This window comes from Shinella sp. WSC3-e (assembly GCF_945994535.1).
Lineage (GTDB): Bacteria > Pseudomonadota > Alphaproteobacteria > Rhizobiales > Rhizobiaceae > Shinella > Shinella yambaruensis.
The window spans coordinates 2185220-2242890 of sequence record NZ_OZ000530.1 but is presented as its reverse complement, the minus strand read 5'-3'; the positions used below and the strand labels follow the sequence as shown (position 1 = coordinate 2242890).

The 57671-nt window shown below is 67.7% G+C and carries 48 protein-coding genes and 1 pseudogene (2 of these 49 running past the window's edge); 34 read left to right on the top strand and 15 right to left on the bottom strand.

Annotation, left to right across the window (positions count from 1 at the left end; all coding sequences use genetic code 11):
* Both AABF56_RS11060 and AABF56_RS11055 read left to right on the top strand, forming a co-directional pair.
* On the top strand, positions 1–691 hold the 3' portion of the coding sequence (locus AABF56_RS11060) for an extracellular solute-binding protein (protein WP_272805953.1). Its footprint begins 455 nt before the window's first position; only the last 691 of its 1146 coding nucleotides appear in the window; its start codon lies beyond the left edge, outside the window; the stop codon is at positions 689–691.
* 4 nt (positions 692–695) lie between these two features.
* Positions 696–1925 (top strand): CaiB/BaiF CoA transferase family protein, encoded by a 1230-nt coding sequence (locus AABF56_RS11055; protein ID WP_272805952.1) that lies wholly within the window; start codon positions 696–698, stop codon positions 1923–1925.
* A gap of 104 nt (positions 1926–2029) precedes the next feature.
* On the opposite strand, the gene AABF56_RS11050 is transcribed toward AABF56_RS11055, so the two are convergent.
* The 7 genes from AABF56_RS11050 to AABF56_RS11020 form a co-directional block, all read right to left on the bottom strand.
* The gene (locus AABF56_RS11050) at positions 2030–2998 is read right to left on the bottom strand and encodes an ABC transporter ATP-binding protein (protein ID WP_272805951.1); all 969 of its coding nucleotides are present in this window, start codon (positions 2996–2998) and stop codon (positions 2030–2032) included.
* Entirely contained in the window at positions 2995–4011 is a 1017-nt protein-coding gene (locus AABF56_RS11045; RefSeq protein ID WP_272805950.1) for an ABC transporter ATP-binding protein, read from the bottom strand. The genes AABF56_RS11050 and AABF56_RS11045 overlap by 4 nt, the downstream gene beginning before the upstream one ends.
* 8 nt (positions 4012–4019) lie before the next feature.
* Positions 4020–4937: a dihydrodipicolinate synthase family protein gene (locus tag AABF56_RS11040; RefSeq protein WP_272805949.1), complete on the bottom strand. Its 918-nt coding sequence runs from the start codon at positions 4935–4937 to the stop codon at positions 4020–4022.
* Positions 4938–4957: 20 nt separating this feature from the next.
* A complete protein-coding gene (locus AABF56_RS11035; protein ID WP_272807492.1) occupies positions 4958–5827 on the bottom strand; it encodes an ABC transporter permease in 870 nt (289 codons plus the stop codon).
* A 7-nt stretch (positions 5828–5834) separates the two neighbouring features.
* The gene (locus tag AABF56_RS11030) at positions 5835–6794 is read right to left on the bottom strand and encodes an ABC transporter permease (protein ID WP_272805948.1); all 960 of its coding nucleotides are present in this window, start codon (positions 6792–6794) and stop codon (positions 5835–5837) included.
* 247 nt (positions 6795–7041) lie between these two features.
* Entirely contained in the window at positions 7042–8628 is a 1587-nt protein-coding gene (locus tag AABF56_RS11025) for an ABC transporter substrate-binding protein (RefSeq protein WP_272805947.1), read from the bottom strand.
* Entirely contained in the window at positions 8625–9356 is a 732-nt protein-coding gene (locus AABF56_RS11020; protein ID WP_244766902.1) for a FadR/GntR family transcriptional regulator, read from the bottom strand. Before AABF56_RS11020 ends, AABF56_RS11025 begins: the two co-directional genes overlap by 4 nt.
* A 233-nt stretch (positions 9357–9589) precedes the next feature.
* Here AABF56_RS11020 and AABF56_RS11015 point away from each other — a divergent pair, with 233 nt between their 5' ends.
* The 6 genes from AABF56_RS11015 (at position 9590) to AABF56_RS10990 (ending at position 16232) form a co-directional block, all read left to right on the top strand.
* A complete protein-coding gene (locus tag AABF56_RS11015) occupies positions 9590–11131 on the top strand; it encodes a putative N-acetylmannosamine-6-phosphate 2-epimerase (protein ID WP_272805946.1) in 1542 nt (513 codons plus the stop codon).
* A 33-nt stretch (positions 11132–11164) separates the two neighbouring features.
* Positions 11165–12331 (top strand): N-acetylneuraminate epimerase, encoded by a 1167-nt coding sequence (locus tag AABF56_RS11010; protein ID WP_272805945.1) that lies wholly within the window; start codon positions 11165–11167, stop codon positions 12329–12331.
* 168 nt (positions 12332–12499) lie between these two features.
* On the top strand, positions 12500–14053 hold the full coding sequence (locus AABF56_RS11005) for an alpha/beta fold hydrolase (protein WP_272807491.1): 1554 nt from the start codon (positions 12500–12502) through the stop codon (positions 14051–14053).
* Between the two features lie 133 nt (positions 14054–14186).
* Positions 14187–14666: a carboxymuconolactone decarboxylase family protein gene (locus tag AABF56_RS11000; RefSeq protein ID WP_272805944.1), complete on the top strand. Its 480-nt coding sequence runs from the start codon at positions 14187–14189 to the stop codon at positions 14664–14666.
* 49 nt (positions 14667–14715) lie between these two features.
* Positions 14716–15075 (top strand): nuclear transport factor 2 family protein, encoded by a 360-nt coding sequence (locus AABF56_RS10995; RefSeq protein WP_272805943.1) that lies wholly within the window; start codon positions 14716–14718, stop codon positions 15073–15075.
* Between the two features lie 296 nt (positions 15076–15371).
* Complete coding sequence (locus AABF56_RS10990; RefSeq protein ID WP_244766897.1) at positions 15372–16232, top strand: urea carboxylase-associated family protein; 861 nt, start codon at positions 15372–15374, stop codon at positions 16230–16232.
* A gap of 49 nt (positions 16233–16281) precedes the next feature.
* Here the strand turns inward: AABF56_RS10990 and AABF56_RS10985 are convergent, their stop codons facing one another.
* Positions 16282–16914 (bottom strand): Vgb family protein, encoded by a 633-nt coding sequence (locus AABF56_RS10985; RefSeq protein WP_272805942.1) that lies wholly within the window; start codon positions 16912–16914, stop codon positions 16282–16284.
* Between the two features lie 33 nt (positions 16915–16947).
* On the bottom strand, positions 16948–18168 hold the full coding sequence (locus AABF56_RS10980) for a helix-turn-helix domain-containing protein (RefSeq protein WP_272805941.1): 1221 nt from the start codon (positions 18166–18168) through the stop codon (positions 16948–16950).
* An 86-nt stretch (positions 18169–18254) separates the two neighbouring features.
* On the opposite strand from AABF56_RS10980, the gene AABF56_RS10975 reads away from it, so the two are divergent.
* Together AABF56_RS10975 and AABF56_RS10970 are read left to right on the top strand one after the other, a co-directional pair.
* Positions 18255–18953: a DUF899 domain-containing protein gene (locus tag AABF56_RS10975; protein ID WP_272805940.1), complete on the top strand. Its 699-nt coding sequence runs from the start codon at positions 18255–18257 to the stop codon at positions 18951–18953.
* A 45-nt stretch (positions 18954–18998) separates the two neighbouring features.
* Positions 18999–20213: an MFS transporter gene (locus AABF56_RS10970; RefSeq protein WP_272805939.1), complete on the top strand. Its 1215-nt coding sequence runs from the start codon at positions 18999–19001 to the stop codon at positions 20211–20213.
* A gap of 242 nt (positions 20214–20455) precedes the next feature.
* Here the strand turns inward: AABF56_RS10970 and AABF56_RS10965 are convergent.
* Together AABF56_RS10965 and AABF56_RS10960 are read right to left on the bottom strand one after the other, a co-directional pair.
* Positions 20456–20647 (bottom strand): annotated as a pseudogene (locus tag AABF56_RS10965) (hypothetical protein); the annotation flags it as partial.
* A 42-nt stretch (positions 20648–20689) separates the two neighbouring features.
* On the bottom strand, positions 20690–20887 hold the full coding sequence (locus AABF56_RS10960; protein WP_244766892.1) for a hypothetical protein: 198 nt from the start codon (positions 20885–20887) through the stop codon (positions 20690–20692).
* Positions 20888–21465: 578 nt separating this feature from the next.
* Between AABF56_RS10960 and AABF56_RS10955 the strand changes: the two genes are divergently transcribed.
* The 12 genes from AABF56_RS10955 (at position 21466) to AABF56_RS10900 (ending at position 37687) form a co-directional block, all read left to right on the top strand.
* Positions 21466–22485 carry an amino acid ABC transporter substrate-binding protein gene (locus tag AABF56_RS10955; RefSeq protein ID WP_272805938.1) on the top strand — a complete coding sequence of 340 codons (1020 nt, stop codon included), beginning with the start codon at positions 21466–21468 and terminating at the stop codon, positions 22483–22485.
* Between the two features lie 79 nt (positions 22486–22564).
* Positions 22565–23713 carry an amino acid ABC transporter permease gene (locus AABF56_RS10950; RefSeq protein ID WP_272805937.1) on the top strand — a complete coding sequence of 383 codons (1149 nt, stop codon included), beginning with the start codon at positions 22565–22567 and terminating at the stop codon, positions 23711–23713.
* Position 23714: 1 nt separating this feature from the next.
* On the top strand, positions 23715–24809 hold the full coding sequence (locus AABF56_RS10945) for an amino acid ABC transporter permease (protein WP_272805936.1): 1095 nt from the start codon (positions 23715–23717) through the stop codon (positions 24807–24809).
* Entirely contained in the window at positions 24802–26244 is a 1443-nt protein-coding gene (locus AABF56_RS10940; RefSeq protein WP_272805935.1) for an amidohydrolase family protein, read from the top strand. Before AABF56_RS10945 ends, AABF56_RS10940 begins: the two co-directional genes overlap by 8 nt.
* A 130-nt stretch (positions 26245–26374) precedes the next feature.
* Positions 26375–27964: a sensor histidine kinase gene (locus AABF56_RS10935; protein ID WP_272805934.1), complete on the top strand. Its 1590-nt coding sequence runs from the start codon at positions 26375–26377 to the stop codon at positions 27962–27964.
* Positions 27961–28557 carry a response regulator transcription factor gene (locus AABF56_RS10930; RefSeq protein WP_244766886.1) on the top strand — a complete coding sequence of 199 codons (597 nt, stop codon included), beginning with the start codon at positions 27961–27963 and terminating at the stop codon, positions 28555–28557. The genes AABF56_RS10935 and AABF56_RS10930 overlap by 4 nt, the downstream gene beginning before the upstream one ends.
* 107 nt (positions 28558–28664) lie before the next feature.
* Positions 28665–29150: a GlcG/HbpS family heme-binding protein gene (locus AABF56_RS10925; protein ID WP_272805933.1), complete on the top strand. Its 486-nt coding sequence runs from the start codon at positions 28665–28667 to the stop codon at positions 29148–29150.
* Positions 29151–29311: 161 nt separating this feature from the next.
* Entirely contained in the window at positions 29312–30280 is a 969-nt protein-coding gene (gene bcsN, locus AABF56_RS10920; protein ID WP_272805932.1) for a cellulose biosynthesis protein BcsN, read from the top strand.
* A gap of 81 nt (positions 30281–30361) precedes the next feature.
* Positions 30362–32533 (top strand): UDP-forming cellulose synthase catalytic subunit, encoded by a 2172-nt coding sequence (bcsA, locus tag AABF56_RS10915; RefSeq protein ID WP_272805931.1) that lies wholly within the window; start codon positions 30362–30364, stop codon positions 32531–32533.
* Positions 32533–34881, top strand: coding sequence for a cellulose biosynthesis cyclic di-GMP-binding regulatory protein BcsB (locus AABF56_RS10910; protein ID WP_272807490.1), 2349 nt, complete (start codon positions 32533–32535; stop codon positions 34879–34881). The genes bcsA and AABF56_RS10910 overlap by 1 nt, the downstream gene beginning before the upstream one ends.
* Positions 34882–35096: 215 nt before the next feature.
* Positions 35097–37271, top strand: a complete 2175-nt coding sequence (locus AABF56_RS10905; RefSeq protein ID WP_272805930.1) for a cellulose synthase — start codon at positions 35097–35099, stop codon at positions 37269–37271.
* A gap of 35 nt (positions 37272–37306) precedes the next feature.
* The gene (locus AABF56_RS10900) at positions 37307–37687 is read left to right on the top strand and encodes a hypothetical protein (protein WP_272805929.1); all 381 of its coding nucleotides are present in this window, start codon (positions 37307–37309) and stop codon (positions 37685–37687) included.
* A gap of 11 nt (positions 37688–37698) precedes the next feature.
* Here the strand turns inward: AABF56_RS10900 and AABF56_RS10895 are convergent, their stop codons facing one another.
* Both AABF56_RS10895 and AABF56_RS10890 read right to left on the bottom strand, forming a co-directional pair.
* Positions 37699–38358: a glutathione S-transferase family protein gene (locus AABF56_RS10895; RefSeq protein ID WP_272805928.1), complete on the bottom strand. Its 660-nt coding sequence runs from the start codon at positions 38356–38358 to the stop codon at positions 37699–37701.
* Between the two features lie 60 nt (positions 38359–38418).
* Entirely contained in the window at positions 38419–38562 is a 144-nt protein-coding gene (locus AABF56_RS10890) for a hypothetical protein (RefSeq protein ID WP_272805927.1), read from the bottom strand.
* Positions 38563–38722: 160 nt separating this feature from the next.
* On the opposite strand from AABF56_RS10890, the gene AABF56_RS10885 reads away from it, so the two are divergent.
* The 8 genes from AABF56_RS10885 (at position 38723) to AABF56_RS10850 (ending at position 49344) form a co-directional block, all read left to right on the top strand.
* Positions 38723–40369: a phosphoethanolamine transferase gene (locus AABF56_RS10885; protein WP_272805926.1), complete on the top strand. Its 1647-nt coding sequence runs from the start codon at positions 38723–38725 to the stop codon at positions 40367–40369.
* Positions 40370–40476: 107 nt separating this feature from the next.
* Entirely contained in the window at positions 40477–41133 is a 657-nt protein-coding gene (locus AABF56_RS10880; RefSeq protein ID WP_244766877.1) for a response regulator transcription factor, read from the top strand.
* Positions 41130–42515 carry a sensor histidine kinase gene (locus AABF56_RS10875; RefSeq protein ID WP_272805925.1) on the top strand — a complete coding sequence of 462 codons (1386 nt, stop codon included), beginning with the start codon at positions 41130–41132 and terminating at the stop codon, positions 42513–42515. Before AABF56_RS10880 ends, AABF56_RS10875 begins: the two co-directional genes overlap by 4 nt.
* Before the next feature lie 171 nt (positions 42516–42686).
* Positions 42687–42908, top strand: coding sequence for a hypothetical protein (locus AABF56_RS10870; protein ID WP_244766875.1), 222 nt, complete (start codon positions 42687–42689; stop codon positions 42906–42908).
* Between the two features lie 170 nt (positions 42909–43078).
* The gene (locus tag AABF56_RS10865; RefSeq protein ID WP_272807489.1) at positions 43079–44443 is read left to right on the top strand and encodes a sigma-54-dependent transcriptional regulator; all 1365 of its coding nucleotides are present in this window, start codon (positions 43079–43081) and stop codon (positions 44441–44443) included.
* Positions 44436–46448, top strand: coding sequence for a sensor histidine kinase (locus AABF56_RS10860; RefSeq protein WP_272805924.1), 2013 nt, complete (start codon positions 44436–44438; stop codon positions 46446–46448). Before AABF56_RS10865 ends, AABF56_RS10860 begins: the two co-directional genes overlap by 8 nt.
* A 237-nt stretch (positions 46449–46685) precedes the next feature.
* Positions 46686–48338: an OFA family MFS transporter gene (locus AABF56_RS10855; RefSeq protein WP_272805923.1), complete on the top strand. Its 1653-nt coding sequence runs from the start codon at positions 46686–46688 to the stop codon at positions 48336–48338.
* Between the two features lie 229 nt (positions 48339–48567).
* Positions 48568–49344, top strand: coding sequence for an SDR family oxidoreductase (locus AABF56_RS10850; RefSeq protein WP_272805922.1), 777 nt, complete (start codon positions 48568–48570; stop codon positions 49342–49344).
* Between the two features lie 326 nt (positions 49345–49670).
* Here the strand turns inward: AABF56_RS10850 and AABF56_RS10845 are convergent, their stop codons facing one another.
* Both AABF56_RS10845 and AABF56_RS10840 read right to left on the bottom strand, forming a co-directional pair.
* Positions 49671–49925, bottom strand: coding sequence for a hypothetical protein (locus tag AABF56_RS10845; RefSeq protein WP_064330653.1), 255 nt, complete (start codon positions 49923–49925; stop codon positions 49671–49673).
* Positions 49926–49995: 70 nt separating this feature from the next.
* Complete coding sequence (locus AABF56_RS10840) at positions 49996–50844, bottom strand: LysR family transcriptional regulator (RefSeq protein WP_272805921.1); 849 nt, start codon at positions 50842–50844, stop codon at positions 49996–49998.
* A 128-nt stretch (positions 50845–50972) separates the two neighbouring features.
* Here AABF56_RS10840 and AABF56_RS10835 point away from each other — a divergent pair, with 128 nt between their 5' ends.
* The 4 genes in view from AABF56_RS10835 to AABF56_RS10820 are tightly spaced (each overlapping or abutting the next) and all read left to right on the top strand, a layout consistent with a single transcriptional unit that may run on beyond the window.
* Positions 50973–53423: a GcvT family protein gene (locus AABF56_RS10835; protein ID WP_272805920.1), complete on the top strand. Its 2451-nt coding sequence runs from the start codon at positions 50973–50975 to the stop codon at positions 53421–53423.
* Entirely contained in the window at positions 53420–55867 is a 2448-nt protein-coding gene (locus AABF56_RS10830; RefSeq protein WP_272805919.1) for a GcvT family protein, read from the top strand. The genes AABF56_RS10835 and AABF56_RS10830 overlap by 4 nt, the downstream gene beginning before the upstream one ends.
* Positions 55864–56709, top strand: coding sequence for an isocitrate lyase/PEP mutase family protein (locus tag AABF56_RS10825; protein ID WP_272805918.1), 846 nt, complete (start codon positions 55864–55866; stop codon positions 56707–56709). The genes AABF56_RS10830 and AABF56_RS10825 overlap by 4 nt, the downstream gene beginning before the upstream one ends.
* Positions 56702–57671, top strand: partial view of a trimethylamine methyltransferase family protein gene (locus AABF56_RS10820; RefSeq protein WP_272805917.1) — the 5' portion only. 569 nt of this gene lie beyond the right edge of the window; the window shows 970 of its 1539 coding nt (coding positions 1–970); it begins with the start codon at positions 56702–56704; the stop codon falls past the right edge of the window. Before AABF56_RS10825 ends, AABF56_RS10820 begins: the two co-directional genes overlap by 8 nt.

The following is a 57671-nucleotide window of genomic DNA, read 5'->3' as shown; positions in this document are numbered from 1 at the left end:
CCATGCGGTGCTGACCCTGATGTCGATGGTGGCGGGCGCGGGCGGGCGCGTGGGGGGCGGGGACTTCCTGCCCGATGCGGAAGGCGCGGCCGCGCTGGAGGTCATGCACCGCCTCTATGCCCGCCGGCCCCCGGCAAGCGAAAGGCTCAATCCGATCGGCCTTCTGGAAGCCATGGCGCGCGGCCGGGACATCGCGCTCGTGCCGCTGGTCTTCGGCTACGTCACCTATGCCGCGCCGGGCCATGCGCCCAACGTGATCCGTTTTTCCGACACGCTGCGCCGGGCGGGCGGTGCGGGCGGCGTCATCGGCGGCACGGGCATCGCGTTTTCCCGCCGCTGCAAGCCGACGCCGGCGCTGCTGGCGCATATCGCCTCGCTGCTTGCCGCGCCGACGCAGGTCGAGGTCTTTCCTGCCTTCGGCGGCCAGCCCTCGGCGCGGGCCGCCTGGCAGGATGCGGGGACGAACGGCGCCTGGGGCGATTTCTATCGCAACACGCTCGCAACAGCGGAAAGGGCACTGCTGCGCCCCCGCTTCGACGGATACATCGCCTTCCAGACGGCCGCGGCGGAACGCATTCGCCTGGCGCTGGAGCGGCGGGAGGAACCGGAAACCACCCTTGCCGTCCTGCGCACCCTTTGGCTCCGCGCGCGCCATGGTGCGAGGGGCCATCTCGACGACCGAAAAGGCTGACATCATGACCGAGACCCAGACGTCCACCCCCGCCGCCCTAGCAGGCATCCGCATCCTCGATTTCTCGCACCTCCTGCAAGGCCCCTTCGCCACGCAGCTTCTGGCCGACATGGGGGCGGACGTCATCAAGGTCGAGCGTCCCGGCAAGGGCGATCTCTTCCGCTCGCTGACCTTCCGCAACAAATGGGTGGGCGGCAGCGAGAGCCCGAACTTTCTTGCCTGGAACCGCAACAAGCGTTCGATCGCCCTGAACCTCAAATCCCCGGACGTGCACGGGGTCCTCATGGAGATGGCGAAGAGCGCCGACATCGTGGTCCAGAACTTCCGACCGGGCGTCATGAAGGCGATGGGCTACGGATACGAGGACTTCCGGGCGGTCAATCCGCGGATCATCTATTGCTCCGGTTCCGGTTACGGCGAGGAAGGCCCCTATGTCGACCGGCCGGGCCAGGACATGCTCGTGCAGGGGCTGACCGGCATCATGGCGGCGACCGGGCAGGCCGACGCGCCGCCGACGCCCGTCGGCGCCGGCTTTTCCGACCAGATCGGCGCGATGAACATGGTCTACGGCATCCTCTCGGCGCTTTACTGGCGCGAGAAGTCCGGGCAGGGGCAGGAGGTCAAGGTGAACCTGCTTGCCGGCATGCTCGCGCACCAGAACCAGGAAATGGTGACGGCGCTGAACTTCAACGAGGATTTCCAGCGGCCGCGTTCGGGCATCGGCCATCCGGGCATGGATGCGCCGTTCGGCACCTATCCGACCCGTGACGGCTGGGTGACGATCGCCATGAGCCCCTACCGCACGCTCGTCGGCGTGCTCGGCAACGACGACCTTCTCGTCTACGACGATCCCGAAAAGCTCTTTGCGCAACGCGACGAGATCTGGCGCCGGCTGGCGGCGGAGACCGGGAAATGGACGACGGCGGCGCTGCTGGAGGCGTTACTGGCCGCCGACATCTGGTGCGGCGAGGTGAAGTCCCATCTCCAGGCCGCGGAAGATCCGCAGGTGCGCCACATGGGACTGGTGACGAGCTACGAGCATCCACGCGCCGGCACGGTCAAAGTCGTCGCGCCCGCAGTGCGCCATTCGGAAACGCCTGCGACGATCCGCCGGCCCGCGCCCCTGGTCGGCCAGCACACGCGCGAGATCCTGCGCGAATTCGGCTATGCGGATGAACAGGTCGATGCCTGGCTCGCCTCCGGGATCGCGTATTCCGACCCTGTTTCCGGATAGGGACGGCAAGCGTCGGCCCACGCGCGCTGCCGAGCGTCCTGGGGATGCGCCCCGAGCTCCCGTGACCGGATCGGCCCGCCTGGTCGGATCCGGTGCCGCTTTCTCTATGGCTCCGGATACCCGATGTCGTCGCGGATGCAGGCCTTGAGGTGGCCCGGCGCGACTTCCCGCAATTGCGGCACCGCCGCGGCGCAGGCGTCGAGCGCCTTGGGACAGCGGGTGCGGAAGACGCAGCCGCTCGGCGGATTGGCGGGGCTGGGAATGTCGCCTTTCAGGATTTCGCGCTTGCGTGCCAGATCCGGATCCGGCGAGGGGATCGCGGACATCAGCGCCTGCGTGTAGGGATGCTGCGGGCGGGCATAGAGGTCCTCGCTGGTGGCGATCTCCATGATGCGGCCGAGATAGAGCACGATGACGCGGTCGCAGATATATTCGACGACGGCAAGGTCGTGCGAGATGAACAGCATGGTCAGGCCGAGGCGCTGCTGCAGGTCGCGCATGAGGTTTACCACCTGCGCCTGGATCGACACGTCGAGCGCCGATACCGGCTCGTCGGCGACGATGAAGTCCGGCGCGAGCGTCAGCGCCCGCGCGATCCCGATGCGCTGGCGCTGGCCGCCGGAGAATTCGTGGGCGTAGCGGTTGATGGCGTCCGGCGGCAGCTCCACCTGTTCGAGCGCCTTCCCGGCCCGCTCCAGCCGCTCCGCCCGCGAACCGATGCCCTGGATCTTCAGGCCTTCCGTCAGGATCTCGCCAATGGTCATGCGCGGCGACAGGGAGGCGTAGGGATCCTGGAAGATATATTGCATGCGCGGGCGCCGGCGGCGCAACTCGCCGCCCGAAAGCGTCGTCAGGTCGTCGCCGTCGAAGACGACCGCGCCGGCCGAAGGCTCGATCAATCTCAGGACCGAGCGGCCGATGGTGGTCTTGCCGCTGCCGGATTCGCCCACCAGCCCCACCACTTCGCCCTTTGCGATGTCGAAGGAGATGTCCTGAAGGATCTTCAGGGTGGCGCCGCGCGTCTGGTAGTGCTTGGCAAGGCCGCGGACGGAGAGGAGGGGCGCTTCGGTCATGCGGAAATCTCCTGCCAGCGGATACAGCGGCTGTCGTGACGGTCGTTGACAGGCAAAAGCGCGGGCATGGCCTGGCGGCAGGCCTCGGTCGCGAAGGGACATCGCGGCGCGAAGGCACAGCCGGCCGGAAGGTCGGCAAGGCTCGGCACCATGCCGGGAATGGCGGGCAGCTTTGCGCCGCTCCGTTTCATCTCGCTCGCCGTGCCGAGGCGCGGCATCGATTTCAAGAGCCCCATCGTATAGGGATGGCGCGGGGTCCTGAACACCTCGGAGACGGGGCCAGTCTCCACGATGCGGCCGGCATACATCACCGCGACCCGGTGGGCGATCTCGGCGACCACGCCGAGATTGTGCGTGACGAACAGCATGCCCATGCCGCGTTCGCGCTGCAGCGACTGCATGAGATCGAGGATCTGCGCCTGGATGGTCACGTCGAGCGCCGTGGTCGGCTCGTCGGCGATCAGCAGCGTCGGATCGCAGGCGAGCGCCATGGCGATGGTGGCGCGCTGGCGCATGCCGCCGGACAGTTCGTGCGGATATTGGCCCACCCGGCGGCGCGCATCGGGAATGCCGACCTTGTCGAGCAGGCCGACGGCCGCCTCGATGCCCTCCCGCCGGCCGAGGCGCCGGTGGACGCGCAGCGATTCGGAGATCTGGTCGCCGACGGTGTAGACGGGGTTGAGGCTCGTCATCGGCTCCTGGAAGACCATGCCGATGTCGTTGCCGCGGATCTGCCGCATCTCCTCCTCGCCGAGCGTGACGAGGTCCTTCGTCCTGCCGTCCTTGCCGCGGAAGCGGATCGAACCGTCGTCGATCACGCCGATCCTGCGGGCAAGCAGCCGCATGACGGAGAGGCTCGTCACCGATTTGCCCGAACCCGATTCCCCGACCAGCGCCACCGTCTCGCCGGGGCAGATGGCAAGATCGATGCCGTTGACGGCGGCGATCTCCCGGCCGCGCAAGCGGAAGACGGTCCTGAGGTTGCTGATCTCAAGAATGGGTTCGGACGTCATCGGCGACCTCAGGCGAGGAGGCCGACGGAGCGCAGGATCTCGTCGATCCTGCGCGTTTCGGCCTCGTTGAGCGGGGCGCGCGGACGCGCCATGACATTGGTGGAAATGATGCCGAGGCTGCGCATCGCGGTCTTGAAGCCGCCGACGCCGGTCGCACCCCCGCTGACGCGGCCGGCGGCGACCCAGACGATCTCGAACAGGCGGCAGAGCCGCTCCTGTTCCGTGCGGGCGGCGGCCCAGTCGCCGCGCTTTGCGGCGTCCCAGAGGCGGACATAGCCTGCCGGATCGACATTGGCGAGGCCCGGCACGACCCCGTGCGCGCCCATGGCGAGCACGCTGTCGACGACGATCTCGGACCCGGTCATCAGGAAGACGTCCTTGTTGCCCGCGAGATCGCTGAGGGCATAGCGGAAATTGCCGTCGTCGCCGGAGGAATCCTTCAGGCCGATGATCGTGCCTTCCTGCGCCAGCGTCACGACGGTCTGGCGGGAGAGCTTGGTGTGGACGCAGACCGGGATGTCATAGGCGATCAGCGGGATATCGACGGCGTCGCGGATCATGCGGAAGTGATCCAGCGTCTCGGCCTGGCTGGTGATGGTGTAGAAGGGCGCGGTGACGACCACGGCATCGGCCCCCACCTCCCTGGCGGTGCGGGCATGGCGGATGACGCGGTCGGTCGCCGGATCGATGGCGCCGGCGATCACGGGCACGCGGCCGTTGGCGACCTTCACCGTGTGCTCGAGGATCCTGCGGCGCTCGGCCTCGTCGTAGAACACCACCTCGCTGGTCGAGCCGAGCGGGAAAAGGCCGTGGCAGCCATTGTCGATCAGATGTTCGAGGACGCGCGTATAGGAGGCGTAATCGACAGAGAAATCGTCGTTGAGGGGGGTGACGACGGGAGGAACGACACCGAAGAACTTGGACATTTGCTTCTCTTTCCGGGGTTTCAATTGAGGTCTGCGCGGGGGTCGAAGGCGTCCCTCAGACCGTCGCCGATGAAGTTGATGGCCAGCACGGCAAGCACCAGCGCGCCGCCGGGAAACAGCCATTGCCAGGGATACTGTTCGAGCACGGCGGTGGAGCGCGCGGCATTCAGCATGTTGCCCCAGCTCGCCGCCGGCGGCGGCACGCCGAGGCCGAGGAACGAGAGGCCCGCCTCCAGCAGGATGGCGTTGGCGACCTGCAGCGTGGCGTAGACGACGAGGATGTCGATCGAATTGGGCAGGCCGTGGCGGAAGAGGAGGTGCCCGATGCCCGCGCCCATGCCGCGCGAGGCCATGACGAATTCCCGCTCCCGCAGTTCCAGCAGGCGCGCGCGGATCATGCGCGACAGGACCGGCCAGGACAAAAGCGCGATGACGACGACGGTCGACCAGATGCCGGAGCCGACGATGGAGGCGAGGACCAGAAGGAAGATCACCGGCGGCAGCGTCATGGCGAGGTCGACCGAGCGCATGGCGAGCGCATCGGCGAAGCGCCCGCCGAAGGCCGAGACCGCACCGACGAGAAAGCCGATGGCCGTCGACAGGACGACGGAGGAGACGGCGACCAGCAGCGAGATCCGCCCGCCTTCCAGCGTTCTTGCAAGCACGTCGCGCCCGACGCCGTCGGTGCCGAACCAGTGCGCCGCCGATGGGGCGGCATTCATCGCCAGGAGGTCGATGTCGTTGGGCCTGTAGGGCATCCAGAGGGGATAGGTCAGGACCGCGGCGAGCAGCGGAAGCAGCAGCGCCACGCCGACGAGGGCCGCCCGGTTGAGGAGGAAGCGGCCGGTTGCCCGCGCCAGCGGACCGGAGGAGGAAGGGGAGGCGGGCATTGTCATCTCAGGCTACCTTGAGGCGCGGATCGATGACCGCATAGGCGAGGTCGGTCAGGATGTTGACGACGATGACGCAAGCGCCGATGACGAGCGTGGCCCCCATGATGACCGGATAGTCGCGCGTCTCCACCGCGCTGATCAGAAGCAGGCCCATGCCCGGCCAGTTGAAGACGCTTTCGACGAAGATGGCGCCGCCGACGGCAAGGCCTATGGTCGAGCCGATCAGCGTGACGACGGGCAGGAGCGCGTTGCGCAGGGCATGCTTGGTGACGACCCAGAACTCCCGGACGCCCTTGGCGCGCGCCGTGCGGACATAGTCCTGGTTCAGCACTTCGAGCATCGAGGCGCGCATGTAGCGCATGATCAGCGCCGCATGGCCGATGGACAGCACGGTCGCCGGCAGGATGAGGTGGTGCAGGAGATCGCCCACCGAAAAATCGGTCGCCGGGGTGAGCATGCCGCCCGACGGCGTCCATTTCAGCCGGACGGAAAAGACGTAGAGGCCGAGCAGGGCGGTGAGGAAGGCCGGGCTGGAAATGCCGAGCAGCGCCAGCACCGAAAGCGAGTAATCGGGCACGGTGTTGCGGCGCACCGCGCTGAGGATGCCGCTGGCAATGCCGATGACGACGGCGATGGAGAGGCCGGCGCCCATCAAGAGGAGGGTGGGGCCGATGCGCGAGAGGATGAGGCCGGATACCGTCTCGTTGAAGCGCTGCAGCGAATGGCCGAGATTGCCCTGCGCGGCCTGCGACAGCCAGGCGAGATACTGCACGGGCAGCGGCTGGTCGAGGCCGAGCCGCGCGCGCAGCGCGTCCATCGCCTCCTTCGTCATGGCGACGTTGGGATCGATATAGGCATCGATCGGATCACCCGGCGTCAGCTGCAGCAGCGTGAAGATCAGCACCGTCAGCGCAAGCAGCATGGCGAGCCCGACGAGCAGGCGATGGAGACAGTAGCGTAACATGCGGGTTCAACACCTGATCGCGTGGCTGGCCGAGGGTGGCTTGTGGAAGGGCGCGGGGCAAGCCGTGCCTCAGACTGTCGACAAAGTCCGCAAACCTCTCCTCCGTCATGGTCGGGCTTGACCCGACCATCCGTAACCCCTGGAGGCAATCGGATCCTCGGGCCGAGCCCGAGGATGACGGAGTGATTGGAGCGATGTTTGTCATCAAACCGAGGGTGCGGGGCAGCCCGCGCCCTCTTGTCTGCGCCTATTCGGCGATCGACCACTTTTCCGCATGGGCCTGGTACGGGCCGCCGGCCGGCGCCGGGGTCCATACGAAGTCCTTGAGCTTCGAGGACACGACGCCATAGCGGTTGGCGACCCACATCGTCGCCCAGGGCAGCTCGGCATTGGTCGCCTTGCAGACGTCCTGGTAGCGGGCGTCGCGCTTAGCGTCATCCGTCTCGGCCAGGGCGGCGTCCAGCGCCTCCGTCACCGCCGCCATGCGGATGCGCATGATGTTGGCGCCGGCCGGCGGGATCTGCTTCTCGTTGAGGCCGATATTGATGTTCGAGGCATCCGGGCCGTTCTGCAGGCCGGCATAGATCAGCGGGTAGTCGCCGGAATTGCCCGACTGCTGGTAGACGATCGAGTTGTAGGTCGGCGTGTCGACGGCGCGCGGCACGATGTTGATGCCGACCTGCGCGAGCATGGCCTGCATGGCGGCGAGCACGTTGGTCGCCAGCGGCGAGGTGTAATAGGTCAGGATCGTGACCGGCTTGTCGCCGTTGATCTTGTCCCAGCCCGCCTCGGCGAGAAGCTGCTTGGCCTTTTCCGGGTCGTAGCCATAGCTCTCGATGCCCTGCGGCACGAGCTGGTCGGCGACATAGACGCAGTTGGCAGGCTTGGCCGCCCCGCCATAAAGGCTCTGGATGATGGCGTCGCGGTTGATCGCGTACATGAAGGCCTGCCGGATGCGCAGGTCCTGCCAGAGCGGCACCTCCTGGTTGAAGCCGACATAGTTGACGACGTAGGAATCGCCCTCGATCACCCGGAAGGCGCTGTCGCCGCTGAAGGTCGACACATCGTTGGAATCGACATAGGTGAACTGGATCTCGCCCGACCGGAGGGCCGCGATGGCGGCGGCGGGGTCGGCGAAGTAGCGGTTGATCAGCTTGTCGGCCGCCGGCTTGCCGCCGTGGTAGTCCTGATTGGCGGCGAGTTCGACATACTGGTCGGCGACATATTTGGTGAACTTGAACGGGCCGGTGCCGATCGGCGTTGTGGACCACCAGGCATGTTTTGCGATCTGCTCGGGAGGGATCGAGGCAAGGGCGTGTTCCGGCAGCATCATCACCTTGGTCAGGGTGTCGAGCATGCTCGGCGACGGCGCCGACAGGGTGATCACGACCGTGCGGTCGTCCGGCGCCTCGACGGACTGGACGACGCCGAGGCGCGCGGCGAAGACCGAGCCGGCCTTGTCGTTGCGGGCGAGATCGAGCGTGAAGCGGACGTCCTTCGCGGTGAACGGCTGGCCGTCATGCCATTTGGCCTCGGCAAGCTTGAAGGTGTAGGTCTTCTGGTCGGCGCTGACCTCGTAGCTGTCGGCCAGCGCGCCGATGACCTTCGTCAGCTTGTCGTCGTAGATGACCAGCGGCTCGAAATAGGTGACGAGCCAGGTGAAGCCGCTCGTCGCCGCCAGCGGATTGAAATTGCCCTGGAAGCCGCCCGGGCCGACGTCGAAGCCGCCGGAGATCGTGCCGCCTTCGGCGCGTGCCTGGCCCGGCGCCAAGGGCAAGGCGCCGAGCAGCGCCGCCGAAACGGCAAGCGCAGACAATGTGGTCTTCAGATTCATGTCATCCTCCCTGATGAAACGGTGGTCTTGTTGTCGGCGATCACGCGGGTGATGCCGGCATAGTGCTTGTCGAGCCGGTCCCGGGCGCCGGCATGGTCGCGCGCCTCCACGGCGTCGACGATGGCGGCGTGGTCGCGCCAGGTCTGCATGGGGTCCGTATTGTTGAGATTGACGAAGTCGGATGCCTTGTAGAAGGCCAGCCAGAACACCTCGATCAGCCGCAGCAGGACCTCGTTCTGCTGGCAACGGAAGAGCAATTGGTGGAAATGCCGGTCCTCCTCGGGAAAGCTCTCGCCGCGCTCCGCCCGGACCCGCATCCGCTCGACGGTCTCGCGCAGCTCGCGGATATCGTCGGCGCCGATGACCTCCAGCGTCCGCCCGATCAGGCCGACCTCGAGCGTGCGGCGGATGGTGATGACCTCCTCGATCTGCTTCAGCGCGCCGCCGAGGCCATAGGCGAGGTTTTCCAGCAGCGGCTCGAAGGAGAACGCCTTGACGAAGACGCCGATGCCGCGGCGCGATTCCAGCACGCCGACGGATTCCAGGGCCTTGATGCCCTCGCGCACCGAATTGCGGCTCACCCCGAGCTGGGTGGCAAGCTCGCCTTCGGGCGGCAGGGGCGCGCCCGCATCGAGGTGGTTGTCCTCGATATAGCTGCGCAGGCTTTCCTGCACCGAGACATGCAGGAGGGGCGCGCGCTTCAGGGGCTTGATCGACTTCACGTTCATCTTCGTCTCCGGTTGCCTTTTTGACTCCGAAAAGACAGTGGCCCTACATTTATCCACTTGTAGGATATCTGTCAATTGGATATTGAAATTGCCAATAAGCGGTTCACTTCACGGATACTTCAAATCGGTCTCCCGGCGAAGCGCAAACCGCACCGGCCACGCCGCATGGCCCCGCCGACGCGCCTTCAACGACACGGCCCAGCGGGGGCCGCACGGGACAGGGAAGACCCTCGATGCACGACCTCAAGTCCATTCTCGCGCGGTTGAAGGGGAGGCTGATCGTCTCCTGCCAGCCGGTTCCCGCCGGCCCGTTCGACACCGTGGCATCGGTGGTGGCCTATGCGCGGGCCGCCGAAAGCGCCGGCGCGGCCGGATTGCGCATCGAGGGCTGTGCCAATGTCGCTGGCGTCGCCGGGGCGAGCCGGCTGCCGGTCATCGGTCTCGTCAAGCGCGATCTCGACGGCAGCCCCGTGCGCATCACGCCGCTCCTGTCGGATGTCGCGGCGCTTGCCGAGGCGGGTGCCGCCATCATCGCGGTCGATGCGACGGACCGTCCTCGCCCGGTCTCCGTGCCGGCGCTGATCGCCGAGATCAAGCGGCACGGCCGTCTCGCCATGGCCGATATCGCCACGGAGGACGAGGCGCGCGCGGCCCTTGCGGCCGGTGCCGATATCGTCGGCACCACCATGTCGGGCTATGCCGGCCCCGGCCCCGTGCCGAAGGAACCCGACCTCGGCCTCGTGGCCCGCTGCGCCCGGCTCGGCGCGCCGGTCTTCGCCGAAGGGCGCTACAACACCCCGGAAGCGGCGGGCGCGGCCATCCGCGCCGGTGCCGATGCCGTGGTGGTCGGATCGGCGATCACGCGGCCGGAACATGTGACGGCATGGTTCCGGCAGGCGGTCGAGACGGCAGCGCGCCCGCCCGCGCCCGTGCTTGCCTTCGACATCGGCGGCACCAAGACGCTTGCCGCCCTCGTCGAAGGCAGGACGATCCTCGACCGCCGCGTGATACCGACGCCTGCCGTCGTCGGAGGAGACGCCTGGAGCGACGCCATGGCCGGGCTCGTGGCAGGCTGGGGCGGCCGATACGCCCGTGCCGCCGCCGCCGTCACCGGCCTTGTCGCCGGCGGCGCCTGGTCGGCGCTCAACCGGGAGACGCTGGATATCCCGCGGGAGTTTCCGCTTGCCGGCAAACTTGCCGCAATCCTCGGCATGCCCGTCGAGATCCTCAACGACGCCCAGGCCGCGGCCTGGGGCGAATATCGCTTCGGCGCGGGGCAGGGGCGCGACATGGCTTTCCTGACCGTGTCGAGCGGCATCGGCGGCGGGCTCGTCCTTGACGGCCGGCTGCGCCGCGGCGCGCGCGGGCTCGCCGGCAGCCTGGGCCAGCTTCCGGTTGTCCTTCCGGGCGAAAGCGTTCGCCTGGAAACCCTGGCATCGGGCTTCGGCATGGCCCGGGCGGCGCGCGCGGCCGGCCGCAACGGCGATGCGCGAACGGTTCTGGCGGCCGCCGGCGCGGCCGAGGCCTGGGCTGAGGACATTCTCCATACCGCGACGAAGCGGCTCGCCGCTGCCATTGCGGGCCTCCAGGCCATCGTCGATCCCGAGCGGATCGTCATCGGCGGCGGCGTCGGGCTTGCCGATGGTTTCCTCGACGGGCTGCGCGAAGCCCTGCGCGCCCATCCCGAGGTCTTGGTGCCCGAACTCGCCCTGGCGGAACTGGGTGCGGATGCCGGCATCATCGGCGCCGCCGATATCGCGGCGTCGGCGCCGTGAGCGGCAACGGTCTTTGAAGGAGAGGAGAAATGCATGTCTGTTTCCATGCCGACACGATCGCTCCGGGCGGGCTTGGCCGTTCTGGCCCTGTCGACGGGGGCGGCCATGGCCGCTGAAACCTGGCCGGACCTGCCCGCCCCGGTGAAGAACGGCATTGCCGCCCGCGTCGGCGACATGGCCTTTGTCGGCCTCGGCTCGGCCGGAACCGACCTCTACGCCCTCGACCTGTCCGCCCCGGCCGCGGGCTGGCAGAAACGCGCATCCTTTATCGGCCCCGCGACGAACGGCGCGGCCGTCGCCGTTTCCGCGACGACGATCTACCTGTTCAGCGGCAATGGGAAGGCGGCCGAGGACGACCGGTCCCCGATCATCTTCGACACGGTCTATGCCTATGACACGCAATCGGACCGCTGGTCGAAGCGCGGCACGAAGACGCCGGCCGGGCTTTCCGGCGCAAAGGCCGTTTCGCTCGGCGACGGCCGCATCGCCCTTGTCGGCGGCTACAACAAGGCGCTCTTCGACACCTACCTCGCCGAGACCGGCGCCATCGACAAGGAGGCGGATCCGGAAGGCTTCCGGGCACTCGTCGCGTCCTATATGGGCATGGAGCCGAAGGCGTACCGGTGGAACGACAAGCTGCTGGTCTACGACCCTGCCGCCAACCGCTGGGGTTCGCTCGGCGACAATCCGTACCTGCCGAACTGCGACCCCGCTTTGGTGGCGGAGGGCGACGGCCGGTTCCTGGTGATGAGCGGGGAAATCAAGCCCGGCCTGCGCACGCCGGAGGTGAAGCGCGTCGAGATCAAGGGAGCGTCCGCCGTCTGGACGAAGCTTGCCGATCTCCCGCCGGCCCTGCCCGGGCAGCGGCAGGAAGGGGTGGCCGGTGCCTATGCGGGCATCGTCGGCGGCGATGTCCTTCTTGCCGGCGGCGCGAATTTCCCGGGCGCCAGGGCGAATGCGCAGGCCGGCCGCTGGTTCGCGCATGACGGCCTGAAGAAGGGCTGGCGCGACGAGGTCTATGTGCTTGGCGGGACGAGCTGGAAGCTTGCCGGACGGCTGCCGCGCGGTCTTGCCTATGGCGCCTCCTTCGCCGTGCCCGGCGGCCTCCTGATCGCCGGCGGCGAGGACGGCGATGGCATGCCGCGGGCGGACGTCTTCCTGCTCAGGTGGGACGGGCGGAACACGTCGATCGAAAACTGACGGCTCTTCGGAGAAGCGGACGGATCGCAGAACGGTCTTGCCCTCGACCGCGGGCTGTTGCAGTGCCGCCGCCGCCGAATGCCCCCTCGCGATGCGGCGTGCATGGCGGATTTTTCCCGATGGTGTGTTCTGGTAAGGTGTGCATCCCTACGGAGAGGTTTCGTGAAGATGCTCGAAACGCGCTATGCCAGAAGCGGGAACCTCCACATCGCCTATCAGGTCGTCGGCCAGGGCGCACTCGATCTCGTCCTCGTGCCGGGCTTCATCTCCAACCTCGAACTGAACTGGGAAGATCCCGGCTACAGCCGCCTGCTGAAGCGGCTCTCGGCATTTTCACGCGTGATCCAGTTCGACAAGCGCGGCACCGGCCTCTCCGACCCGGTCGATGCCGCCGCGCTGCCCGATATCGAGGCGCGGATGGATGACGTGCGCGCCGTGATGGACGCCGCCGGGAGCGGCCGGGCCGCGATCCTCGGCGTCTCGGAGGGGGTGCCGATGGCGATCCTCTTCGCCGCCGCCTGCCCGGAGCGCACGCGCGCCCTTATCCTCTATGGCGGCTATGCGCATTTCAAGAGCTGGGTGATGGACGAGACGGCGCTCGAGCAATTCATGGGGATGCTGGATGCAGGCTGGGGCAGTGGCGCCACGCTGAAGAGTTTTGCGCCGCGACTGGTGAACGACAAGCGTTTCGCCCCGTGGTGGGCACGCTTCGAGCGCCTGTCGGCAAGCCCTGCCGCCGCGATCTCGCTGGCGCGCATGAATGCCGCGATCGACGTGCGTGGCGCCTTGCCGGCCGTGAACGTTCCGACGCTGCTTATCCATCGCTGCAACGACGCCCATGTCAGCCCCGATGGCAGCCGTTACCTCAAGGCGCGGATCGCCGGTGCCCGGCTGGTCGAGATACCCGGCAGCGACCATCCGGTCTGGACCGGCGACGTTGACCGCATCGCGGACGAGGTCGAGGAGTTCCTGACCGGCGCGCGGCCGGTAACGGAGGCCGACCGCGTGCTTGCCGCCCTTCTGGTGGCGCGTATCGACGGCGCGGAGCGGCTTGCCTCCCGTCTTGGGGATCGGGCATGGTCGAAGTGTACCGAGGATTTTCAGGCCGCGGCCTTCACCGCGGCGGAGCGGCTGGGGGCACGGTGTCTGCGCTGGGACGGCGACCGGCTCGTCGCGCGCTTCGACGGCCCGGCCCGCGCTGCCCGCACGGCGCTCGCGCTGAGGGATGCCGGTGCGGTGCTCGGGCTTGCCCTGGCGCAGGGCGTGCATGTCGGCGAAATCGAGATCGGCGGCGAGACGATGACGGGGCTTGCAGTGCAGGTCACCGAGCGTATCGCGGGCCTGGCCGGATCCGGCGAGATCATGGCCTCCTCGCTTGTGGGGGAGCTGAGCGCCGGCTCGGGCCTGCATTTCGCCGCGCGCGGCGTGATGGAGGTCGAAGGCCGGAGCCATCCGCTGGAGATCGTCCTGGTGGTCGCCGAGCAGCACCTGGAACCCGCAGTGCCGAAGAAAGGCCCCGCACCGTCGCTCGCCGTGCTGACCGCGCGCGAGCGCGAAATCCTCGCCCGCGTCGCCGATGGCATGAGCAACCCCGCGATCGCCGCCATGCTGGTGCTGAGCGAGCACACCGTGAAGCGCCACGTCGCCAACATCCTCACCAAGCTCGACCTTAGCTCGCGCGCCGCGGCGGCGGCATTTTCCGCCGGCCAGAAAGACCGCTGACCGCTGGCCCGGCAGAGCCATGCGCGGCATGGCGCTTTCGGGCGAAGCGGCGCGAACGGCAAGATCCTAGGGTGGCGGCATGCATTCCCCGTGGCGGCGGTCGCCGGAGGGAAGAGCCGAGGGAGACAGGAAAATGACACCGATCAGGACATGCTTGATCTTTGCCGCCGCGTTGACGGCGGGTATCGCGCTTGCCGCGCCGCTGCACGCCGACGACGGCTCGGCGGCCGCCTACAAGGATATCGAGGCGACGCTCGGCCAGGTGCCCGCCATGTTCAAGGCTTTCCCGGCGGTCGGCATTGCCGGCGCCTGGACCGAGTTCAAGTCGCTGCAGCTCAATCCCGATACGGCGCTGGACGGCAAGACGAAGGAGCTGCTCGGGCTGGCCGTGTCGTCGCAGATCCCCTGCCAGTATTGCGTCTACTTCCACACGGCGGCGGCAAAGCTGAACGGCGCGACGGATGAGGAGATCCGCGAGGCGGTGGCGATGGCCTCGATCGTGCGGCACTGGTCGACGGTGCTGAACGGCCTGCAGGTCGATCCGGCGACATTCCGGCAGGAGACGGACGATATCCTCGCCCGCGCCGCCCGGATGGCGAAGACGGCGCCCTAGGCGGCGCTGCAATTCCCATCGCCGCGACAGGCGGCCAAAGGAGGACGACATGCTTCGAACCAAGGCCGTGGATGGCGCGGCGATCAAGCAAGCCATCGAAGGACGCGACGGCAAGATGCTGGCGAGCTTCTATGCCGACGACGCGGTCGTGCGCGTCATCGACCGGAACAACCCGCCGAGCAAGCCGCGCGAGGTGCGCGGCAGGCAGGCGATCGCCACCTTCTGGGACGACATCTGCAGCCGGGCAATGACCCACCAGGTCGATACGACGATCGCCGAGGGCAGCCGACTCGCCTTCACGCAGGCCTGTGCCTATCCGGACGGCACGCGCGTTTTCTGCGCGGCGATCCTCGACCTTTCCGACGGGCTCATCGTCCGCCAGACGGTCGTGCAGGCTTGGGACGAGTAGGCCTGTTGCAAAGGGAGCCCAGGCGACAATGCCTTCGGCGTCCGGAACTGCGCCCTGCAAAGCTGCCTTGCTGCGGCTTGTCGTCGGGCGGGTTTCGCGATGAAGGCCGCCGTCAACCGGGCGCGCGACCAGAATGGCTTCCTCCTCGGCGGCGCGCCAAAGTTCCCCGAAAAAATTCGCATGTATCGCGGCGTGCCACGTCGGAAAGGGCGGCTGACAGGCGGTGCGAAGCGGCTATAGTCGCCGGTGGTTCGCGAGGCCGGGGACGGCGCGGCGACAGGACATGGAGACGAGAGATGAAGCCCACGCCCATCACGGCGGCGCCTGGCGACGCCGCGGCCCGCAAGGCGGTCAAGCCGGTGATCTGCTACCCGGTCGAGACCCTGCCGCGCCCCGACCTTGCCGCCTATCGCGCGCTCCGCGACGATCTGGCGCTCGTCGAGACGGTCGTCGTGCCGCCGCGCGAGGCGGCGACCTGGTCGGTGCCGGCGGGGCATTTCTGCCGCATCGTCTGCAGCGAGGGGCCGCAGGTGGGAGACCTCAACCTCTTCAATGCCAATGACCTGAAGGAGCGGCTCTATACGGGCAAAACGCGGGCGCTCGCCGGCACCCATGTCGGCCTCGGCGACCAGCTCTTCTCCAATTTCCCCTATCTGCGCCCCATCGCGACCATCACGCACGATACGCTCGACTGGTACGGCTTCGACGCGTTCGGCGGCGCGGTGCATGACGTGATCGGCACGCGGTGCGATCCCTATACGCACAACCTGCTCAGCCATGGCGGGCAGTATCACCATTGCTGCCACTCGAACCTCACCCGCGCTTTCGCCGCGAAGACGGGCATGGCGCCGCGCGAGGCCGAGACCTATGTGCACGACGTGCTGAACGTCTTCATGTGCACCGGCTTCACGCGCGATACGGGCCAGTATTTCATGAAGGCGAGCCCGGTGCGGCCGGACGATTATCTGGAGTTCTTCGCCGAGATCGACCTTCTCGGCTGCATGTCGGCCTGCCCGGGCGGGGATTGCTCGGCGCAGCATTCCTCCGACACGGCGGCGTGTTATCCGATGGTCGTGGAGATCTACAAGCCGAAGGCTTTGCCGGAAGGCTGGGCGCCGCCGCCGGTCAACGGCTACGACGGCACCCACGGGCTCTAGCCGAAGCGGCATGGCTTCGGCGCCGGACAATGCGGCGGTAGCAAGACGCTCAGCGCGGGCGGCGGATGGCGCGGATCTTTCCGCTGTTGCCGCCGCCGCAGAAGAAGCGGTCGGCACCGTCGGATTCGAGGCCCGATACGCCGGTGCCCGCCGGCATGACGATGGTGTCGAGCACGGCGCCGGTCTCCGGGTCGAGATGGCGCAGGTCGCTTTCCTCGCCCTCCCAGGTGCCGTGCCACAGTTCGCCGTCCACCCAGGTGACGCCCGTCACCATGCGGTTGCTCTGGATGGTGCGCAGGACGGCGCCGGTTTCCGGGTCGATCTCATGGATCTGCCGGCTGCGGTATTCGCCGACCCAGAGCGAGCCTTCCGCCCAGGTGAGGCCGGAATCGCCGCCATTGCCGGGCGCGGGGATGGTGGAGACGATCGCGCCGGAGGCGGGGTCGATCTTGTGGATGCGGTCTTCCGCGATCTGGAAGAGGTGGCGGCCGTCATAGGCGGTGCCGGCATGGGCCGAGAGGTCGATCGTGCGCAGCACGCGGCCGTCGTCCGGGTCCAGGGCATTGACCTTGTCGCCGGAGGCGAACCAGACGGCCTTGCCGTCGAAGGTGACGCCGTGGACCTGCTCCACGCCGGGGAAGGGGCCGTATTCGCGCAGGATGTCTGCCTTGGAAGTGGTCATCTCAATCTCCTTTGGATCGTTGATGGGACGATCCTAATCGCCCGGCAGCGGACCCGGGAGTAACAAGAGTGTCGAGAAAGCGCCGGGCGTCGGCGTCAGCCAGCGCCGGCCGCGGCCGCGGCCGATCGCCTGCACCCTGCCGTCCGCGCAGAGCTGTTCGAGGGCGCGCTGCACGGTGCGCGCGCTGGTGCCGAGCGCGATGGCGAGCGCCGAGCTCGACCAGGCCTCGCCATCGGCAAAGAGCGCCAGCACGTCGGCATGGGGTTCGTCACGCGGTGGCGCCAGCACGGCGACGGTCCGTCCGTCACGCGGCACCAGCAGGAAACCGTCCCGCGTGGCGGTGATCTCGGCGAGGGCTTCCAGTTCGGCCCGCAGCCGGCCCGTCTCCACGCGCAGCCGGGCGCGGTGGGACTCGTCTGCCTGCCGGGCGCGGAAGGCGCGCAGCAGCAGGCTTTCCCGGCTGGCGTCACCGGGAAAGGCCTCGGCGAGCGTGCGCAGAAGCGCGAACAGGATCGGCCGCGTGGCCAGCGAGACGGTGGTCTCGCCGCAGCGCACGACGTGGCGGCAGGCATCGACCACCAGCCTGTCGGTCGCCAGCAGCGTCTCGACCTCATGGGGAAGGAGAGGGCGCTCCCCGCTATCCGCGATCGCGCGCGCAGCCGGCCTTTGCAGGACCGTCGCGGCGTCCTCCACCTCCTGGATCAGGGCGGGGATGCCGGCCTGCCGGGCGGCGGCTGCGGCGCGCGTGAAGGCCTCGCGGGCCGTCGCCGTGTGCAGCCGGCGGATCGCGATGCCGGCGGCGGCGAGCGCGTGCGCGGCCCGAAGCGGCGGGGGCAGGGGGACGGGATCGATCGCGGCCAGGAGCGCGGCGGCATCGGCGAGCCTGCCGATCAGCAGCAGGCGACGGACGGCGAGCATCCGGGCATGGGCGGCGTTCAGCCGGTCGCCATGGGCGGCGAGCGTCGCCTCGGCGGCGGAAAGCGCCTTCACCGGCCAGGTGAGATCACGCGAGACGAGGGCGATTTCCGCCTCGGCGACGACGCAGCGCGCCCGCGCCACCGCCTCGCGCGGGCCGAAGGCGCGGGCGGCGCTCTTCAGCAGCGCCTTCGCGCGGTCGAGATCGCCGAGCTGCGCCATGGCGATGCCGCGCAGCGCCAGTGCCGGGGCGTCGTCGCGCAGCGCCACGCGGTTCAGCGCGCCGAGCGGATCGCCGGTGGCGAGCGCCCGGGCGGCGGCGGTGATCATCGAGTCCATTGAATTCCCGTCACATTTGTAACTCCCGCTTTTCCGCGACTGGCGCTTAATCTCGGTGCATCGATAGAGAAGAAAGGCGTTTCACGATGCGCAATCAAGTCGTTTCCCATGAGAATTGGCTGAAAGCCCGCCTGGAGCTGCTGGCCGCGGAAAAGGCCTTCACCCGCCAGCGCGAGGCGCTGACCCGCCGCCGCATGGCGATGCCCTGGGAACGGGTGGAGAAGGCCTACCGTTTCGAGGGGCCGGATGGCGGCCTGACGCTGGAGGATCTTTTCGCCGGGCGCTCCCAGCTCCTCGTCTATCACTTCATGCTCGGGCCCGACTGGCAGGAAGGCTGCAAGTCCTGTTCCTTCTGGGCCGACAACTTCAACGGCATCCCGGTCCATCTTGCCCGGCGCGACGTGACCTTCACGGCGGTCTCGCGCGCGCCGCTGGAAAAGATCGAATCCTACCGGCGGCGCATGGGCTGGAGCTTTCCGTGGGTGTCCTCGGGCGGCAGCGACTTCAACTTCGACTACCAGGCCTCCGCGACACCGGAGGAACTGGCGGCGGGGCGCGCCTACTACAATTTCGCGATTTGTTCGAACACGGTGTCGGAAATGGTCGGCGTCAGCGTCTTTTACAGGAGCGGGCCGGGCGAGGTGTACCACACCTATTCCTGCTACGCGCGCGGCGTCGAGATGGTGAACGGTGCCTATCACTTCCTCGACCTCGTGCCGAAGGGCCGCGACGAGGACGGCCTTCGCTATCCTATGGAATGGGTAAGGCGGCACGATCAGTATTGATTTGGGCGCGGCCCCGGCCAGCCGGCGGCCGCAGAGGAGATGACAATGATCCATACGCATTATCGCTGGGTGATCGTCGCCGCGGGCGGCCTCCTCGGCTGCATCGCCATCGGCGCGATGTTCTCGCTGCCGGTCTTCCTGTTGCCGATCGCCAGGGATACCGGCTGGTCGGTGACCGGCATTTCCACCGCCATGACCGTCGGCTTTCTCGCCATGGTCTTTGCCAGCATGGTCTGGGGCGGCCTTTCGGACCGCTGGGGGCCGCGGCCGGTCGTGCTGTCGGGCTCGGTGCTCCTGGCGGCGAGCCTGCTTGCGGCGAGCCTCGCGCCGTCGCTCCTTGCCTTCCAGTTCGTCTTCGGCCTGGTGGCGGGGGTGGCGGTCGCCGCGGTCTTCGCGCCGATGATGGCCTGTGTGACGGGATGGTTCGATACGCATAGGAGCCTTGCCGTCTCGCTCGTCTCGGCCGGCATGGGCATGGCGCCGATGACCATGTCGCCCTTCGCCGCCTGGCTCGTCACCTTCAACGACTGGCGCAGCGCGATGCAGATCATCGCGCTCCTCGTCGCCGTCGTGATGATCCCGGCATCCCTGCTGGTGCGGCGCGCGCCGGCGCTGGAGGTGGGCGGCGAGGGCCTTGCCGCGTCCGACGAGCCACAGGCCGGCATGACGACGCGCGATATCCTGAAGACGCCGCAGTTCATCATCCTGTGCCTGACGAACTTCTTCTGCTGCGCCACCCATTCCGGGCCGATCTTCCACACGGTGAGCTATGCCATCACCTGCGGCATTCCGATGATCGCCGCCGTCTCGATCTACAGCATCGAGGGGCTCGCGGGCATGGGCGGCCGGGTCGTCTTCGGTCTTCTCGGCGACCGGTTCGGCGCCAAGCACATCCTCGTGCTCGGCCTTTTCGCGCAGGCCTTCGGCGCGCTCGCCTATGTCTTCACCGGTGGGCTTGCCTCCTTCTACGTCGTGGCGGGCCTGTTCGGCTTCATCTATGCCGGCGTCATGCCGCTCTATGCGGTGATCGCGCGGGAAAACTTCCCGCTGCGCATGATGGGCACCGTCATCGGCGGCACGGCCATGGCCAGCAGCCTCGGCATGGCGCTGGGGCCGGTCGCCGGCGGGCTGATCTACGACACCTTCGCCAGCTATACCTGGCTCTATGTCGGCTCGTGGGGCATCGGCCTCGGCGCCTTCCTGATCGCCATGACGTTCAAGCCGGTGCCGAAGGCGCGCGAGGCGCTGGCGGCGGCCTGAACGGTCGGGGTGCATCGTACGCTCGGTCCTCAGGGGTCAACCCCGGGAAATGGACGAAAACCAGTGCCCATCCCTTCTCCTCGCCGGGGAGAAGGGATGGGCGGCGATGCAGAGGTGGTGCGGACAGCTTTGCCCTATGCCGCTCCGGAAGGGTCGCCGATCGGCATCAGGGCGGGGTTCGTCGCCTGCTTCCGCTCGATCCTTTCTTCCTCGGTCTTAGCGGCATCGTCCGGCGGGTCGTCGCGGGTCTTGCCGGCATCGCGCAGTTTCTCCCGGGACGGGTCGGCATTGTTTTCCCCATGGGCGTCCCGGTCGCGATCCGGATCGTCCTTGGCGGGAAGGTAGCCACGCGGGCGCGTCGCCTCGGGGCCTTCCCAGCGGGGGGATTGCTCGGTGGTGCCGGGGGCACCGCTCTGTGGCTTTCCAATGGTCACGGTCGGCTCCTTTATTACTCCGGGGGCTTGTTCCGGCGCGTCTCAGAAATTCAGGAACTGCGCCGGGTTCTCGCGGGCGCGCATGAGCAGGTCCAGCTCCCGTTTCGAGGGACCGAACTTGTCGTAGAGGCGCTTGGCCTCCTGCGCCGGCAGGTCATAGGCCGCGCGAAAGGTTTCTATCGTGTAGCGCTCCCCCGACAGCCTGCGGTGGTCGGGAAACAGCTTGGATTGGTCCGGCATGGGCGATCACGCTCAATCGTCTTCGACCCTGCTCCAACCGGCAAGGGGAGCGATTGTTCCGGTGGAAAGAGGAAAAAATCGGGTGCATCCGGGAGCGTCGCGGAAGGGGCTTTCGCGATAGCGTAAGCCCCGCCTGCGGGGGAGTGGAGATGCGTGTTGCGGAAAGCTGCCGCGCCGACGCGAAACAGCGACGAGGCCGGAACATTCGCGTTCCGGCCTCGTCGTCCGGGAGAAATCCAAGCGGGAGATCCGACCACGGATGTCCGACGAAGATTGTATAATTAAATATCCGAAAAACTGTATCGCCTGATAGCTTTGTCGGTACGCCCTGACCCCTTCTGCGGCGTGAGATGCGCCCCTGGAAGCGTGCGAAACGGCAGTTAATGTCCAACGTACATGGCTTCATACCCAAAGTACATGGCCGATTTCCCGGGATTGTCGACATTCCATATCGGGAACTGTTGATGATGTGTTTTTTGCATTGTACACAATAATTGCGATCCGGAAGATCGCGATGGGGCGGTGCCGCTGGAGGGCGGCGCCGGCCGCATCCAACGATACCCAATGGGAGGGGAAGCATGAAGCAGGCACTTCTTTCGATCTGCGCGGCCGCGCTCGGACTGACCATGGCCGGCCAGGCCTCGGCCGCCGGCACGCTCGAAACCGTCAAGGCGCGCGGCAAGCTGGTCTGCGGCGTCTCGCTGGCGACGCCGGGTTTCGCGGCACCCGATGACAAGGGCCGCATGCAGGGTTTCGACGCCGATATCTGCCGCTCGATCGCCGCCGCGGTCTTCGGCGACGGCGACAAGGTCGAGTTCGTCCCGACCAACATCAACACGCGCTTCCAGGCGCTGCAGTCCGGCGAGATCGACGTCCTGTCGCGCCAGACGACCCACACCTTCTCGCGCGATGCCTCGCTCGGTCTCGATTTCGGCCCGACGGTCTTCTATGACGGCCAGGGCCTGATGGTGGCGAAGTCGCTCGGCGTTGCCAGCGCCAAGGAGCTGACGGAAGCGGCGATCTGCACCCTGCCGGGCACCACGACGGCGCAGAACATTTCCGACTTCTTCCGCGCGATCAACGGCAAGTTCGAGCTCGTCGTCTTCGAAAGCCCGGACGAGAACCGTGCGGCCTTCTATTCCGGCCGCTGCGAGGCGATCACCTCCGACCGGTCCGACCTTGCCTCGATCCGCGCCGTCGCCAACAACCCGGACGACTATGTGGTCCTGCCGGAAACCATCTCCAAGGAGCCGCTGGCGCCGGCCTTCCGCCAGAACGATTCCAACTGGGGCGACATCGTCTCCTGGTCGGTCTGGCTGCTGATGGCCGCCGAGGAGAAGGGCATCACCCAGGCGAATGTCGACGAGATGCTGAAGAGCGAGGACCCGGACGTGCAGCGCATGCTCGGCGCCACGGAAGAGCTCGGCAAGATGCTCGGCCTCGACAACAACTGGGGCCACAGCATCATCAAGAGCGTGGGCAACTATGGCGAAGTGTTCGAGCGCAATCTCGGCGAGGGCACCAGGCTCGGCCTGACGCGCGGCCCCAACGCGCTGTGGAACGCCGGCGGCCTGATCTATTCGCCGCCGATCCGCTGATCGCTTTCAAGCGCTCACCCGGGCGCGCGCATGGCGGTGCGTGCGCCCGTCCCCTTTTTGTTCTTAGCGGTGGGGATTCATGGCTTTCCTGCACGACACGCGCTTTCGCGCCTTCTTCTACCAGGTCGTCGCGATCGGCGCCGTGATCCTCGTCGGCTGGACGATGTTCTCGACGGCGAGCGGCAACCTCGCCAAGCAGAACATCGCGACCGGCTTCGACTTCCTGACTCGGCCCGCCGGCTTCGTCATCACCGAGGCCGCCATCGCCTTCGAGGCGACCGACACGGTCGGCCGGGCCATCCTCGTCGGCATCGCCAACACGGTGAAGGTGTCGCTGCTCGCCGCCATCTTCGGCACGCTCCTCGGGCTTGCGGTGGGCATCGCGCGCATGTCGCGCAATCCGCTGCTGGCGCGTCTTGCGCTCGTCTATGTCGAGCTTCTGCGCAATGTGCCGCTGCTCCTCTATCTCTTCCTCTGGTATTCGCTGATCATCCTCATCCTGCCGCCGGTCAGGCAGGCGCTGAACCTCCTGCCGGGTGTCTATCTCTCCAACAGCGGCCTTGTCGTGCCGGCGGCCCTGGTCGAAAGCGGCGGCGGCGCGCTGCTCGCCTGCCTCCTCGGCGGCGCGGCGGCGGCGTTCGCCATCCGCCGGGTTTCCATGCGCAAGCGTGTCGCGACGGGCCGGTCGAACCACGGCGGGCTCATCGCCACGGCCGCCTTCGTGCTGCCGGCCCTGCTGCTCTGGCTTGCGGGCGGCGTCGGCATAAGCTGGGATTTCCCGACGGCCGGAAAATTCCGCCTGACGGGCGGGCTGCATGTGCGACCGGAATTCGTGGCGCTGCTCTTCGGCCTTGCGCTCAGCGTCTCGGCCAATGTCGCGGAGATCGTGCGCGCCGGCATCCAGGCGGTCAATAAGGGCCAATGGGAGGCCGCGGCCGCGCTCGGCCTTGCCCGCGGCAAGACCATGCGGCTCGTCGTGCTGCCGCAGGCGCTGCGCATCATCATCCCGCCGCTCACCAACACCTATCTCACCGTTTTCAAGAACAGCTCGCTCGCCATCGCCATCGGCTATCCGGACCTCGTCATGGTCTCCAACACGGTGATGAACCAGACTGGCCAGGCAATCGAGACGATCGCGATCTTCATGGGCGTCTACCTTGCCCTGTCGATCGCCATCTCGCTGCTGATGAACTGGTACAATGCGCATGTCGCGCTGAAGGAGCGCTGAGATGGCCGACGTCCAGACCCTTGCTTTGGCGCCGCCGCAGCCGGCACCGGCGGCCCCGCGCCTCGGCAGGCTTTCCGCCTATTTCGGCACGCCCGGCAACACGCTCGTCAGCGTGCTGTCCATCGCCGCCATCGTCTTCATCGCCAAGCTCGCCTTCGGCTGGCTGGTGGTCGATGCGGTGTTCTCCGGCAATGGCGAGACCTGCAAGGCGGCAAGCGGCGCCTGCTGGCCGTTCGTCGCGCAGAAGCTGCGCTACATGCTGTTCGGCTTCTATCCCTATGACGAACAGTGGCGGCCGATGCTGGCGCTGCTGCTGCTCTTCGCCGCCTTCCTCGTTTCCATGATGCCGCGCTTCTGGAGCCGGGGCCTGCTTCTCGCCTGGATCCTCGCCATCCTGCCGGTGCTCTACATCCTGATGGCCGGCGGCGTCTTCGGCCTGACGCCCGTCGCGACGACGAGCTGGGGCGGCCTGCCGCTCTCCTTCATGCTCTCCTTCGTCGGGCTGACGCTCGCCATGCCGCTCGGCATCGTGCTGGCGCTGGCGCGCGCTTCCAACCTGCCGGCGATCCGCGTTCTCGCCGTCGGCTTCATCGAGATCGTGCGCGGCGTGCCGCTGATCAGCATCCTCTTCATGGCGACGGTCATGCTGCCGCTGTTCATGCCAGACGGCGTCACCATCGACAAATTGCTGCGCGCGCAGGTGGCGATCATCCTCTTCGCCTCTGCCTATATCGCCGAGATCGTGCGCGGCGGCCTGCAGGACGTGCCCGCCGGGCAATACGAGGCGGGATCCTCGCTCGGGCTGCACTACTGGCAGGTCATGCGCAAGATCGTGCTGCCGCAGGCGCTCAAGAAGGTCATCCCGCCGATGGTCGGCCTCTTCATCGGCTTCTTCCAGGATACGACGCTCGTCACCATCGTCGGCCTCGTCGATTTCCTCGATACGGTGCGCTCGGCCATCCGCGATCCGCAATGGCAGGGCATCGCCGTGCTCGAAGGCTATCTCGTCGCCGCCGCCGTCTACTTCACCTTCAGTGCCCTGATGGGCGCCTATAGCCGCTTCCTCGAAAAGCATTTTCGGACGACCCATGCCTGATACGATCACCGTCATCCGCAACGCCCATACCGTCATCGCCTATGATGCGGCCCGCGGCGGCCATGCCTATCTCCACGATGCGGACGTCGCCTTCGATGCGGCCGGCTTCGTCCATGTCGGCGGGCGCTACGAGGGGCCGTTCACGGCGGAAATCTCCGGCCGCGACCGCATGGTCATGCCGGGCCTCGTCAACGTGCACTGCCATTCCGGCGAGGAGCCGGTCTCCAAGAGCCTGTTCGAGGATGCCGGCACGGCCGCCCTCTGGGGCCAGGCGATGTACGAATATTCGACGCTGATCGAAATAAGCGACGATGCGGTCGAGGCCGCGCTCACCGTCATGCTCGGCGATCTCCTGCGCAGCGGCGTCACCACCTTCGTCGACATTGCCGGCCCGCATGCCTGCTGGCTGCCGACGCTCGCAAGGAGCGGCGCGCGCGCCTATGTCGCCCCGGGTTTCCGCGAGGCGGCCTGGCATGTCGAGGACAGCCACCGGCTCGATTTCCGCTGGGACGCCGCGCGCGGCCGCGACGCCTTCGCCCGGGCGCTGGAGACGGTCGATGCCGCCCGCGCGCATCCCTCGGGCCGGCTCGGCGGCATCGTCGCCCCGGCGCAGGTCGAGACCTGCTCGCCGGACCTGTTGCAGGCGGCGGCGGAGGCGGCGCGCATCCGCGGCGTGCCGATCACCGTGCATGCCGCGCAGACCATGGCCGAGCACGAGGAGCTCGTGCGCCGCCACGGCCTCACCGCCGTCGCCTATCTCGAAAGCCTCGGCCTTCTCGGGCCGGACCTCATCCTCGGGCACTGCATCTTCATCGACAGCCACGCCTGGACGCGCCAGCGCACGGCGGCCGACCTCGACCGGCTCGCCGCCAGCGGGACGAGCGTCGCCCATTGCCCGGTCACCTTCTCGCGCAGCGGCATGGTGCTGCAATCGCTCGGCCGCTACCGGCAGGCGGGCGTCAACGTGGCGATCGGCACGGACAGCTATCCGTTCAACATGCTGGAGGAGATGCGCATGGCGATGATCTGCGCCCGCATCGCCGGCGGCTCGGTCTTCGACGTCGATACCGCCGCGGTCTTCGAGGCGGCCACGCTATCAGGTGCCAGGGCCCTCGGGCGCAGCGACATCGGCCGCATCGCCCGCGGCGCGAAGGCGGATTTTTCGCTGGTCGACCTCAGGCACCCCGGCATGCAGCCGCTCTACGATCCGCTGCGCAACCTCCTGCACTGCGCCGCCGAACGCGCCGTGGCCGCCGTCTATGTCGACGGCGCCTGCGTCATGCGGGAGGACCGCCCGACGCTGGTCGACTACGACGGCGCGCTGGCCGAGCTGCAGGCGGTGCAGGATTTCGCGGTGCGCCGCCTTCCGGCGAACGATCCGCGCGGCCGGCCCGCCACGACGCTCGCACCGCTGTCGCTGCCGGTTCTGTCCTGACGCGATCCGGGGAAATCTCTGTCTGGAGCGCAGGTCGGCTCCGGGCCGATATCCGTGGTGCTGCGGATCGCCAAGGCGCGGGCGAGGCCCTATGATGGTCCTCCCGATCCCTGACGCGGCTTCATCCCGGATGCGTGCACGCCCGACCTTTCTCCGTTCCTCGGCCGCCCTTGCCGGCGGCTGGCTGCTGCTCGTCGCCGCCTTCGGCCTCTATTCGGCCGAAAGCCACCGGCAGGCGCTGGAGCTGGACGTCTCCGAGAGCGGCCGCGCGCTGCAAAGGGCGGTCTCGCAGCGCGTCGCCCAGCACGATGCCCACCTGACGAGCCTCAGTGCCCTCGGGCTTGCGCAGGCGCAGCCGTCGGAGGATTTCGATCTCGTTGCAAAATCCATCCTGCGCTTCTATCCGCGCATCGTCGCGATCGACCTTATCCGCCTGATGCCGCGCGAGGGGGCGAGCGTCGTGAGTTCGGCGACATCCGCCGATGGCGCGACGGCGAGCCCCGAAGAGGTCTCGAAGGCCGTGGCGGCGCTGGCGGCCGGCAAGGCCGTCTACGGCGGGGATGCGCGGCCCGGCCACTACCGCCTGATGAAGCGCATGAACGACACGATGGCCGTCAGCCTCGATATCGACGGGGCAAGGCTCGTCGAGGACGAGGAACTGCCGCGCTGGGCCCTGCTCCGGCTGGCGACGGGGGAGGGCACGCTGCTGGAGATGGGGGCGGCGCAGCCCGCGGGTTCGGGCTTCCTCGCCCGCACCATCCGCTTCGAGGCGCCGATCGCCAGCGCCACGCAGCCGCTGCGCCTTTCGCTGCAACGCCATGTCACGCTGGCGGCGCTTCTTCCACCGCTGCCGCTTGCCCTCTTCGCAGCAATCTCGCTCGCCGGGCTTGTGCTCGTGCGCTCGCTGCTGCGCCACCGGCAGGAGGCGGCGCTGGCGCGGGAGGCGGCGGAGGCGGCTGCGCGGCGAGAGGCGCTGCGCCAGCACGAGACGAAGCTTGCCCATGCGCTGCGCATCAACAGCATAGGCGAAATGGCCTCGGGCATCGCCCATGAACTGACCCAGCCGCTGACGGCGCTGCTCAGCCAGAGCCAGGCGGGCCGGCGCATCGCGGCGGCGGCCGGCCTCAAGGATACGCCGATCGACGGCGTGCTTGCCGCCAATGTGCTGCAGGCCAAACGCGCGGCCGATATCCTGGTGCGCCTGCGCGCCTATGTCGGCAAGAGCGCGCCGGAGGCCGGCGTGCACGACCTCTCGCGCCACGTCGCCGATATCGTCGCGCTGTCGCGCATCGACCTCGACCGGCGCGGCATCGCGCTCGACGTCGACCTGCCGGAGGCCCCGGCGCTGGCGCGGGTCGATCCGGTGGAGATCGAGCAGGTCATCCACAACCTCATCCGCAATGCCGCCGACGCGGTGGGCGAGGCGGGGCGGACGGACGGGCGGGTGCGTGTGGCGCTCACGTCCTATGCGGCCGGCCATGCGATCCACGTTAGCGACAACGGCACCGGCATTGCGCCGGATATCCTGCCGCGGCTGTTCGAGCCGTTCTTCTCCGGCAAGCCGGACGGCATGGGGCTCGGGCTCAGCCTGTGCGAAAGCATCGTCGAGCGTTTCGACGGCAGCATTTCGGCGGAAAACGCGGCGGCGGGCGGCGCGGTCTTCACCGTGCGGCTGCCGGCGGCGGACGGCTTCGAGGAACGGGAAGAGGCAGCGGAATGACGATGGCGCCGGTCTATCTGGTCGATGACGACGAGGGGGTGCGCAGCGCGCTGTCGCTGCTGCTCGGCACCTACGGCATCCGCATCGAGACCTTCGGCGATCCCACCGCGTTCCTCGCCCGCGCGCCGAAGCTCAAGCCCGGCGTGCTGCTTCTCGATCTGCGCATGCCGGCGATCACGGGCCTGCAACTGCACGAGAAGCTCGCCGCCATCGGCTGCGACTGGCCGACGATCATCTGCACCGGCCATGGCGACGTGCACGCCTGCCGCCGCGCCTTCAAGGCCGGCGTCGTCGATTTCCTGACCAAGCCCATCGACGAGCAGGTACTGGTCGAGGCGCTGCAGCAGGCCTCCGGTGCGCTGGACGTGCATGCGGAGCGGGCCGAGGCGGCGAAACTGGTGGCGCAGCTTACCGACCGCGAGCGCGAGGTGCTGGACATGGTGGGGCGCGGCTGGTCGACGAAGGAGATCGCCGAAGCCCTGCAGCTCTCGCCCCGCACGGTCGATACGCACCGGGCCAACATCGCCCAGAAGCTCGGCACGACCTCGGTCGCGGAATTCGCGCGCCTTTCGCTGATCGGGCAGGCTCCGTAGTCCTACCGACCCCGCTCCGTCCGTCCACCGATACCGCGAAAGCCGGAAATCTCCGAAAAGAGGGCCGTCGCCGCCAACGAGACCGAGCGGCCCAGATGGAGATAGACATGAAGACCTTCGTTGCCGCCGCCTTCGCCGCCCTCACGCTTGCCGGCGCCGCCCAGGCTGAAATCCTCACCGAGCGCAACATGCCGCTCGACATCGCCGTCGAGGCGGCCGACGCTGCCGTGAAGGCCTGCGCTGCCAAGAAGTTCAACGTATCGGTCGCCGTCGTCGACCGCGCCGGCGTCACCCGCGCGGTCCTGCGTGCCGACCGCGCCGGCCCGCACACGCTCGACAGCGCCGTCCGCAAGGCCTACACCGCCGCGTCCATGCGCACGCCGACCCAGACGATCGCCGAAAATGTCGGCAAGAACCCGGCCGCTGCCCAGCTCGTTTCGATCGAGGGCCTGCTGGTGCTTGCCGGCGGCGTGCCGGTCAAGGCGGGTGAAGAGACGATCGGCGGCATCGGCGTCGGCGGCGCGCCGAGCGGCGATATCGACGACGAATGCGCCCGCGCCGGCATCGAGGCCGTCAGCGCCAAGCTGAAGTAGGACGCCGTCCACGTGACGGAAAAGCCCCGGCATCGTGCGGATGCCGGGGCTTCTTGCCGTTCGGGCGGCCAAAGATGCCGCTTGCCCGAAGCTGATGCCGGCAGCGCCATGGCTGGATATGGGGGATTCCTATTCGCGCCCGGGCGAAATATGAGTGCTGCATGGATGATTCGGCGGCGATTCGTTTTTCCGGTCGTGGCGGCAGGGTGTTTCAGAGGAGCCTCCTGCTTGCGGCCTGCACGGCAGCAGCGCTGGCTGCCGGCTGCGCGGCGCGACCGGGCGCCGGTATCGCGACGCTTTCCACCACCGTTCCGGCGTCGAGCGCGCTGGTGCTGCCCGGTCCGGGCACGCTGTCGATCGTCAGCGTGATCCAGCGGCAATATACCAATGCGGTCGAGCAGCAGATCGCGCTGTCCACCTCGGCGGCGACGCCCGGCCAGAACTTCATCAGCATCCAGGCCTTCGGCCCGGTGGAGACGACGGTGATGCCCGGCGGCACGCTGGCCTTCAAGCCGGTGCAGCATTCGGCGATCCGAAGCGAGATCCGCGCCGCGCTGCCCGGCCGCGCGCTGGCGATCTCGCCGAATTTCGTGCGCAACAGCTACGGGCCGTTCGGCTACGCCTACGGGCGCGGCGCGGGCGACGATGGCTGCCTCTATGGCTGGCAGCAGATCCGCGCGGACGAGGCGGACCGCGACAAGCTCAACAGCTACGGCTCCATCCAGATCCGCCTGCGCGTCTGCCAGTCCAGTGCGGGCGAGAAGGAACTGGTCGAGATGATGTACGGCTACACCATCGTCGGCGGCTTTTCCGGCGCGACCTGGAACCCCTACGGCACGCCGGCTGCGGTCGACAGCGGGATTGGCGGCGGCGAGCCGCTGCGGGTCGCGATCGAGGAGCGCAAGGCGCCGATCACGACCGTCGTGGAGACCGGTACGCGCGTGCCGGCTGCCCGCCGCCAGACGGACAGGAAACCTGTCGAACGGCGCACCGAGACGCTCGACAGGGGCGATGCCGTCATCGTGCCGTCGCCGACCGGCGGCACCGTCTCAGGAACGGAAGGGGAGGCCGTCGTGGTGCCGTCACCCGTTTGCATTACATCGTCCTCCGGGTCGACAACCTGCAATTGAAGTCCGGCGCCTAATTTTTCCTTAACATAATGGGGCGTAAGGTCCCGGGTTGGAACGCGCTATGACGGCGAAGGACGGCGTATGAGACATATCGGCACGATCATCCTGTGGGCACTGGTCTCCGCCCTGGTGATCCTCGTGATCACGCTGCCCATCAACCTGCAGACCCAGCTCATCGCCAGCATCGCGGTGGTTACCTTCATGGCGGTGATCAAGGTGCTGCGCGCCGAGGGCATCTGGCGGCTGATCGCGCTCGCCTTCGGCACAGCCGTCGTGCTGCGCTATGTCTACTGGCGCACCACCAGCACGCTGCCGCCGCTGAACCAGCTGGAGAACTTCATACCGGGCTTCCTGCTCTATCTCGCCGAGATGTACAGCGTGATGATGCTGGCGCTCAGCCTCTTCGTCGTCGCCATGCCGCTGCCGCCGCGCAAGAGCCGCGTTGCCGAGGAGGGCCGGCTGCCGACGGTCGACATCTTCGTGCCGAGCTACAACGAGGACACCGGCCTCCTCGCCAACACGCTCGCCGCCGCCAAGGCGATGGACTATCCGGCGGACAAGCTCACGGTCTGGCTGCTCGACGACGGCGGCACGGAGCAGAAGCGCAATGCGGCGGCGGTGATCGAGGCGCAGGTGGCCGAAGCCCGCCACCGCGAGCTCCAGGCGCTCTGCCGCGACCTCGGCGTCAACTACCTGACCCGCGCCCGCAACGAGCATGCCAAGGCCGGCAACATGAACAACGGCATGCAGCACTCGACCGGCGAGCTGATCGCCGTCTTCGACGCGGACCATGCGCCGGCCCGCGATTTCCTGCGCGAGACGGTGGGCTACTTCGCCGACGACCAGAAGCTCTTCCTCGTCCAGACGCCGCATTTCTTCCTCAACCCGGATCCGCTGGAGCGGAACCTGCGCACCTTCGAGACGATGCCGAGCGAGAACGAGATGTTCTACGGCATCATCCAGCGCGGCCTCGACAAGTGGAACGCCGCCTTCTTCTGCGGCTCGGCCGCCGTGCTGCGGCGCACCGCGCTCAACGAGGCGGGCGGCTTTTCCGGCCTCTCGATCACCGAGGACTGCGAGACGGCGCTGGCGCTGCATTCGCGCGGCTGGAACAGCGTCTATGTCGACAAGCCGCTGATTGCCGGCCTGCAGCCCGCCACCTTCGCCAGCTTCATCGGCCAGCGCAGCCGCTGGGCGCAGGGCATGATGCAGATCCTGCGCTTCCGCTTCCCGCTGTTCAAGCGCGGCCTCTCGCTGCCGCAGCGGCTCTGCTACATGTCGTCGATGCTGTTCTGGCTGTTTCCCTTCCCGCGCACGATCTTCCTCTTCGCGCCGCTGTTCTACCTGTTCTTCGACCTGGAAATCTTCACGGCCTCCGGCGGCGAGTTCCTCGGCTACACGCTCGCCTACATGCTCGTGAACCTGATGATGCAGAACTATCTCTACGGTTCGTTCCGCTGGCCCTGGATCTCCGAGCTCTACGAATATGTGCAGAGCGTGCATCTCCTGCCCGCCGTCGTCTCGGTCATGCTCAACCCGACCAAGCCGACCTTCAAGGTGACCGCGAAGGACGAGTCGATCCGCGAATCGCGGCTTTCGGAGATCAGCCGGCCGTTCTTCGTCATCTTCGCCGTGCTGTTCGTCGCCTTCCTGATGAGCATCTACCGCTTCTATTCCGAGCCCTACAAGGCCGACGTCACCTTCGTCGTCGGCGGCTGGAACCTGCTCAACCTCATCATCGCGGGTTGCGCGCTCGGCGTCGTCTCGGAGCGCAGCGAAAGGGCGGCGAGCCGGCGCGTGACGGTCAAGCGCCGCTGCACCTTCATCGTCGACGGGCGGGAATATCCCTCGACCCTGGAGAATGTCTCGGCCAACGGCGCGCGCGTGCAGGTCTTCGGGCTGGAGCCGGACCTGGCGAAGGACGCGCGCTGCGCGCTGCGCTTCACGCCCTACGGTGCCGGGCAGGAGGAAGTCCTGCCGGTCGATGTGCGCAATGTCGAAAACCTCGGCAGCGTGATCGCCGTCGGCTGCCGCTTCATGCCGGAAGTGGCGCGGCACCATTCGCTCGTCGCCGACCTGATCTTCGCGAATTCCAACCAGTGGAGTGATTTCCAGGTCTCGCGCCGCTACAATCCGGGCCTGTTCCGCGGCTCGCTGTGGTTCCTCGGCATTGCCGTCTACCAGACCAGCCGCGGGCTGCTCTATCTCGCGCGCAGCTTTGGCGGCGGACGCAAGAAGGAGGCTGCCTCGTGATGCTCCTGCCCGTCAGGGCCGCGCTTTGCGGCCTCGTCTTCTCGCTCTCCGCGTCCGTCGCCTTCGCGCAGGATACGTCCGTGCCCTTCGACATGTCCGGCGAGCGCGATCCGGCCGTCGAGAAGACGCCGGCGGTGGAGGAGACCACCCCCGCGGTGCGGGAAACCAGGCAGCCGGAGAAGAAGGCGGCGACCCCCGACCTTTCCACGCGGCGCTACATCGTTCCCGCAAAGTCGCTGCTTCTGGAAGGGGAGGTCGCAAGCCAGTCCTTCCCGCTCTTCCTCACCCCGCAGCAGGCGGGCAGCGCGACCACGATCAATCTCGGCTATTCCAACGCCGTCGTCGTGGCGCCGGAATCCTCCCGGCTCACCGTCGTCGTCAATGACGTGGTGGTGGGCGAGGTGCCGGTCCAGTCCGCGGAAGGCATCAAGGACGTGCGCTTCGACCTGCCGGCGGGCCTCCTGCGCCCCGGCGTCAACCGGGTGACCTTCAATGCCGCGCACCGCCACCGCACCGACTGCACGATCCGCTCGACCTATGACCTGTGGACGTCGCTCGACCCGGCCCGCACCTACCTGACGGTGCCGCGCGACACGAGCGGCCGCCTCCTGACGACCGACGACATCGCGGCCATCGGCCTCGGGCCGACGGGGCAGACGAAGTTCGTCATGGTCGTGCCGGAAATGGGCCAGCCCGTCGCCACCAATGCGCTGATGCGGCTGAGCCAGGGGCTCGCGCTGATGGCGAAGATGCCGAACCAGACCTTCGACCTTACGGATGCGCTGCCGCCGACGGCGGGGGCCGGGGAACTGACGGTGCTGGTCGGCACGGCCGGCAATCTGGCGGCGCTGCTGCCGGGCCTGCCCGCGACGGCGCGCTCCTCGGCCGTCGCCACCTTCGTCGATGCGCCGGACGGCGACCGCAAGGTCTTCGTCGTCAGCGGGCCGGACTGGCCGTCGATCGAAGGCGCGGTGGAAGGCATGGTCTCGCCCATCGACCGGCCGCTCAGCGTGACACGCGAAGCCCTCAGCGTGCGCCAGCGCAACGGCGCGGATATGCCGCTCATCCTGGGAGAGACGTCGCCGACCTTCGCCTCGCTCGGCGTGCGCACCGGCGAATTCAGCGGCCGGCGCTATCGGACCGGCTTCGACATCGGCATTCCCTCGGATTTCTATGCGGATGCCTATGGCGAGGCGACGCTGCTGCTCGATGCGGCCTATTCGCCGGAGGTGCTGCCGGGCAGCCATATCGACATCTATGTGAACGGCAACATCGCGACGACGGTGCCGATCACCAGCCGCAACGGCGGCGTCTTCCGCCATCTGCCGATCCGCGTGACCATGCGGCATTTCCGGCCCGGGCCGAACCGCATCGACATCGAGACCGCGCTCCTGACCGAGGCGGACAAGATCTGCGCGCCGGGCTCCAGCGCAAGCGAGGAGCCGCGCTTCGCGCTGTTCGATTCCTCCGAGTTCCGCATGCCGCGTTTTGCCCGCGTCGCGCAGCTCCCCAGCCTTGCCGCCCTGTCGGGCACGGGCTTCCCCTACAATCGCCAGGTCGATCCGGTGGCGCTCTATCTCGACCGCCTCGACGCGGACACCCTGTCGACCAGCGCGACCTTCCTCGGCAAGATGGCGGTCTCGAGCGGGCGCGCGCTGCAGGTCCGCCCGGAATCCTCGGCGCTCGCCATCGGCGAACGCAATGCCATCCTGGTGGGCACGATCTCGCAGCTTCCCCCGCTCGTGCTCGGCCAGACGCATATCGCCGCCGAAAGCGCGTCCGCCTGGGGCGGGCCGGCCGATGGCGGCGCGCAGCACGGCGCGACCCAGGACGCCATAGACGAGTGGCAGTCGCGCGTGCGCGGCGGCTCCTGGCGCGGGCAGATTTCCGCGCTGGAAGCCTGGCTGCAGGAGACCTTCGACATCCCGCTCTCCTCGCTGCGCCTGCTGCCCGGCGAAGAGCCGCTCGTGGCACCGGGCGATACGGCGCGCTTCCTCGTCGCGCAGGGCGACAGCCCCGACGAAGGCGCGACCTGGACCGTGCTCTCCGCGCCGACCGGGGCCGACCTCAAGGCCGGCATGGTGGCGATCGCGCAGGACGAACGCTGGCAGCAGCTCGACGGCTATGTCAGCCTGGACAGCAAGGACGCGGACGCGCTCGACACGCGCCCGGTCAGCCGAACCCGCTTCGTTGCGACGCAGCCCTGGACCTTCTCCAACATGCGGCTCGTCGCCGCGAACTGGCTGTCCTCCAACATCCTCGCCTATGCGGTGGTGTTCTGCATCCTGTCGATCCTGCTCGGCATCGCCACGTCCGGCCTCCTGCGCCGCTTCGGCAGGGAAGTCTGATCGCGCCTGTTTACCGACGGTTAACCCTATCGGGGTTTTATCACGACTGGTTGGCTCTTCCCGGGGAAAGGACGGCATGTTCCATCGTTCATGGCGCATGGTGTCGCTGTAAACCGGGCCGGGGTCGATTGGAAGTTGAGTGTTGCAGCGTCCGTTGTGCGTCATGACCGACGCGTGGTGCTGTGGTGGCAGTGATGGACCGAAGGAAATTCGGGATGAAGTCGATCCTCGTGGCGTTCGTCCTCGTCTCCGCCGGCGCAGCCAGCGTCGCAGGCGTATCCTTCGGCGTGCCCGATGGCCTGATGAAGGGCCTGCCGCGTCTCGGCGCGGGAACCGACGACGTCACCACCAGCAGCACGGACGACGTGCCCCCCTCCCTGACGAAGCGGTCGCGCGTCGTGGAAATCGCGCAGGCGCAGCAGACCGGGCAGGCGGCCGGCACCGGCACGGAGACGACGCCCGTCGTGGAGGCCGCCGAGACCAGGCCGGTGGTCGATGAAAGCGCGCTGCGCTACTTCGCCGCCCGTGGCGATACCGCCCGGCTGAATGCGGAGATCGCCCGGCTGCGCACGCTCTACCCCACCTGGACGCCGCCGGAGAACCCGCTCGCCGTGCCGGTCAACGAAGACCGTCAACTCGAGGAGATGTGGGCGCTCTACGCCCAGTCGCGCTATGCGGACGTGCGCGCGGCGATCGCCAGGCGCCAGCAGGACGACCCGCAATGGACGCCGCCCGCCGACCTCGTCGACCGCCTCGACGTGGCGGAGAAACGCGCCGAGCTGGTGGCCGCCTCCAATGCGGGGCGCAGCGAGGATGTCGTGCGCCTCGGCGCGGAGACGCCGAGCCTGCTTACCTGCTCGGATGCGGATGTGCTCTGGCGCGTCGCCGAGGCCTTCGTGAAGACCGAGCGCGTGCAGCGCGCCAAGGATGCCTACGGCTACATGCTCGACAATTGCTCGGACGGGCCGATCCGCGTCGCCACCGTGCAGAAGGCCTCGACCCTGCTCGGCTATGCCGACATGCAGGATCTGATGGCCCGCGAGCGCACCGGCGCCGATGGCGTCAAGGAATTCGACACGATCCGCAACGATCTCGCCCGCCGCTTCGTGGGCGAGGGCGACGAGGATGCGGCGATCACGGTCGCGCCGGCCTATCTGAAGCTCGTCGAGAAGCTGGTGACGGACGAGGGGCTCGCCTCCGATGCGCTGCTGCTCGGCTGGTATCACCTCCGGCGCGACCAGAACGCGCTGGCCGAACCCTTCTTCCGCAAGGCGCGTGCCGTCGAGGATTCCGCCTCGGCCTCGCAGGGGCTCGCCCTCATCCTCCTCGCGCGCAAGATGCCCGGCGAGGCGGAGGAGGTGATGTATGCCTGGCGCACGACCTCCGACCAAGCGATGCAGACCTATCTCGCCGCCACCGCCAACCTCCTGGCGCTCGATCCGCCGCCGAAGCTCGATGCCAAGGTGCTCGGCCGCATCGCGCAGGTGACGCTGGAGGAGAAGCATCCGCAGACCGGCGAACAGTTCGGCTGGTATGCGCTGGCCATGGACCAGCCGGGAACGGCCGAGGAATGGTTTTCGCAGGTGCTGGCGTGGAAGGCGGACTATGAGCCGGCCGCCTACGGGCTCGGCGTCGCGCGGCTGAGGCTGGAGGACCGCGCGGGCCTTGCCGCCGTCAAGCGGGCCTGGGCGGGCCGGTCCGAGCGCATCGCGCTGCTCGGCGAGCGGGACACCAGCGACGACGCCGCGCCGGCGCTGCGCGAACGGCAGGCGCGGATCGTCCGGACCGATCGCCGCGTGCCGGCGCGCACGGTGGTCGAGGAGGTTGCCCTGAAGCCGCAGCACGGCGCCCGCACGGCGCGCCGGACGGACGGCACCGTCGATTGCCGCAGCACGCGTGATCCCGGCGGCCTGTCGGCGGCGAGCGCGCTCTCGCTCGGCTGGTGCCTGATGGAGATCAACCGGCCGCTGGAGGCCGCGCAGGCCTTCGAGGCGGCGCTTGCCGGCGAGGGCCGCACCCGCAGCGATGCCGCCTATGGCCAGAGCCTTGCCTATCTGCGTGCGGGGCTGACGAGCGATGCCGCGGTCTCCGCCACCAAGGCGCGGCTTGAGCAGGGGCGCGTCGCCGAACTGCAGACGGCGATCCTCGGCGACCGCGCCGTCAGCAGTTTTCGCGCGCAACGCTATCGCGAAACCCTGATGTTCCTCGACCAGCGCCGCCAGTTCCATGCCGAACCGGCGGACCTGATGGTGCTGCGCGCCTATGCCTACAAGAATCTCGGCCGGCGCACGGATGCCATGCGGCTGTTCGAAGCGCTGGGCGAGACCGGCCGGCAGGACGCCATCCGTGCGCTTGCCGAAATGCGCCGCGAGCGGGATGGCCGCAAGTAACGCGATTTGGCCGCAATCCTTGCGGAGGATGATGCATGCGCCTTCGAACCCTTGCCCTTGCCGCCATGCTGCCCCTGTTCGCGTCTCCGCTCGCTGCCGCACAGGATCGCTATGTCGTCTGCGACAACGGCCTTCGCTGCGTGACGGCACCGTGCCCGTCCTCCGCCATCCGCAATCTCGACAGCGGCGCGGAATCGCGCGGCGTCTTCCCTGATATCGACGGGCTTGCCGAGGCGGACCGGCAGCGCATCCTCGAGACGGATGCGCTCTATTACGGCCGGCTTGTCCTGCGCGGCCATGTCGAGGATCGCGACCAGGAGATTGCCGGCAGGCGGCAGAGCCTGCCGGTCCTCGTCATAACCGGCATCGAGCGCAAGGCCACGGCCGATGAACGGCGGCACTGCCGCGCCGGCTAGCCGTTGGGTCTCTAGTCGCGGTCGGGCGCCCCGAGCGGGAAGAACTTCCGGAAGGGCCGCGCTTCGTCCACGGCGCGGGCGAAGGAGGGGCGGGCGAGCAGGCGCCGGCGATAGGCATGCACATTGGCGAAGGCCGGATCGATGGCGTGCGTCCAGTCCGCATAGAACAGGAAGGGAGCGGCGCCGCAGTCGGCCAGCGTGAAGGTGTCGCCCGTGGCCCAGATCCGGCCGTCCATGTGGCTGTCGAGCCAGGCATAGGCCCGCTCCAGCATGTCGCGTGCATCCTTCTCGCCGTAAGGATCGCGGTTCTCTTCCGGCCGGATGGCGTTGAAGACGATCCTCTGCTGCGGTGTCGAGACATAGTTGTCGAAGAAACGGTCGAGCATGCGCACCTCGATCGCCGCCTTCGGATCGTCGGGAATGAGCTTTACCGGTCCCGGGTAATGAAGCCCGAGATATTCGATGACGATGCTCGCTTCCACGATCGTCCGGTCGCCGTCGACCAGGATCGGGAAACGCTTGATCGGCCAGCGCCTCTCGAAATCGGCGATCGTCTCCCGATCGTTGTGGTCGAGCATGCGGTAGTCGAAACCGGTGCCGTTTTCGTAGAGCGCCGTCAGTGCCTTCTGGCAGTAGCTGGAAAAGGGATGGGCATAGAGAACGGGTTTCATGGCAACCTCCGCGTCTGCGGGATTTGTCGCAAATCCGATTGCATTTTGCAATCGGATTTTTCAACCCGCCCGCAGCATCAGCGCCTGCCTCAGGTCCTGGCCGTGGGGCCTTGAAAGTTGCATCTGGGCGAGGGGGATCGACAGGACCAGGAAAACCAGGGCCGTCACGAACAGCGTTCCCGGATGCAGCAGTCTCGATCTCACGCGTCACCTCATATTCGAACAGCCGTCTTGTCCATCGCCAACCTGACGCCGCGCTGAACGTCGCCGCCGGGTTCGTTCAGGCGGCTGTCAGTTTCGCGGGGCAGGGAGGGGCGGGATGGTGGCCCGCGGGCTGCCGGAGACGCTTTCGAAAGGACATCCGATGCGCGAGACAACCGGCAAGGCCGGCTCCCCCGCCTTCTGGCGGCCGCAGCTCGGCAGCATTGCCGTCAGCATCCTGACGGCGCTCTACCTGCTGGCCTTGACCAACCGCAGCTTCTGGTCGAAGGGCTGGCTCTATCTCGATGGCCGGCCGACGACGTTCTTCTCTATCGCTATCGGCATCGCCTGCCTCTATATCGCGCTCTGCGTCGCGGTCTCGCTGAAATATGTGATGAAGCCGATCTTCATCCTGCTCATCCTGGCAAGCGCCGCCGGCGCCTGGTTCATGGACCGCTACGGCGTGATCATCGACATGGAGATGATCCGCAACGCGGCCGAGACGAACAGCGCGGAGGCGGGGCACCTCATCACGCCGGGTTTCGTCCTCCACATGCTGGTCTATGGCGTGCTGCCCGCAGCGCTTCTCCTGTGGGTCAGGGTCCGTCATCACACCTTCTTCTGGAAGCTGCGCGCCAATCTCGTGGTCATCCTGCCCGCGCTGGTCATCGCGCTGGTCGCCGGCCTTTCCCATGCCCGCGTCTATGCCGCCACCGTCCGGGCACATCACGACTGGTTCGAGACGCTGAACCCCATCGTTCCCCTCGCCACGGCCGTGCAGTTCGCCGCCGGCCAGTCGGCCGATCGAAACGTCGTCGCCGCCCCGCTCGGCACGGATGCCCGTGTCAGCGATGGTCCCGTCACCGGGCGCAAGCCGCGGCTGATGGTCGTCGTTGCCGGCGAGACGGCGCGCGCCGCCAATTTTTCGCTCGGCGGCTATGGGCGCGAGACCAATCCGGAACTGAAGACGAAGGATATTTTCTATTTCGGTGACACGACGAGCTGCGGCACGGCGACCGCCGTCTCGCTGCCGTGCATGTTCTCCGTCTATACCCGCGCCGACTATTCGCATCGCAGGGGGCTGGAGACCGAGAACCTGCTCGACGTGCTCGCCCATGCGGGCATCGCCGTCGAATGGTGGGACAACAATACCGGCAGCAAGAAGATCGCCGCCCGCGTGCGGGAGCGCTCGCTGGTCGAGGGCGGCAACCCGCGCGACTGCTCGGGCGGCGAGTGCCGGGACCAGGTGCTGCTCGATGTCCTCGACGCCTGGATCGGATCGGTGAAGGCGGACACCGTGCTGGTGCTGCACCAGATCGGCAGCCATGGCCCGTCCTATTGGCTGCGGTATCCGGAGGCATTCCGCCGCTTCAGGCCGGACTGCCGCAGCGCGGAGTTTTCCGATTGCACGCGCGAGGAGATCGTGAATGCCTATGACAATACGATCGCCTATACCGATCACATCCTCGCCGGCGTGATCGACCGGCTGCAGAAGGCCGAGGAAAGCCTCGACGTCTCGATGCTCTATATGTCCGACCACGGCGAATCGCTCGGCGAATTCGGCCTCTACCTGCACGGCGCGCCCTATATGATCGCGCCGGGCGAGCAGACCCATGTGCCCTTCGTGCTCTGGCTCGGCAAGGATGCGAAGGCCGCCTATTCCGGCGCCTGCCTCGATGCGGAGACGGCGAAGCCGCAATCGCACGACACGCTCTTCCACACCGTGCTCGGCATGATGCGGGTGGAAACCAGGGTGCGCGACCCCGCGCTCGACCTCCTGTCCGCCTGCCGGCGCGGCGCCGTGTCCTGATCGGGACGGACGATGGCAAGCCTGGCTTCCCCCGTGTATTCTCCGGTTTCGGAAGGTGACGCGCGGGCGCATGGGCGGGCCGTCGCATGGTGCGGAGAGACGGGCGCGTGAGGGTTCTGCTGATCGAGGACGATGCCGTTCTGGGCGAGGCGGTGCGCGACTATGTGGCCGGGCTCGGCCATGCGGTCGACTGGATGCAGACGCTTGAGGACGGCCGCACGGCGACGGATGCGGTCGGCTACGAGCTGATCCTGCTCGACCTGCGCCTGCCCGACGGCAGCGGGCTCTCGCTGCTGAAGGACCTGCGCCGCGCCGGCACGGCCGTGCCGGTCATCATCCTCACCGCGCATGACCAGATTTCCGACCGTATCGAGGGCCTGAACAGCGGGGCGGACGACTATCTCGTCAAGCCGTTCAATCTCGGCGAGCTCGGTGCGCGCATGCTCGCCGTCGCGCGGCGCTATGCGGCCTCCTCGCTGCCGGTGCTGGAAGCCGGCTCGATGGCGATCGCGCTGGCCGACCGCCGGGTCCTGCGCAACGGTGCGCCGGTCGATCTGTCCGGCCGCGAATGGGCCGTGCTGGCGCGGCTTGCCACGCGGCCGAATGCGGTCGTCTCCAAGGGCGAGATCGAGGAGGCGCTTTATGCCTTCGGCGCGGAGATCGAGAGCAACACGGTCGAGGTCTATGTCAGCCGCCTGCGCAAGAAGCTGGGCAAGGGCTGCGTCGAGACGCTGCGCGGCATCGGCTACAGGCTCGGCCGATGACGGGGCCGGCACCGCAGAGCGATGAGCGGCGCGCAAGCGCCTTCCGGCCGAAGAGCCTTGCCGGCCAGCTCATGCTGTGGATCACCGTCATCACCACCTGCCTCTGGCTCGTCGCCGTCGGCTTCGGCGCGCTCGTCATGCAGGACGAGTTCGGCGAGATCTTCGACAGCGCCCTGCAGGAGACGGCCGAGCGCCTGGTGCCGCTCGTCGTCGACGACCTCAACCGTCGCGACGACCTGAATGTCCCCCGGCGCATCGAGCGCTCGCCCGCGCAGCCCGGCGAGGAATACCTGACCTACCAGGTGCGCGACCGTGCGGGCCGCGTGCTGCTGCATTCGCACACCGCCTCGGCGGAGCCCTTCGACGTGCCGCTGAAGGTCGGCTTCCGGGATGGCGCGCGGGGGCGGGTCTACACCGCCGCGACGGCGGACGGGGCCATCTTCGTGCAGGTGGAGGATTCCGCCGAGGAGCGGCGGGAGGCGATGGTCGAGGGCGCGCTGGCGCTGCTCCTGCCGGTTCTGCTCATCGTGCCGGCCACGGTGCTGGCCGTCTGGTTCGTCGTGCGCCGCGTGCTCCTGCCGGTCGAGACGCTGCGGGCGGCGATCGGCGAAAAGGACGGCGGCAATCTCGCGGCGATCGCGGCGGAGAACCTGCCGCGGGAACTGCAGCCGATCCTGCGCTCGGTCAACCTCCTGCTCGCGCGCCTGCGCGCCGTGCTGGCAGCGGAGCGGGAGTTCACCGCCAACAGCGCGCACGAACTGCGCACGCCGGTTGCCGGCGCGCTGGCGCAGACGCAGCTGCTCATGGCCGAGCTCAAGGACGCCCCGACCCACGCCCGCGCCCGGCAGATCGAGGCCTCCCTGCAGAAGCTGACGAAGCTCACCGAGAAGCTGCTCCAGCTCGCCCGCGCCGAGGCCGGGATCGGCGTCAGCGAGACGGCCTTCGACCTCGTGGACGTGCTCGGCGTCGTCGTCACGGATTTCCAGCGCGCATCGGGCACCGCAAGCCGCATCCGCTTCCGGAGCGATCTTGCGGGACCGGCCCTGCGCGAGGGCACGGCCGACGCCTTCGCCATCGTGCTGCGCAACCTCATCGAAAATGCGCTGCTGCACGGGCGGACGGACGAGCCCGTCGAAATCCGCCTGACCGAAACGGGCAATGTGTGCATCCGCAACGGCGCGGCAGCCATGTCGGAGGCGGAGCTGGCCGCGGTGCGCAAGCGCTTTTCCCGCGGCAGGACGCTCGCCGCAGGCTCGGGTCTCGGGCTTTCCATCGCCGACCGGCTCCTGGCACAGATGCGCGCCAGCCTCGTCCTCACATCGCCCGTTGCCGGGCGTGTTGACGGTTTCCAGGCAGACATCGTGTTTCCCGCGGCGCGATGACGCCCGGCGGGCATGTCCGTGCCTCATTTCCGAACAGTCTCGTTTTGCAGCATTCGCGCGCGGGCAGCCCGTCGCGATGCTCGCAATTTTTTCCATCGGCATGTGAGAAATATGTGGCTTTTTGCATTATTGTGTGGTTTTCTGTGGCTCTAATCAAAAAAGGTGGGGAACATGGGTCGCAAACCGGAAGACTATGCGCGGCTGCTTGCCAGCGCGCTTTGCAAACTGCATGCAGCGGAATGCCACGAGGCATCGCCGCTCATCTCGGAAGACAGCATCCGCGTGATCAGCGAAACCATTGCCGTGGCGATGGAGGATGCTCGGAAAGTTCATGTCGAACAGGAGCTTGCGGCGATGCGTGAACGCCGCGAGCGCATTCATCTGCACTCCTGACATCTCGTCCCGCTCCGCCGCCATGCCTGCCTTGTGCTGGCGGCGGCGGCTTTCTATGGTAGGTGTTCAAGCCGTCCGGGCAAAAGCGTGCAGCGCTGCCGCATTCGGGCGTGCAAACCTGACGCGCCTGACCATCGGGAGGAGATGAGGTGCCGACTGAAGCCGCGCGCATGCTGCGCGACACGTCCGCCGACCCGGAATTCGGGCCGTGGCTGGCGCAGGCCTCGATCCTCGTCGTCGACGACGAGCCGGGCATGCGCAACTTCCTGATGCGCACGCTCGGGCCGCGCTGCCGCCAGCTGGAGCTGGCGGCCGATACGGACGAGGCCTCGCGCAAGCTTGACCAGAACCATTTCGACGTGGTCATCCTCGACAACATCATGCCGAAGAAGAACGGCGTGGAATGGCTTGCCGAGCAGCGCGCCATCGGCTTCTTCGCCGATGCCATCCTGATGACCGCCTATGCCGATCTCGAAACCGCGATCCAGGCGCTGCGGGCCGGCGCGGTCGATTTCATCCTGAAACCCTTCCGCTCCAACCAGTTGCTCAATGCCGTCGCGCGCTGCCTCGACCGCATCCGCCTGCAGCGCGAAAACTACGTGCTGCGCTATGAATTGAAGGCGACGTCGGACCATATCCTCCTGCGCGACCGGCTGATCGGCGAATCGACCGCCATCGCCGGCGTGCGCGAAACCATCGCCCGCGTCGCGCCGCTGCCGACCTCGGTCCTGCTCACCGGCCAGTCCGGCACCGGCAAGGAAGTGGCGGCGCGCTCGCTGCACGCGCTGTCCGACCGCGCGGCAAAACCCTTCGTGCCCGTCAATTGCGGGGCGATCCCGGCCGACATGATCGAAAGCGAGCTGTTCGGCCACCTGAAGGGCGCCTTCACCGGCGCCGAACGGGCGCGTGAGGGGCTGTTCCTGCATGCGCAGGGCGGCACGCTCTTCCTCGACGAGATCAGCGAGATGCCGCCGGCCACGCAAAGCAAGCTGCTGCGCGTGCTGGAGGACCGCAAGGTGCGGCCCGTCGGCTCCGAACGCGAGGTGCCGGTCGACCTGCGCTTCGTCTTCGCCACCAATGCGGAGCTGGAAAAGGAGGTGCAGGCCGGGCGCTTCCGGGCCGATCTCTTCTTCCGCATCAATGTCATGCAGATCCACCTGCCGCCGCTGAAGGACCGCGACGGCGATGCGGTGGAGCTGGCCGTCCTCTTCATGAAGAAGCTCTCGGCGCAGCTCGCCATGCCCGCCGTGCCCATCGACGAGGCGGCCCGCCGGGCGCTGTCGGCCTATGACTGGCCGGGCAATGTGCGCGAGCTGCGCAATCTCATCGAGCGCACGCTGATCCTCGGCCGCTTTCCGGACGGGTTCGGGCAGGCGGCGGCCGCCGGAAGGGAGGGCGGCTCGCTTGCCGATGTCGAGCGGCGCCACATCCTCTCGGTGCTCACCGCCTGCAGCGGCCAGCGCGACGAGGCGGCGCGCCAGCTCGGCATTTCCCGCAAGACGATCGACCGCAAGCTGGCGGCCTGGGATGGCTGACGGCAGGCAGGGCGTCATCCGGCCGGCGCGCTCGGTGCGCTACCGGCTGCTGGCCATCGCGCTCCTGCCGATGCTGGTGATCCTGCCGCTCCTGCTCGGCATCACCGTCTACCGCTGGAACGAGAAGTTCGACGCGACGCTGATCTCCAAGGTCAACGGCGACCTCACCATCGCGCACCAGTATCTCGCCCATATCCTCGACAATACCGGCGAGCACGTCACCGCGCTCGGCGGCTCCGTGCGCTTCCGCGACAGCGCCGGCGACACCGGCGCGCTGAAAGCCCTGCTCGACGAGGCGCGGGCGCGGCTGGAGCTCGATTTCCTCTATGTCATCGCGCCCGACGGCCGGCTCGTCGTCTCCGTGACCGCGACCACGGCGGAAACGCTGCGCACCGACTGGCCGGTCATCCGCGATGCGCTGGCCGGCAAGCCGGCGACGGGGGTGGATATCTTCGAGAACGCCGATCTCGAACGGCTCTCGCCCGACCTTGCCGCCCGCGCGCGGCTGCCGCTCGTCTCGACTCCGAATGCGGTGCCGACCGAGCGCACAGAGGAAACGCGCGGCATGGTCGTGCAGAGCGCCAGCCCCGTCACGCTCGGCAACGGGCGCAAGGCGGTGCTCGTCGGCGGCATCCTGCTCAACCAGAACCTCGTCTTCATCGACACGATCAACGACCTCGTCTACCGCGAGGCGAGCCTGCCGGAGGGCAGCCAGGGCACGGCGACGCTGTTCCTCGACGACGTGCGCATCAGCACGAATGTGCGGCTGTTCGAAGGGCGCCGCGCGCTCGGCACGCGCGTCTCCGCCGCCGTGCGCTCGGCCGTGCTGGGCGAGGGGCGCACCTGGCTCGACAGCGCCTTCGTCGTCAACGACTGGTACATTTCCGCCTACGAGCCGATCACCGACAGCCGCGGCGAGCGCGTCGGCATGCTCTATGTCGGCTTCCTCGAGGCGCCGTTCACGGCGGCGAAGTACCAGACGGTGCTCACCATCGTCGCCGCCTTCCTCGCCATCACGGCGGCCAGCGTGCCGATCTTCCTGCGCTGGGCGCGCGGCATCTTCGAGCCGCTGGAGCGGGTGGACGCCACCATCGCACGGGTGGAGAGCGGCGATCTCGGCGCGCGCACCGGCCCGGTCGACAGCCAGGACGAGATCGGCCGCGTCGCCGTGCATCTCGACGACCTCCTGAACCAGCTCGAGCAGAACGACCTGGAGCTGCGCCGCTGGAACGAGGAGCTGAATGCGCGCGTGGACGAGCGCACCCGCGAGCTGCAGCTCGCCAACCGCCGGCTGGAGGCGACGACCAAGCAGCTCATCCTGTCGGAAAAGCTGGCCGCCATCGGCGAGATCACCGCCGGGGTCGCCCATGAGATCAACAACCCGATCGCCGTCATGCAGGGCAATCTGGAGGTCATCCGCTCCGTCGTCGGCGACCGGGCGGCGCTGGCCAAGGTCGAGTTCCAGCTGCTCGACGATCAGATCCAGCGCATCAGCCAGATCGTCACGAAGCTCCTGCAATTCGCCAAGCCCGAGGAATTCGCCGGTTTCGTCGATCGTCATGCGCCCGGCACGGCCGTGGCCGATTGTTTGCCGCTCGTCCAGCACCTGCTCGCCAAGGCGGCGATCGAGGTGCGGCTGGAGGACACGGCCGAACGGCTGGTGCTGATGAACCGCACCGAGCTGCAGCAGGTCGTCGTCAACCTCGTCGTCAACGCCATCCACGCCATGCCGGATGGCGGCGCGCTCACCATCGTCACCCGCGACAGCGACCGCGGCGGGCGCCCGGGCGTCGAGATCGTCGTCAGCGATACCGGGATCGGCATGGAGCCGGATCTCGTCGCAAAGGTCTTCGACCCGTTCTTCACGACGAAGCGGCAGGAGGGCACGGGCCTCGGCCTTTCCATCAGCCAGACGCTGGTGACGCGGCAGGGCGGCGCCATCTCGGTGGCGAGCCGGCCGGGCGAGGGGGCGACCTTCACCATCTGGCTGCCCGAGGCGGCCTGACCGGACACTTTGTCCGCCCTTCGGACAAAGTGTCCGTTTTCCTCCCGTTTTTTCTTCCAACCGCCTGATTCCAAAGGGCATCCATTCTGGCACGGGCCTTGCTTCGGTCCGCGCGGGAGGTTCGGCCTCCGGCCGCCTGCGAGAGGGATGCAGGCATCCGGGCGTCGAAGGGCGGTTTTCGCCGGCTCCCCATCACGAAAATCTTCGCACCGAGGGGTGCGTCGCGGAGGAGACCCAATGACTGCATCGACCGAGACCTATGCCGGCGACTATTCCGGCAGCATCCTCGACCGGGAGCGCATCATCGCCAAACCCGGCTTCAACCGCTGGCTCGTTCCGCCGGCCGCGCTTGCCATCCATCTTTGCATCGGCATGGCCTACGGCTTCAGCGTGTTCTGGCTGCCGCTGTCCAAGGCCATTCCGGGCGCTGCCGACGCGGCCTGCGCCGACCTCAACCTCGTCTCCGCGCTCTTCACCACGAGCTGCAACTGGCGCGTCGCCGATCTCGGCTGGATCTATACGCTGTTCTTCGTGCTGCTCGGCTGCTCGGCGGCCATCTGGGGCGGCTGGCTGGAGCGCGTCGGCCCGCGCAAGGCGGGCTTCGTCTCGGCCTGCTGCTGGTGCGGCGGCATCGTCGTCGCGGCGATCGGCGTCATGACCCATCAATTGTGGCTGATGTGGCTCGGCGCGGGCGTCATCGGCGGCATCGGCCTCGGCCTCGGCTACATCTCCCCGGTCTCCACGCTGATCAAATGGTTCCCGGACCGGCGCGGCATGGCGACCGGCATGGCGATCATGGGTTTCGGCGGCGGCGCGATGATCGGCGCCCCGCTCGCCAACCTCCTGATGAACGTCTTCAAGACCGACACGACGGCCGGCGTCTGGCAGACCTTCCTCGTCATGGCCGCCATCTATTTCTGCTTCATGATGGGCGGCGCCTTCGGCTACCGCATTCCGCCGGCCGGCTGGCGGCCGGAAGGCTGGACGCCGCCGGCCTCCAAGTCGACGATGATCACCACCAGGCACGTGCACCTGCGCGACGCGCACAAGACGACGCAGTTCTGGCTGATCTGGCTGGTGCTCTGCCTCAACGTCTCGGCCGGCATCGGCGTCATCGGCATGGCCTCGCCGATGCTGCAGGAAATCTTCGGCGGCCGCCTCATCGGCCAGCCCGAGCTGAGTTTCGGCCAGCTCGATACCGACCAGAAGGCCGCCATCGCGGCGATCGCCGCGGGCTTCACCGGCCTGCTCTCGCTGTTCAACATCGGCGGGCGCTTCGTCTGGGCCTCGCTCTCCGACAAGATCGGCCGCAAGAACACCTATTATACCTTCTTCATCCTCGGCATCGTGCTCTACGCGCTGGCGCCGACGCTGGCCGACATGGGCAGCAAGGCGCTCTTCGTGCTCGCCTTCGGCATTATCCTGTCGATGTACGGCGGGGGCTTCGCCACCGTTCCGGCCTATCTCGCCGATATCTTCGGCACGCAGTTCGTCGGTGCGATCCACGGCCGCCTGCTGACCGCCTGGGCGACCGCCGGCATCGTCGGCCCGGTCGTGGTCAACTATATCCGCGAGGCGCAGATCGCCGCCGGCGTGGCGCCGGGGCCGGCGCTCTATACCGGCACCATGTACATCCTCGCCGGCATGCTGGCGCTCGGCCTCGTCGCCAACATGCTGGTGCGGCCGCTTGCCGACAAATGGTTCATGTCGGACGAGGAGGTTGCCTCCCTGCAGGCGAAGACCGCGGCCGCCAATGCCGGCCCGACCGGTTCCTTCGGCATCGGCAAGGGCGGGCTCGACGCCAAGGCGGTGCTCGCCTGGGCCGTCGTCGGCCTTCCGCTCCTCTGGGGCATCTGGGTGACGCTGAAGAGCACCGCCGCGCTGTTCTGAGATCCTCCCGCAGACGCCCTCTCCTCCGTCATGGTCGGGCTGGACCCGACCATCCACCGCAGCGTGTGAGACTTGGATCCTCGGGTTGAACCCGAGGATGACGATGGTGGAGGGCGATGCTTATCGGAAAACCAGGTCCCCGGCCGGTGCCGGGGACTTTTTTATGACCGCTTGCAGCGGATGCGCTTTTCGAGCAAACCGGAAGGACGCGTCAAAGGAGGAGGACGACATGACCGAATGGGGCCGGACCGGCATGGGCAAGTTCGCGCTGGTGACGGGCGGCGGCACGGGCATCGGCCTTGCCATCGCCCGGGGTCTCAGCGCCGAGGGGTATGCGGTCGTCGTCACCGGCCGCCGGGCCGCGGTGCTGGAGGAGGCCGCCGCCGCCATCACCGGTGAAACGGGCAATCCGGTCCGCGCGATTGCCTGCAATGTCGGCGATCCGGGCGAGGTCGCCGCGGTCTTTGCCGAGATCAGGCGTGCTTTCGGCCGGCTCGACGTGCTGGTCAACAATGCCGGCTCCAACGTCTCCCCGGCGCTGCTGGAGGACATTCCCTTCGAGGAGTGGAGCAATATCCTCGCCGCGAACCTGACGGGTGCCTTCCTCTGCACCCAGCAGGCCTTCAGGCTGATGAAGGACCAGAGCCCGCGCGGCGGGCGCATCATCAACAACGGCTCGATCTCCGCGACCGCGCCGCGGCCGAACTCCGCGCCCTATACGGCGACGAAGCACGCCATCACCGGCCTTACCAAATCGACCGCCCTCGACGGGCGCAAATACGACATCGCCTGCGGCCAGATCGATATCGGCAATGCGGCGACGGACATGACGAAGCGCATGAGCACCGGTGTGCTCCAGCCGAACGGCGATGTGGTCGCCGAGCCGACCATGTCGGTCAAGCACGTCGCCGACGCGGTGGTCTACATGGCCAGCCTGCCGCTCGATGCCAATGTGCTGAACATGACGGTCATGGCGACCACCATGCCCTTCGTCGGGCGCGGGTAGAGGGAAGCGCGCAACGGCTCCCTGTCGTGCCTTGCGGCGTACCCCCTCTGCTCTGCCGGGTATCCCCCGTTGAGGGCAGGCGAATTGCATATGGAATGAGGCGACGCGTCTTTCCCCTTCTCCCCCGCGGGGAGAAGGTCGCGGCAGCGGGATGAGGGGGTGGCGCAGACGTCAGACGGTGTGCAAGCCCCCTCATCCGGCCCTTCGGGCCACCTTCTCCCCGCGGGGGAGAAGGGGAAAGCAGCAGCGTGCTGCCTATGCAATTCGCCTGCCGCTTGCCGGGGAGATGCCCGGCAGGGCAGAGGGGGGCCGGGATGCCGCAAAAACTACCGCCGCGGCTCGCCGCCCTCGGCGTAGACGGTCTTCTGCTGGAACTTGAAGACATGGCCGCAGCGGCAGCGCAGCATGTGCTTGTCCGGATATTTCGAGGCGCGTTCCGTGAGGAAGCCGCGCGGCAGCGAATCGATGGTGAAATCCGGGTGCTTGCGGCTCGGCATGTCGTCTTCCGAGACCTCGGCATAACCGGAATTGCCGCACATGGCGCATTCGAGCTTGCGCGAATAGCGGTCACGGGCGGCCATGGAAACTCCTTCGTCAAATGTCGGCGGACCGTTCATAGGCGCAGCGGCGGGCCGTTTCAATGGCCGGGCGTCACGCGGCGAGCAAGGCCTGCATGATGGCGACGATGCGCCGGTGCTGGTGGGCATGGCGCGTGCGCACATTGGTGGCGGCATAGACGGCCTGCGCGATCGGCTCGGCGCCGGTAACGCGGCTTGCCGCGCCGGAGCGCAGCAGCCGCTTCGCATCGGGCGTCATCACGAAGGCGGAGCCGCCGAGCTTCTGCAAAAGGGCAAGGACCGCCGTCGTCTCGCCGCTGGCGATCGGCGCGGTCGAGAGGGTCGGATACGCCTCGCGGTGCAGCCGGTCGAAGGCGGGGGAATAGACGGCCTGGATATAGTCCTCCGGCCGGACGTCCTCGATTCGCGCCACCCTGTTGCTCACCATCTCGTAGTGCACCTCGCCGATGCGCTCATAGGCAAGGTCCGGCAGGTAGTGCGGGGTGAAGAGGATCGCAAGGTCGAGGTCGCCCGCGCCGAGGTCGCGGTTCATCTGGTTGGAATAGTCGACCTCCACATAGATCGAGGTGGCTGGCAGCTCCCTGCGCACCGCCGCCAGCCAGTCGCCGGCGAAGTGGGCGGCAAGGTCATGCTGCAGGCCGATGCGCATGGAACGCTCGTAGGCGCCGGCCGTTTCCACTGCGCGCGCCGCCTCGTGCCACTGGTGCTGCAGCGCCTTGGCGTGATCGAGGAAGCGCAGGCCCGCCGCGGTCGGCTGGGTGCCGCCCTTGTTGCGCGCGAAGAGCTTTCGCGCGAACATCGCTTCCAGCGCGTTGATGCGGTGCGTGACCGTCGACTGCGTGATGTTCAGCCGCTCTGCCGTGCGGTTGAAATTGCGCGTTTCCATCAGGTCGAGGAATGTCTCAATCAGGACAATTTGCATGAATGCGCCGATTTTCCCAGTGTTCGGCGGAAGTGTAATCGAGAAAGTCGATTAATAAAGCAAAATCCAACCGCTTGCTGCGCGTCGCTTTGGTTGCCACAAATCCGGGGCAAAGAAGGGGAACGAGAATGTCCGCACTGCCAAGCCATGCCCGTGTCGTCATCATCGGCGGAGGCGCCGTCGGGGCGTCGGCGCTCTACCATCTGGCGAAGGCCGGGTGGACGGATTGCGTGCTTCTGGAAAAGAACGAGCTGACCGCCGGCTCCACCTGGCATGCCGCCGGCAACGTGCCGACCTTCTCCTCCTCCTGGTCGATCATGAACATGCAGCGCTATTCCGCCGCGCTCTACCGGGAGCTGGGCGCGCTGGTCGACTATCCGATGAACTACCACGTCACCGGCTCGATCCGCCTCGGCCATTCGAAGGAGCGGTTGCAGGAGTTCAAGCGCGTCGTCGGCATGGGCCGCTACCAGGGCATGGACCTCGACATCCTCTCGCCGGACGAGATGCGCGGCAAATACCCGTTCCTCGAAACGCACGACCTCACCGGCGCGCTCTACGATCCCTATGACGGCGACATCGACCCGGCGCAGCTCACGCAGGCGCTCGCCAAGGGCGCGCGCGACATGGGCGCGAAGATCTTCCGCTTCTGTCCGGCGACCGGCGCGCGGCGCGAGGGCGAGGAATGGGTGATCTCGACGCCTCAGGGCGAGATCCGCTGCGAGAAGGTCGTCAACGCCGCCGGCTATTATGCGCGGGAAGTCGGCAAATGGTTCGGCCGCGACGTGCCGATGATGGTGATGAGCCATCAATACATGCTGTTCGAGGAAATCCCGGAGCTCGCCGCCTGGTCGAAGGAGGCCGGCCACAAGCTGCCGCTGCTGCGCGACGTGGATTCGTCCTATTATCTCCGCCAGGAGAAGACGGGCATGAATCTCGGCCCCTACGAGCGGAACTGCAAGGCGCACTGGACGGCGCCCGACGATCCGATGCCGGACGATTTCTCCTTCCAGCTCTTCCCGGACGATCTCGACCGGCTGGAATGGTATCTCAACGACGCCGTCGAGCGCGTGCCGATCCTCGGCACCGCGGGCCTCTCGCGCATGATCAACGGCCCGATCCCCTATGCGCCGGACGGCAACCCATTGCTCGGCCCGATGCCCGGCGTGCCGAACGCCTATGAGGCCTGCGTCTTCACCTTCGGCATCTGCCAGGCCGGTGGGGCCGGCAAGGTGCTGGCCGAATGGGTGACGGAGGGCGAGACGGAATGGGACATGTGGTCCTGCGACCCGCGCCGCTACACGAGCTTCGCCGCCGACAAGGACTATTGCGTGGCCAAGGGCATGGAGGTCTACGGCCACGAATATGCCATGCATTTTCCAAAGCACGCCTGGCCGGCCGGGCGGAACCAAAAGCTTTCGCCGATCCACGATCGTATCGCGGCGCTCGGCGCGCAGTTCAAGCCCTATAACGGCTGGGAGCGCGCCAGCTGGTATGTGCAGGACGGCGACGACACGTCGGAGGCCGCGACCCAGACCTGGAACCGCGAGGGCCCGTGGCGGCCGCGCATCGAGGCGGAGTGCCGCGCCGTCACCGAGGCCGCCGGCATCCTCGACCTTCCCGGCTTCTCGCGCTTCCGCGTGAAGGGGGAGGGCGCGACGGCCTGGCTCTCCTTGCTGATCACCGGCCGCGTGCCGAAACCCGGCCGCATCGGCCTTGCCTATTTTTCCGACGACAAGGGCCGCATCGTCACGGAAATGTCCGTCATGATGCTGGCCGAGGATTTCTTCTTCCTCATCACCGCCGCGACCGCGCAGTGGCACGATTTCGAGTGGCTGCAGAAACACATGCCGGAAAATCCCGTCTTCACGCTGGAGGACGTCACGGAGAATTTCTCGTGCCAGATCCTCTCCGGCCCGAATTCCCGCGCCATCCTTGCCGATGTCTGCAAGGCGGACCTCACCATGCCCTGGCTCACCCACCAGCCGGTGGAGATCGCCGGCCGCTGGTGCCAGCTGGTGCGCGTCTCCTTCGCCGGCGAACTCGGCTGGGAAATCCACACCAAGGTCGACGACACGGCCGTCATCTTCGATACCGTCTGGGCGGCGGGGCAGAAGCATGGCCTGAAGCCCTTCGGCATGGAGGCGCTCGACAGCCTGCGCATCGAGAAGGGCTATCGCGCCTGGAAGGGCGATCTTTCGACTGATTACACCATCCTGCAGGGCGGCCTCGAACGCTTCGTCGACTGGACCAAGCCCGCCTTCAAGGGCAAGGCGGCGCTGGAGCGGGAGAAGCAGCAGGGCGTCACCAAGCGCTTCGTGCTGCTGACCGTCGAGGCCGGCGACTGCGACGCGCCCTACATGTCGACGCTCTGGCACGGCGGCAAAGTGGTTGGCGAGACGACCTCCGGCAACTGGGGCTATCGCACCGGCAGGTCCATCGCGCTCGGCATGCTGCGGGCCGATCTCGCTCAGGCCGGCACGGAGATCGAGGTGGAAATCTACGGCGAGCGCTTCAAGGCGACCGTCCAGCCCGACGGCCCGCTCTTCGACCCCAACAATGAAAGACTGCGCGCATGACGAAGCCCATCCCTTCCAAGGCAAGAGCCGTCATCATCGGCGGCGGCGTCTCCGGCTGCTCGGTCGCCTATCACCTGGCAAAACTCGGCTGGACGGACGTGGTGCTGCTGGAGCGCAAGCAGCTCACCTCAGGCACCACCTGGCATGCCGCCGGCCTCATCGGCCAGCTGCGCGCCTCGCAGAACATGACGCGGCTCGCCAAATATTCCGCCGACCTCTACGTCAAGCTCGAAGCCGAGACGGGCATCGGCACCGGCATGCGCCAGTGCGGCTCGATGACGGTGGCGCTGACGGAGGAGCGCAAGGAGGAGATCTATCGTCAGGCCTCGCTCGCCCGCGCCTTCGACATCGACGTGCGCGAGATCACCGTCGAGGAGGTGAAGGCGCTCTATCCGCATCTCAACACGGCGGATGTGAAGGCCGCCGTGCACCTGCCGCTCGACGGCCAGTGCGACCCGGCGAACATCGCCATGGCCTTGGCGAAGGGCGCGCGGCAGAACGGCGCGACCGTCCTCGAAGGCGTCAAGGTGACCTCGGTGCTGACGAAGGACGGCCGCGTGACGGGCGTTACCTGCGAGCAGAACGGCGAGACGTTCACCATCGAGACGGAGAATGTCGTCAACGCCGCCGGCATGTGGGGCCGCACGCTGGCCGACATGTCGGGCGTCACCCTGCCGCTGCATGCCTGCGAGCATTTCTACATCGTCACCGAGCCGATCCCGAACCTGCAAAGGCTGCCTGTTCTGCGCGTGCCGGACGAGTGCACCTATTACAAGGAAGACGCCGGCAAGATGCTGATCGGCGCCTTCGAACTGAAGGCCAAGCCCTGGGGCATGGACGGCATTTCGGAAGACTTCTGCTTCGACCAGCTTCCGGAGGATTTCGACCACTTCCAGCCGATCCTCGAAAACGCGATCCACCGCATGCCGATGCTGGAGACGGCCGGCATCCACACCTTCTTCAACGGCCCGGAGAGCTTTACGCCCGACGACCGCTACTATCTCGGCGAGGCGCCGGAGCTGAAGGGCTACTGGGTCGCCGCCGGCTACAATTCCATCGGCATCGTCTCCTCCGGCGGGGCCGGCATGGCGCTCGCCCAGTGGATGAACGACGGCGAAGCGCCGTTCGATCTCTGGGAGGTGGATATCCGCCGCGCCCAGCCGTTCCAGAAGAACCGCGCCTATCTCAAGGACCGCGTTTCCGAAACGCTCGGTCTGCTCTATGCCGATCACTTCCCCTATCGCCAGATGGCGACGGCGCGCGGCGTGCGCCGCTCGCCGCTGCACGAGCATCTGAAGGCGCGGGGCGCGGTCTTCGGCGAGGTGGCGGGCTGGGAGCGCGCCAACTGGTTCGCGAAAGAGGGGCAGGAGCGGGAATACCGCTATTCGTGGAAGCGGCAGAACTGGTTCGAGAACCAGCGCGAGGAGCACCTCGCCGTTCGCAATGGCGTCGGCCTGTTCGACATGACCTCCTTCGGCAAGATCCGCGTGGAGGGCCGCGATGCGCTGGCCTTCCTGCAACGCCTCTGCGCCAACCAGATGGACGTCGCCCCCGGCCGGATCGTCTACACGCAGATGCTCAACGCGCGCGGCGGCATCGAGAGCGACCTGACGGTGACGCGCCTTTCCGAGACGGCGTTCTTCCTCGTCGTGCCCGGCGCGACGCTGCAGCGGGACCTTGCCTGGCTGCGCAAGCACCTCCGCGACGAGTTCGTCGTCATCACCGATGTGACGGCGGCCGAAAGCGTGCTCTGCGTCATGGGGCCGAAGGCGCGCGAGCTGATGCAGAAGGTGAGCCCGAACGACTTTTCCAATGCGGCACATCCCTTCGCCACGGCGCGGCAGATCGAGGTGGGCATGGGTCTTGCCCGGGCGCACCGCGTCACCTATGTCGGCGAACTCGGCTGGGAGCTTTACGTTTCCACCGACCAGGCGGCCCATGTCTTCGAGGCGCTGGAGGCCGCGGGGGCGGATATCGGCCTGAAACTCTGCGGCCTGCACACGCTCGACAGCTGCCGCATCGAGAAGGCCTTCCGCCATTTCGGCCATGACATCACCGACGAGGACCATGTGCTGGAAGCCGGCCTCGGCTTTGCCGTGCGCACGAGGAAGGGCGAGTTCATCGGCCGCGACGCGGTGCTGCGCAAGGAGGAAGCGGGGCTGAAGCGCCGCATGGTGCAGTTCAGGCTGACCGATCCCGAGCCGCTGCTCTTCCACAACGAGGCGCTGGTGCGCGATGGCAGGATCGTCTCGACCGTCACCTCGGGCAATTATGGCCATTATCTCGGCGGCGCGATCGGCATGGGCTACGTGCCGTGCGCCGGCGAGAGCGAGGCGGATGTGCTGGCCTCCAACTACGAGATCGAGATCGCCGGCGTGCGGGTGAAGGCCGAGGCCTCGCTCGTGCCCATGTACGATCCGAAAGCCGAGAGGGTCCGCGCGTGAGCAACCTTGCCGAACGCCACCGGCGTTTTCATGCCCTGCACCAGTCGGGCTGCTTCGTCATTCCCAATCCGTGGGACATGGGCTCCGCCCGCATGATGGCAGCGTCGGGCGCCGTGGCGCTCGCCACCACCTCCGCCGGCTTCGCCTTCACGCTGGGGCGGCCCGACATGGGCCGCGTGACGCGCGATGAGGCGCTGCGGCATGCGGAGGATATCGTGCGCGCCACGCCGCTGCCGGTCTCGGGCGATTTCGAGAACGGTTTTGCCGATGCGCCGGACGACGTTGCCGAGACGATCCGGCTCGCCGCCGAGGTCGGGCTTTCCGGCTGCTCGATCGAGGATACGCGGATGGTCGAGGGCAACCCGGCCTATGCCTTCGATCTTGCCGTGGAGCGCATCCGTGCCGCCGCCGATGCCGCCCGTTCGCTCGGCCATCCCTTCATTCTCTGCGCCAGGGCCGATGGCGTGATGAACGGTGTCTACGACCTCGACGAGGCGATCCGGCGCATCCAGGCCTTCGAGAGGGCGGGCGCGGACCTCGTCTATGTGCCGGTGCCGCCGGGGCCGGAGGAGCTGAGGCGTGTCGTGCAATCGGTCGGGGTGCCGGTGAACGGGCTTGCCGCGGGGCCGCTGCGCCAGCTCACCGTGCCGGATTTCGCCGCGCTCGGCGTGCGGCGCATCTCGCTCGGCTCGATGATCGCCCGCGTCACCCACGCCGCGATCGCCGAGCAGATGGACGCCATCCTGAAGGATGGCAGTTTCGCGAAATTGTCCGCCGCGGCGTCGGGGGACCTCATCAACAGAATGCTTGCCGCCGGTGCGGGGGAGACGGGTCATGAGTGAACAGGCAGTTTTGTCCCGGCGGTCCGGCGGGCGTGCGGCACGGGTCGCCATGCGCGCCGCGCCGCTGGCGGAAAATGTCCGGCCGGTGCGGCCGGGCCTTCCCGGCGGCCAGTACAAGCCGCTGACGGAGGCGGGCGTGCGCCGCATCCACGAGGCGGCGCTGGATGCGCTGGAGAATATCGGCCTCGCCAATGCGCCGAAATCCGGCGTCGAGATCATGACCGGGGCCGGCGCCATCCTCGGCGAGGACGGGCGCCTGCGCTTTCCGCGCGCGCTGGTGGAGGACATGCTGGCGCTTGCCGCGCGCGACATCACGCTCCATGGCCGCGATCCGAAATACGACCTCGAACTCACCGGGACCCGCGTCTATTACGGCACGGCGGGCGCGGCGGTGCATATCGTCGACGTGGAGAAGCGGGAATATAGGGAATCGACGGCGAAGGACCTCTTCAACGCCGCCCAGCTCGTCCATCACCTCGACAATGTGCATTTCTTCCAGCGGGCGATGGTCTGCCGCGACGTTGCCGACAATTTCCTGATGGACATCAACACGCTCTACGGCTGCTGCGCCGGCACGTCGAAACATGTCGGCACCAGCTTCTCCGATCCCTCGCATGTCGCCGGCTGCTTCGACCTCATCCACATGATGGCGGGCGGCGAGGACAAGTGGCGGGCACGGCCCTTCGTGTCGAATTCCAACTGCTTCGTCGTGCCGCCGATGAAGTTCGCGGAGGAAAGCTGCATCACCATGGAGGCCTGCATCCGGGCCGGCATGCCGATCCTGCTGCTGTCGGCCGGGCAGGCCGGCGCGACGGCGCCGGCGCCGCTTGCCACCGCCATCGTGCAGGCTGTCGCCGAGTGCCTTGCGGGCGTCGTCTATGTCAATGCCATGGCGCCCGGCCATCCGGCGATCTTCGGCACCTGGCCCTTCGTGTCGGACCTCAGGACGGGCGCCATGTCGG

Excerpts from the sequence above, each read along its gene's own strand:
- AABF56_RS11055 (WP_272805952.1), top strand. The coding sequence starts at position 696 with ATGACCGAGACCCAGACGTCCACCCCCGCCGCCCTAGCAGGCATCCGC.
- AABF56_RS11050 (WP_272805951.1), bottom strand. The coding sequence starts at position 2,998 with ATGACCGAAGCGCCCCTCCTCTCCGTCCGCGGCCTTGCCAAGCACTAC.
- AABF56_RS11045 (WP_272805950.1), bottom strand. The coding sequence starts at position 4,011 with ATGACGTCCGAACCCATTCTTGAGATCAGCAACCTCAGGACCGTCTTC.
- AABF56_RS11040 (WP_272805949.1), bottom strand. The coding sequence starts at position 4,937 with ATGTCCAAGTTCTTCGGTGTCGTTCCTCCCGTCGTCACCCCCCTCAAC.
- AABF56_RS11035 (WP_272807492.1), bottom strand. The coding sequence starts at position 5,827 with ATGCCCGCCTCCCCTTCCTCCTCCGGTCCGCTGGCGCGGGCAACCGGC.
- AABF56_RS11030 (WP_272805948.1), bottom strand. The coding sequence starts at position 6,794 with ATGTTACGCTACTGTCTCCATCGCCTGCTCGTCGGGCTCGCCATGCTG.
- AABF56_RS11025 (WP_272805947.1), bottom strand. The coding sequence starts at position 8,628 with ATGAATCTGAAGACCACATTGTCTGCGCTTGCCGTTTCGGCGGCGCTG.
- AABF56_RS11020 (WP_244766902.1), bottom strand. The coding sequence starts at position 9,356 with ATGAACGTGAAGTCGATCAAGCCCCTGAAGCGCGCGCCCCTCCTGCAT.
- AABF56_RS11015 (WP_272805946.1), top strand. The coding sequence starts at position 9,590 with ATGCACGACCTCAAGTCCATTCTCGCGCGGTTGAAGGGGAGGCTGATC.
- AABF56_RS11010 (WP_272805945.1), top strand. The coding sequence starts at position 11,165 with ATGTCTGTTTCCATGCCGACACGATCGCTCCGGGCGGGCTTGGCCGTT.
- AABF56_RS11005 (WP_272807491.1), top strand. The coding sequence starts at position 12,500 with ATGCTCGAAACGCGCTATGCCAGAAGCGGGAACCTCCACATCGCCTAT.
- AABF56_RS11000 (WP_272805944.1), top strand. The coding sequence starts at position 14,187 with ATGACACCGATCAGGACATGCTTGATCTTTGCCGCCGCGTTGACGGCG.
- AABF56_RS10995 (WP_272805943.1), top strand. The coding sequence starts at position 14,716 with ATGCTTCGAACCAAGGCCGTGGATGGCGCGGCGATCAAGCAAGCCATC.
- AABF56_RS10990 (WP_244766897.1), top strand. The coding sequence starts at position 15,372 with ATGAAGCCCACGCCCATCACGGCGGCGCCTGGCGACGCCGCGGCCCGC.
- AABF56_RS10985 (WP_272805942.1), bottom strand. The coding sequence starts at position 16,914 with ATGACCACTTCCAAGGCAGACATCCTGCGCGAATACGGCCCCTTCCCC.
- AABF56_RS10980 (WP_272805941.1), bottom strand. The coding sequence starts at position 18,168 with ATGGACTCGATGATCACCGCCGCCGCCCGGGCGCTCGCCACCGGCGAT.
- AABF56_RS10975 (WP_272805940.1), top strand. The coding sequence starts at position 18,255 with ATGCGCAATCAAGTCGTTTCCCATGAGAATTGGCTGAAAGCCCGCCTG.
- AABF56_RS10970 (WP_272805939.1), top strand. The coding sequence starts at position 18,999 with ATGATCCATACGCATTATCGCTGGGTGATCGTCGCCGCGGGCGGCCTC.
- AABF56_RS10960 (WP_244766892.1), bottom strand. The coding sequence starts at position 20,887 with ATGCCGGACCAATCCAAGCTGTTTCCCGACCACCGCAGGCTGTCGGGG.
- AABF56_RS10955 (WP_272805938.1), top strand. The coding sequence starts at position 21,466 with ATGAAGCAGGCACTTCTTTCGATCTGCGCGGCCGCGCTCGGACTGACC.
- AABF56_RS10950 (WP_272805937.1), top strand. The coding sequence starts at position 22,565 with ATGGCTTTCCTGCACGACACGCGCTTTCGCGCCTTCTTCTACCAGGTC.
- AABF56_RS10945 (WP_272805936.1), top strand. The coding sequence starts at position 23,715 with ATGGCCGACGTCCAGACCCTTGCTTTGGCGCCGCCGCAGCCGGCACCG.
- AABF56_RS10940 (WP_272805935.1), top strand. The coding sequence starts at position 24,802 with ATGCCTGATACGATCACCGTCATCCGCAACGCCCATACCGTCATCGCC.
- AABF56_RS10935 (WP_272805934.1), top strand. The coding sequence starts at position 26,375 with ATGCGTGCACGCCCGACCTTTCTCCGTTCCTCGGCCGCCCTTGCCGGC.
- AABF56_RS10930 (WP_244766886.1), top strand. The coding sequence starts at position 27,961 with ATGACGATGGCGCCGGTCTATCTGGTCGATGACGACGAGGGGGTGCGC.
- AABF56_RS10925 (WP_272805933.1), top strand. The coding sequence starts at position 28,665 with ATGAAGACCTTCGTTGCCGCCGCCTTCGCCGCCCTCACGCTTGCCGGC.
- bcsN (WP_272805932.1), top strand. The coding sequence starts at position 29,312 with ATGGATGATTCGGCGGCGATTCGTTTTTCCGGTCGTGGCGGCAGGGTG.
- bcsA (WP_272805931.1), top strand. The coding sequence starts at position 30,362 with ATGAGACATATCGGCACGATCATCCTGTGGGCACTGGTCTCCGCCCTG.
- AABF56_RS10910 (WP_272807490.1), top strand. The coding sequence starts at position 32,533 with ATGCTCCTGCCCGTCAGGGCCGCGCTTTGCGGCCTCGTCTTCTCGCTC.
- AABF56_RS10905 (WP_272805930.1), top strand. The coding sequence starts at position 35,097 with ATGAAGTCGATCCTCGTGGCGTTCGTCCTCGTCTCCGCCGGCGCAGCC.
- AABF56_RS10900 (WP_272805929.1), top strand. The coding sequence starts at position 37,307 with ATGCGCCTTCGAACCCTTGCCCTTGCCGCCATGCTGCCCCTGTTCGCG.
- AABF56_RS10895 (WP_272805928.1), bottom strand. The coding sequence starts at position 38,358 with ATGAAACCCGTTCTCTATGCCCATCCCTTTTCCAGCTACTGCCAGAAG.
- AABF56_RS10885 (WP_272805926.1), top strand. The coding sequence starts at position 38,723 with ATGCGCGAGACAACCGGCAAGGCCGGCTCCCCCGCCTTCTGGCGGCCG.
- AABF56_RS10875 (WP_272805925.1), top strand. The coding sequence starts at position 41,130 with ATGACGGGGCCGGCACCGCAGAGCGATGAGCGGCGCGCAAGCGCCTTC.
- AABF56_RS10870 (WP_244766875.1), top strand. The coding sequence starts at position 42,687 with ATGGGTCGCAAACCGGAAGACTATGCGCGGCTGCTTGCCAGCGCGCTT.
- AABF56_RS10865 (WP_272807489.1), top strand. The coding sequence starts at position 43,079 with ATGCTGCGCGACACGTCCGCCGACCCGGAATTCGGGCCGTGGCTGGCG.
- AABF56_RS10860 (WP_272805924.1), top strand. The coding sequence starts at position 44,436 with ATGGCTGACGGCAGGCAGGGCGTCATCCGGCCGGCGCGCTCGGTGCGC.
- AABF56_RS10855 (WP_272805923.1), top strand. The coding sequence starts at position 46,686 with ATGACTGCATCGACCGAGACCTATGCCGGCGACTATTCCGGCAGCATC.
- AABF56_RS10850 (WP_272805922.1), top strand. The coding sequence starts at position 48,568 with ATGACCGAATGGGGCCGGACCGGCATGGGCAAGTTCGCGCTGGTGACG.
- AABF56_RS10845 (WP_064330653.1), bottom strand. The coding sequence starts at position 49,925 with ATGGCCGCCCGTGACCGCTATTCGCGCAAGCTCGAATGCGCCATGTGC.
- AABF56_RS10840 (WP_272805921.1), bottom strand. The coding sequence starts at position 50,844 with ATGCAAATTGTCCTGATTGAGACATTCCTCGACCTGATGGAAACGCGC.
- AABF56_RS10835 (WP_272805920.1), top strand. The coding sequence starts at position 50,973 with ATGTCCGCACTGCCAAGCCATGCCCGTGTCGTCATCATCGGCGGAGGC.
- AABF56_RS10830 (WP_272805919.1), top strand. The coding sequence starts at position 53,420 with ATGACGAAGCCCATCCCTTCCAAGGCAAGAGCCGTCATCATCGGCGGC.